Here is a 56,893-nt window from a genome sequence, read left to right on the forward strand (position 1 = left end):
ACGACCCGGCCGACGAGCGCGTGGTCTCGCACATCTCCTCCACCGCCATCGAAGGCGGCACCGCACACCCCGAACTGAAGCTCATCGCGACGAACTGACCCTGCCGTGCTGACGCTTCACACCGCCGAACTCCTCGTCGCCGGGCCGGGCGCCGTCCCGCTGCCCGGCGGTGCGGTGCTCGTCGAAGGAGACCGGATCGCCCGCGTGGGAACGTACGCGTCCCTCGGCGCGGCCTATCCGCACGCCCGCGCCCGCCGCTGGCCCGGAGTGCTCACCCCGGGCCTGTTCGTCCGCGGGGCGGACGCCCTGCTGGAGCGGACGTACTACCCGGACGACCCCTACGAGGTCACCGAGCTCGGCAGCGAGCCGATCCGCGGGGAAGCCGAGCTGGACGCGCTGAAGATGACCGAGGCGCGCTGGGGCAACAGCGCCCGCCGCGGCACGCAGAAGCTGCTGGCCCGCGGGGTGGTGGCGGTGACCGGCCGCCTCACGGTCCCGGCGGTGCGCACGGCGGTGGTCCGCTCGGGTCTGACGGCCCTGCCCCCGGCCCCGTACGAGGGGCAGCCCTCGCTGGACCCGTTCGCCGGACGGGACACGGCCGGACAGGCCTTCCACGGGGTCCTGGAGGAAGGCGTCCCGGCCCGCTTCGCGGTCTTCGCGGTCGCGGACGAGGCGGAGTTGCTGGTGCGGGGCGCGACCACCTGCGTGGCCACGGTCATCGGGGGCCGGCTGCTCCACCGCCGTCGCTGAGGCGCGGCGGGCCGCCCGCGGACTCCCGGGCCAGGGCCGCCAGCAGGCAGGCCTGGAGGCGGCTGATCCCGCCCAGCTTGGCCCGGATGTTGACCACGTGGAACTTGACCGTGCTGACGGACAGCTGGAGTTCCCCGGCGAGCTCCGCGTTGGAGGCTCCGGTCGCCAGGCACAGGAACACCGCCGACTCCTGTTCGGTGAGCTGGGCCGTGGACGGAGCTTCCCGCCGGGCCCCTTCCCCGTCCGGCGGGAACCAGGCCGGGACGCTGAAGCTGACGACGCGCACGGTTGACCACTCCTCGCCCCCGGCCGGGCCACGGTGCGGCCCGGCTCTCCCTGCCTAAGGGACGCGCGGGCCCGACAGATAGGTTCCGTCGCCGTCGAACGGCCAGGCGTTGGACTTGCAGCCGAGCAGTCCCTTGATCTGCTGCATCATCGCCGGTGCGGGCTTTCCGGGGCCCGGGCAGGTCTCGTGCTCGCGGCCCAGTTCGTGGCCGACCTCGTGGTTGACGATCAGCGCCCGGTACTCCTCCACGGTGCCGCTGAACTGGGGCGAGCCCTCCTGCCAGCGCTTGAGGTTCACCACGACCGTGTGCCCGGCCCGGCAGTTGGTCTCGCCGATCAGCTCGGGGGTGACCACCTCGCAGAGCCGGTCGGTGGTCGTGGGAGTGGCGATCTTGACGGTGAAGTCCACCGGCTGGCCCGCTCCGACGAGCTGGAAGCCGTACGCCGGGTCCCTGGTCCAGCCGCGCGGGTCGCCCAGGATCTTCTCCACGGCGCGGGCGGCGGTGTCCGGGTCGACCCCGCTGCCCTCCTCGGTCTCCAGCCGCCAGCGCAGCGCGGTCCCCTTGCCCTGGGGCTGCCCGGAGGCCGCGGACGCCGCGAAGGTGCCCGGCTTGGCGGGCGCCGGGGCGGAGGCGGAGGCCGCGGGCGTGGGCGAGGCCGGGGCGGGCGCGGCCGGGGACGACGGGGCGGCGGTGGAGGGGGCGGGGCCGGGGGAGCGCTGGCCGCCTTGCGGGGCCGCGTCCGCGCCGTCGCCGGGGGCGGTGGCGGCGTCCTGCGGCTCCGGCCGGGCCGCCGGGCGCCCGTCCGCGACGGCGGCGGTGTCCTGCGAAGGCACCAGGACGTAGACGGCCGCGGAGGCCGCGATCAGTGCCGCCGAGCCGAGGATCGTACGCCGCAGCCGCCTGCGCCGCTCCGCCCGGCGTCTGGCGCGCGGGCTGAGGCGGGAGCGACCGTCGGTATGGCCTGCCGGCATCGTGAAGCCCTCTGTTCGTGGCGGCCGAGGCCGGACCATGAGCCTGCGGGACCCGGCGGGTGACCCTCACCGGGCCGCATGCCCGCCAGTCAACGCGGATCCACCGGGCCCGCGTAACTGTCCTTCGGGCCAGTTGTGCTGCCCCGGCGCCCCGTGTCCGTGGCCGTACGGGCCCGGTGTCCGCAGCGGTGGAGCCCCCGGCGGGAGCGGGGCCCGGGCCCTGAGAGGATGGGGACGTACCCGACGATCCGCATCGCACCCCGAGGGGCCAACGCCAGTGACCCGCGCTTCCCTGGACAAGCAGCCGCACGAAGTCGCCTCCATGTTCGACGGTGTGGCGGCGAACTACGACCTCACCAACGACGTGATCTCCCTCGGCCAGGCCCGGCTCTGGCGCAAGGAGGTCGCCAAGGCGGTCGCCGCCCGCCCCGGCCAGCTGGTCCTGGACCTGGCCGCCGGGACGGCGACCTCCTCGCTGCCCTTCGCCGCGGCCGGCGCGTACGTCGTCCCCTGCGACTTCTCCCTCGGGATGCTCCGCGAGGGCAAGAAGCGCAACCCGTGGCTGCCGCTGACCGCCGGTGACGCGACGAAGCTCCCGTTCAAGGACGAGGTCTTCGACAGCGTGACGATCTCCTTCGGACTGCGCAACGTCCAGGACACCGACGCGGCCCTGCGCGAGTTGTACCGGGTGACCAAGCCCGGCGGCCAGGTCGTCATCTGTGAGTTCTCGCAGCCCACCTGGGCGCCGTTCCGCACCGTCTACATGGAGTACCTGATGCGGGCCCTGCCGCCCGTGGCCCGGGTGGTCTCCTCCAACCCCGACGCGTACGTCTACCTCGCCGAGTCCGTCCGCGAGTGGCCCGACCAGCCGGCGCTGGCCGCCCTCCTGCAGAAGGCCGGCTGGTCCAGGACCGCCTGGCGCAACCTCAGCGGCGGCATCGTCGCGCTGCACCGGGGCACCAAGGCCTGACCGCCGTGCCGGACACCGATCCCCTCGACTACGCGGCCCTGCTGGAGAGCATCGCGAACGACGTGGCGCCGCTGGTGGGCAGCGGCACCCCCGCCGAGTACATCCCGGCGCTGGCGTCTGTGGACCCGAAGCGGTTCGGCATGGCCGTCGCCGACCTCGAAGGCAACGTCTTCGGGGTGGGGGACTGGCAGGTGCCCTTCTCCACGCAGTCCGTCACCAAGGTGTTCGCGCTCGCCCTGGCCCTGGCCGAGGGCGGCGACAGCCTGTGGGAGCGGGTCGGCCGGGAGCCCTCCGGCAATCCCTTCAACTCGCTGGTGCAGCTGGAGTACGAGAACGGCATCCCGCGCAACCCGTTCATCAACGCGGGCGCGCTCGTGGTCACCGACCGGCTCCAGACGCTGACCGGCGACGCGAGCAGCGAACTGCTCGGCTTCCTGCGGGAGGAGAGCCAGAACCCGGAGCTGTCCTTCGACGCCGAGGTGGCGGCCTCCGAGCAGGAGCACGGCGACCGCAACGCGGCCGTGGCGCACTTCATGGCCTCGTACGGGAACATCGACAACCCGGTCCCGGCCCTGCTGGAGCACTACTTCTGGCAGTGCTCCATCGAGATGAGCTGCGCCGACCTGGCCCGCGCCGGACGCTTCCTGGCCCGGCACGGGCTGCGGGCCGACGGTTCGCGCCTGCTGACGCGCAGCGAGTCCAAGCAGATCAACGCGGTCATGCTGACCTGCGGGACGTACGACGCGGCGGGCGAGTTCGCCTACCGCGTCGGGCTGCCCGGCAAGAGCGGGGTGGGCGGCGGGATCGTCGCGGTCGTCCCGGGCCGGTGCACCGTGGCGGTGTGGAGCCCCGGGCTGGACGCCCGGGGCAACTCCGTCGCGGGTGTGGCGGCCCTCGACCGGTTCACGACCCTGACGGGGCTCTCGGTCTTCTGAGGCCCGGCCCGACCGGCGTCCTAGACCTCGGCTACGGCGTCCTGGACCCCGGTCCCCGCTCCGGCACCCGCTCCGGCCTTCTCCAGGTCCGCGGCGAGCTCCAGCCGGTAGCGGCGGCCCGGGTTTCCGCGCGGGCTGGTGAACTCCTCGGCCACGTCCATCCCGAGGCGTTCCGCGACCGCCACCGAACGGGTGTTGCGGGCGTCGATCATCGCGACGACGTGCGGTACGCCTGCCTCGCGCACCCGCTCGACGGTGGCGAGGGCGGCGGCGTACGCGTACCCGCGGCCCCAGTGCTCGCGGCCGAGCCGCCAGCCGATCTCGGTCTCGCCGACCGGACCCCAGTCCAGGGGCCAGGGCTGGGCCCCGGTGAAGCCGATCACCGTGCCTTCCGCGTCCAGCAGGGTCCACAGGCAGTAGCCGAGCTGGGCGTCGTGCATGCGCTGGCGCGCGGTGAACTCCTCGTACGCGGACAGTTCGGCGGGCCCGCCCAGGAATTCCATGACGTCGGAGTCGTCGAAGATGCGGTGCCAGGCGTGCGCGTCCTCGTCCGTCGGCACGCGCAGCCGTACGGGAGGGAGCGACCGGGCCGGGGCGCCCGACGCGGACGCGGGCGTGGGCAGGGCTGAGCTGGGCGAGCTGGTCAACGGGGAGACCCTTCTGATCGCTATCTCTCTCGCTGCATAGACTGCACATGTCCGGTGCCGCCTGGCACCCTATATCGAGCCTTCGGGAGACCCAGCCGTGACCGAGCCCCTCTCCGAACACTCCGCGGATGTGATCGTCGTCGGTGCCGGGCCCGCCGGCGCGACCACCGCGTACTACCTCGCCAAGGCCGGACTCGACGTACTGCTGTTGGAGAAGACGGCGTTCCCGCGCGAGAAGGTCTGCGGCGACGGACTGACCCCGCGCGCCACCAAGCAGTTGGTGTCGATGGGCATCGACATCTCGGAAGAGGCCGGCTGGCTGCGGAACAAGGGCCTGCGGATCATCGGCGGCGGCCAGCGGCTCCAGCTGGACTGGCCGGAACTCGCCTCCTTCCCGGACTACGGACTCGTGCGCAAGCGCGACGACTTCGACGAGACCCTGGCCCGGCAGGCGCAGAAGGCCGGCGCGCGGCTGTACGAGCGCTGCAACGTCGGCGAGCCCGTCCGTGACCCGCGCACCGGCCACATCACCGGTGTGCAGGCGAAGCTGGGTGAGGAGAAGGTCCCGGTCACCTTCAGCGCCCCGCTGGTCGTCGCGGCCGACGGCAACTCCTCCCGGCTGTCCCTGGCGATGGGTCTGCACCGGCGCGAGGACCGTCCGATGGGCGTCGCGGTCCGTACGTACTTCACCTCGCCCCGGCACGACGACGACTACCTGGAGTCGTGGCTGGAGCTGTGGGACCGGCGCGGCGCCGAGGACCGGCTGCTGCCCGGCTACGGCTGGGTCTTCGGCATGGGTGACGGCACGTCCAACGTGGGCCTCGGCATCCTCAACTCCTCGTCCGCCTTCAAGGAGCTGGACTGGCGCGAGGTCCTCAAGGCCTGGTGCGCGTCCATGCCGGAGGACTGGGGCTACACCCCGGAGAACATGACGCAGCCGATCCGCGGCGCGGCCCTGCCGATGGCCTTCAACCGGCAGCCGCACTACACCAAGGGCCTGCTGCTGGTCGGTGACGCGGGCGGCCTGGTCAACCCGTTCAACGGCGAGGGCATCGCCTACGCCATGGAGTCGGGGCAGATCGCGGCCGAGGTCATCGTGCAGGCGCACGCCCGGTCCACCCCGGCCCTGCGCGAACTGGCCCTGCACTCGTACCCGAAGGTGCTCAAGGAGACGTACGGCGGCTACTACACGCTGGGCCGCGCCTTCGTGAAGCTGATCGGCAACCCGAAGGTCATGAAGGTCGCCACGCAGCGCGGCCTGACCCACCCGCTGCTGATGAAGTTCACGCTGAAGATGCTGGCGAACCTGACCGACCCGACGGGCGGCGACGCGATGGACCGCATCATCAACGGCCTCTCGAAGGTGGCCCCGAAGGCCTAGGGCCGGGCCCAGGAGGAGTCCGGAGGGGGCGCGGGCCGGTTCTGCCGGTTCCGCGCCCCTTTCGTGTCAGTCCTGCGCCCCGGAGCCGTCCGGGGCGGTGTGCACGGCGCGTACGGAGCGGGCCACCAGCACCAGTCCGCACAGCAGGAGGGCCGCGGAGGCGCTCCAGCCGAGAGCCAGGGCCAGCGGGTGCCCCGGCTTGTCCCAGGGGCGGGCGGTGGTCAGCAGCCAGCCGCCCACGGCCAGCAGGCCCAGCCCGAGCGCCGCGGGCGCCGCGGTGGGGTCGGCGCTGCGGTCGTCGGTGCGCTCGCCGGTGCCGTGGTCCTCGTCCGGCAGTCCGCTCACGGACCACCACCTCCAGGTCTCGAACGTCAGGGCGCGCCCGGCCATCTTCTCAGGGGGCTCCGGGGCTGCGGCACCCCGGGCGCGGTGGTCCGGGCAGGCCGAAAGGCCGGTACTCCGCCCCCGAGCGGGGGAGTACCGGCCTTTCGTGGTGCCGTGGTCTTCCGAGCGGGGCTCAGAGGATGCGGACGGCGCCCGACGGCTTGTCGTAGTTCATGTTGGTCTCGACGATGCCCGTGCTGGGGTTCTGCGCGCCGATGAACTTGCCGCCGCCGGAGTAGATGGCGACGTGGTACGAGCCGCTGCGGCTGCCCCAGTAGAGGATGTCGCCCGGCTGGAGGTTGCTCAGCGAGACGGAGGTGCCCATGGAGGACTGGGCGCCGGAGACGCGCGGCAGGGTGATGCCGGCGGCGCGGTACGCGGCCTGCACGAGGCCGGAGCAGTCGTACGAGGAGGGGCCGGTGCCGCCTCGGACGTACGCCTTGCCGACCTGGGCGCGGGCGAAGTTCACGATGGCGGCGGCGGAGCCGGTGGCCGGCGCGGAGACGTAGTTGCCGCTCTCCTTGCTCGGGGTGGCGGCGGTGTTGCCGGAGCCCGTGGAGCCGTTGGAGGTGGCCTTGGTGCTCAGCGAGGCGCGGGCGGAGCTGCGGTTGGCGCGCTCGGCCTCGGCCTTGCGGGCCTCCTCCTCCTGAGCCTTCTTCTCCGAGTCGGCCTTCTGCTGGGCGTCTTCCTTCGCCTTCTTCGCCTCGGCGGCAGCGCCGGTGCGGGCGCTCTCCTCCTGGGCGGTCAGTTCGCCCTCGACGGCGGCCGAGCGGGTGTTCTCGGCGGCGGTGGTGACGGCGGAGGAGACCTCGGCGGCCAGGTCCACGTCGAGGACCGGCATTTCGAGCGTCGTCTCGGCCACGGGCTCGGCGGACGGGGTCGCACTCGCGGTGCCGGCCATCGCCAGGGTGCTGAGGACGCCACCGGCAACTCCGGCGCGGACCGCGAGCTTCGAGGCGCTGCGGCGGGGCTTCCGGTGGCTGGGTATGTGAGCGGTGTGGGACATGAGAACAACCGCTATCAGGGGGTCCGGGTTCCCTTCAAGAAACGTGGGTTGCGCCACAGTTGTGCGCGAAGGGTGCTAACCGGGCGCGTCGCGCAGCGTTTTGACGCCGTAACGGGCGAATCGGACACGCCTGCACAGGGCTGTGATCATGGGGTTTCCGCAATAAGTCCCAATTGATCCTCGGCCTAGCATCCCTACGGACAGTTGGCCAAGCCCTCTTTCGGTAGCACCGATTCCGAGTGACGCAGGTCACATCCGGGCAGCCCTGTGCGGACGCTGTGACCCGGCCGTGCCCTCGTTGTGAAGGGATCGCCGCACAACCGCTGCGGGAGGGGTGCGCGCGGGTTCGTGAACGGACGCACACGGGGGTGGCCGCCGCGCCCTGCGCGTGCCCCGCGTCCACCTCCGTATGCGCGGTTTCCCCCGACCGGGCGACGCGAAATCCTTTATCACGACCGCCAGCGGGATACCAATTTGCCTGCACGGGCCACCGTTTGATAGGGCGACGCGCTCCCTACCTGCGGTAACGAGCTTGGATGTCACCTTTGGTGATCATGTGGCTGCTTCGCGTACGAAGATCACCACTCATCGGACTTCATGATCGTTCGTCAGGTGGTGGAGATCACAAACTCGTTGTTGTTACCCGTGTCGCAGATCACAGACGAGCGGGCATAAGATGCGCAGCAGTCCGGCTTGTGAACTGCCTCACATGTACACGATCTTCGCGAGGCGGGGCACTTCCCTCAGCTCCCGCTGGGGGACACCCCAGCCGGTGCAGCGGTCCAACGGTCAAGGACGACTGGAAGGAGCGAGGAGCGTGAATGCGTACGCGCCCATCCTCGTGCTCGGCGCCCTCGGCGCAGGGTTTGCGATCTTCTCCGTGGTCATGGCCACGCTGATCGGTCCAAAACGGTACAACCGGGCAAAGCTTGAAGCGTATGAGTGCGGCATCGAGCCGACTCCGATGCCGGCCGGCGGCGGTCGCTTCCCCATCAAGTACTACCTGACGGCGATGCTCTTCATCATCTTCGATATCGAGGTCGTCTTCCTTTACCCCTGGGCCGTCACCTTCGACTCCCTGGGGATCTTCGGGCTCGTCGAGATGCTGCTCTTCGTGCTCACCGTCTTCGTCGCCTACGCCTACGTCTGGCGCCGCGGCGGCCTGGAATGGGACTGAGGGGCTGAATTTCCATGGGACTGGAAGAGAAGCTGCCGAGCGGCTTTCTGCTGACCACCGTCGAACAGGCCGCGGGCTGGGTGCGCAAGTCATCCGTCTTCCCCGCGACCTTCGGCCTCGCCTGCTGCGCCATCGAGATGATGACCACGGGCGCGGGCCGCTACGACCTGGCCCGCTTCGGCATGGAGGTCTTCCGCGGTTCGCCGCGCCAGGCCGACCTGATGATCGTGGCCGGCCGGGTCAGCCAGAAGATGGCGCCGGTGCTGCGGCAGGTGTACGACCAGATGCCCGCTCCCAAATGGGTCATTTCCATGGGGGTTTGTGCATCTTCAGGCGGAATGTTCAACAACTACGCCATCGTCCAGGGCGTCGACCACATCGTCCCGGTGGACATCTACCTGCCCGGCTGCCCGCCGCGCCCCGAGATGCTGATGGACGCGATCCTCAAGCTCCACCAGAAGATCCAGGGCGGCAAGCTCGGCGTGAACCGGGAAGAGGCGGCACGCGAGGCGGAGGAGGCGGCCCTCAAGGCCCTCCCCATCATCGAGATGAAGGGGCTGCTCCGGTGAGCGAGACCCAAGAGCCGGAGAACGGCACCGCCGGCGGCGACGAGGCCAACGGCAGCAACGTCCCTGCGCCGCGCGCCCAGGGCCCGGAGGTCATCGGCGTCCGCAAGGGCATGTTCGGGGCCGGGGGCGGCGGGGACACCAGCGGCTACGGCGGCCTCGTGCGCACCGTGGCCCTGCCCGGCGCGACGAGCCGCCCCTACGGCTCCTACTTCGACGAGGTCGCCGACGAACTCGAAGGCGCCCTGGAGGAGCAGGACCTGGTCCCGGAGAACGCCATCGAGAAGACGGTGGTCGACCGGGGCGAGCTCACCTTCCACATCGCCCGCGAGCACCTCGTACGGGTCGCCTCCACCCTGCGCGACGACCCGGCCCTGCGCTTCGAGCTCTGCACGGGCGTCTCCGGCGTGCACTTCCCCGGCGACAAGGGCCGCGAACTGCACGCGGTCTACCACCTGCGCTCGCTCACCCACGGCCGGATCGTGCGGCTGGAGGTGTCCGTGCCGGACGCCGACCCGCACCTGCCCTCGCTCGTCGCGGTCTACCCGACGAACGACTGGCACGAGCGCGAGGCCTACGACTTCTTCGGCCTCGTCTTCGACGGGCACCCGGCCCTCACCCGGATCATGATGCCGGACGACTGGCAGGGCTTCCCGCAGCGCAAGGACTACCCGCTCGGCGGCATCCCCGTCGAGTACAAGGGCGCCCAGATCCCGGCTCCCGACCAGCGGAGGTCGTACAGCTGATGTCCACGTCAAACCACGCCTCCGCGCGCGAGACCACCGAAGGCACCGTCTACACCGTCACCGGCGGCGACTGGGACGAGGTCGTCCAGTCGGCGGCCAAGGCCGACGACGAGCGGATCGTCGTCAACATGGGCCCGCAGCACCCGTCCACCCACGGCGTGCTCCGGCTGATCCTGGAGATCGACGGCGAGACGGTCACCGAAGCCCGCTGCGGCATCGGCTACCTGCACACCGGCATCGAGAAGAACCTCGAATTCCGGAACTGGACGCAGGGCACCACCTTCGTGACGCGCATGGACTACCTGACGCCCTTCTTCAACGAGACGGCGTACTGCCTCGGCGTCGAGAAGCTCCTCGGCATCACCGACCAGATCCCCGACCGCGCCACCGTCATCCGCGTCCTGCTGATGGAGCTCAACCGGCTCTCCTCGCACCTGGTGTGCATCGCCACCGGCGGCATGGAGCTCGGCGCGACCACGATCATGATCTACGGGTTCCGGGACCGCGAGCTGATCCTCGACGTCTTCGAGCTGATCACCGGCCTGCGCATGAACCACGCGTTCGTCCGCCCCGGCGGCCTCGCCCAGGACCTGCCCCCCGGCGCGGTCGACCAGCTGCGCGAGTTCGTCAAGACCATGAAGAAGAACCTGCCGGAGTACGACAAGCTCGCCACCGGCAACCCCATCTTCAAGGCCCGCATGCAGGACGTCGGCTACCTCGACCTCACCGGCTGCATGGCGCTCGGCGCCACCGGCCCGGTCCTGCGCTCCGCCGGCCTGCCGCACGACCTGCGCAAGTCGGACCCGTACTGCGGCTACGAGGACTACGAGTTCGACGTACCGACCACCGACACCTGCGACTCCTACGGGCGGTTCCTGATCCGCCTGGAGGAGATGCGCCAGTCCCTGCGGATCGTCGAGCAGTGCCTGGACCGGCTGGAGCCGGGCCCGGTCATGGTCGCCGACAAGAAGATCGCCTGGCCCGCGCAGCTCGCCATGGGCCCGGACGGGCTCGGCAACTCGCTCGACCACATCAGGAACATCATGGGCACCTCCATGGAGGCCCTCATCCACCACTTCAAGCTGGTGACCGAAGGCTTCCGGGTCCCCGCCGGGCAGGTCTACGCGGCCGTCGAGTCACCCAAGGGCGAACTCGGGGTCCACGTCGTCTCCGACGGCGGCACCCGCCCCTACCGGGTCCACTACCGCGACCCGTCCTTCACCAACCTGCAGGCCATGGCCGCGATGTGCGAAGGCGGCCAGGTCGCCGACGTCATCGTCGCCGTCGCCTCCATCGACCCCGTGATGGGAGGCGTCGACCGATGACGGACATTTCCCTGGGCATGCCCCAGCTGCCCGCCCCCGACTATCCGGCGGAGGTACGCGAGCGGCTCGCCGCGGACGCCGCCGAGGTCATCGCCCGCTACCCCGACAGCCGCAGCGCGCTCCTGCCGCTGCTGCACCTGTGCCAGTCGCAGGAGGGCCACGTCTCGCGCACCGGCATCCGCTTCTGCGCCGAGGTGCTGGGCCTGACCACCGCGGAGGTCACGGCCGTCGCCACCTTCTACACGATGTACCGGCGGGGGCCCTCCGGGGACTACCAGGTCGGCGTCTGCACGAACACCCTGTGCGCGGTGATGGGCGGGGACGCCATCTTCGAGGAGCTCAAGGAGCACCTCGGGGTCGGCAACAACGAGACCACCCCCGACGGCAAGGTCACCCTCGAACACATCGAGTGCAACGCGGCCTGCGACTACGCCCCCGTGGTGATGGTCAACTGGGAGTTCTTCGACAACCAGACCCCCGAGTCCGCCAAGGCCATGGTCGACGACCTGCTGGCCGGCCGCCCGGTCGAGCCGACCCGGGGCGCGCCGCTGTGCACGTACAAGGAGACGGCCAGGATCCTGGCCGGTTTCCCGGACGAGCGCGAGGGCGCGGTCGAGGCCACCGGCGGCGCCGGACACGCCTCCCTGATCGGCCTGCGCATCGCCCGCGGCGAATCCCACACCTCGATCGTGCACCCGCGGGGCGAGGCCACCACCGAGGGAGGGGAGTGATGACCGTGTCCACTGAACTCAGTAAGAACGGGACGAGTCCCGAGAAGCTCCTCGCCCCGGTCCTGTCCGCCTTCTGGGACGAGCCCCGGTCGTGGACGCTGGAGACCTACCGGCGCCACGAGGGCTACGAGGGCCTGCGCAAGGCCCTCGCGATGACCCCGGACGACCTCATCGCCTACGTGAAGGACTCGGGCCTGCGCGGACGCGGCGGCGCGGGCTTCCCCACCGGGATGAAGTGGCAGTTCATCCCGCAGGGCGACGGCAAGCCGCACTACCTCGTCGTCAACGCGGACGAGTCGGAGCCGGGAACCTGCAAGGACATCCCGCTGCTCTTCGCCAACCCGCACTCCCTCATCGAGGGAATGATCATCGCGTGCTACGCCATCCGCTCGGCGCACGCCTTCATCTACCTGCGCGGCGAGACGGTACCGGTCCTGCGGCGCCTGCACGAGGCGGTGCGCGAGGCGTACGCGGCCGGATACCTCGGCAAGGACATCCTCGGCAGCGGCCTCGACCTCGACATCACGGTGCACGCGGGCGCGGGCGCGTACATCTGCGGCGAGGAGACGGCACTGCTCGACTCCCTCGAAGGCCGGCGCGGCCAGCCCCGGCTGCGGCCCCCCTTCCCGGCCGTCGAGGGCCTCTACGCCTGCCCCACTGTCGTCAACAACGTCGAGTCCATCGCCTCGGTTCCCGCGATCCTGAACAAGGGCAAGGACTGGTTCAAGGCGATGGGGACCGAGAAGTCCCCCGGCTTCACCCTGTACTCGCTCTCCGGGCACGTCGCCGGACCCGGCCAGTACGAGGCCCCGCTCGGCATCACCCTGCGCCAGCTGCTCGACATGAGCGGCGGGATGCGGCCCGGGCACCGGCTGAAGTTCTGGACCCCGGGCGGCTCCTCCACCCCCATGTTCACGGACGAGCACCTCGACGTCCCGCTGGACTACGAGGGCGTGGCCGCGGCCGGCTCGATGCTCGGCACCAAGGCGCTCCAGTGCTTCGACGAGACGACCTGCGTCGTGCGGGCCGTCACCCGGTGGACCGAGTTCTACGCCCACGAGTCCTGCGGCAAGTGCACCCCGTGCCGCGAAGGCACCTACTGGCTCGTCCAGTTGCTCCGCGACATCGAGGCGGGCCAGGGCGTCATGTCCGACCTCGACAAGCTGAACGACATCGCCGACAACATCAACGGCAAGTCGTTCTGCGCGCTCGGAGACGGCGCCGCCAGCCCGATCTTCTCCTCGCTCAAGTACTTCCGCGCGGAGTACGAGCAGCACATCACGGGCAAGGGCTGCCCCTTCGACCCCAAGAAGTCGACCCTCTGGGCTGACACGGAGGTGAACGCATGACCGTCACCACTAACGCTCCCGCCGGTGGCGGCGAGGCAGCCGTTCCGGAGAACACGGTCTCCCTGACCATCGACGGCATCGAACTGTCGGTACCCAAGGGCACCCTCGTCATCCGGGCCGCCGAACAGCTCGGCATCGAGATCCCCCGGTTCTGCGACCACCCCCTCCTCTCCCCGGCCGGCGCCTGCCGCCAGTGCATCGTCGAGGTCGAGGGCCAGCGCAAGCCGATGGCCTCCTGCACCATCACCTGCACCGACGGCATGGTCGTCAAGACCCAGCTGACCTCCGAGGTCGCCGACAAGTCCCAGCGCGGGGTGATGGAGCTGCTGCTCATCAACCACCCGCTGGACTGCCCCGTCTGCGACAAGGGCGGCGAGTGCCCGCTGCAGAACCAGGCGATGTCCCACGGCAACGCCGAGTCCCGCTTCGAAGGCAGGAAGCGCACCTACGAGAAGCCGGTCCCGATCTCCACCCAGGTGCTGCTGGACCGCGAGCGGTGCGTGCTGTGCGCGCGCTGCACCCGCTTCTCCAACGAGATCGCCGGCGACCCGATGATCGAGCTGCTCGAACGCGGTGCGCTCCAGCAGGTCGGCATCGGCGAGGGCGACCCCTTCGAGTCCTACTTCTCCGGCAACACCATCCAGATCTGCCCGGTCGGCGCCCTCACCTCGGCCGCGTACCGGTTCCGCTCCCGCCCCTTCGACCTCGTCTCCTCCCCGAGCGTGTGCGAGCACTGTGCGGGCGGCTGCGCGACCCGGACCGACCACCGCCGCGGCAAGGTGCTGCGCCGGATGGCCGCCGAGGACCCCGAGGTCAACGAGGAATGGGTCTGCGACAAGGGCCGCTTCGGGTTCCGCTACGCACAGCAGCGGGACCGGCTGACCACCCCGCTCGTGCGCAGCGCGGCCGGCGTCCTGGAGCCCGCGAGCTGGCCGGAGGCCCTTGAGGCCGCGGCCGCCGGACTCGCCGCGGCCCGCGGCCGCGCCGGGGTGCTGACCGGCGGCCGGCTCACCGTCGAGGACGCGTACGCGTACGCCAAGTTCGCCCGGGTGGTGCTCGACACCAACGACATCGACTTCCGGGCCCGCGTGCACAGCGCGGAGGAGGCCGAGTTCCTGGCCGCCACCGTGGCCGGCACCGGCAAGGACCTCGACGGCGAGGGAGTCACGTACACCTCGCTGGAGGCGGCGCCCGCCGTGCTGCTCGTCGGCATCGAGGCCGAGGAGGAGGCCCCCGGCGTCTTCCTGCGGCTGCGCAAGGCCCACCGCAAGCACAAGCAGCGGACCTTCGCCCTCGCCCCCTTCGCCACCCGCGGCCTGGACAAGGCGGGCGGCACCCTGCTGGCCGCCGCCCCCGGGACCGAGCCCGAGTGGCTGGACGCCCTCGCCTCGCGCACCGGCCTGGAGGAGGGCGGCGCTGCCGCCGCCGAGGCGCTGCGCCTGTCCGGCGCCGTCATCGTCGTCGGGGAGCGCCTCGCCGGGGTGCCCGGCGCGCTGACCGCGGCCGTACGCGCCGCAGCGGCGACCGGGGCCGAGCTGGTGTGGATCCCGCGCCGGGCCGGTGAGCGGGCCGCCGTCGAGGCGGGTGCGCTGCCGTCCCTGCTCCCCGGCGGACGCCCGGCCACCGACCCGCGGGCCCGCGACGAGGTCGCCACCGCCTGGGGCGTGGACGAGCTCCCGCACCGCTACGGCCGCGACACCGGCCAGATCGTCGAGGCAGCGGCCTCGGGCGAACTGGCGGCGCTGCTGGTCGCGGGCGTCGAGGTGACCGACCTGCCGGACCCCGCCCGTGCGCGGCTCGCCCTCCAGGAGGCCTTCGTGGTCTCCCTGGAACTGCGGCCCGGTGAGGTCACCGACCACGCGGACGTGGTGTTCCCGGTGGCAGCGGTCGTCGAGAAGGCCGGCGCGTTCATCAACTGGGAGGGCAGGGTCCGGCCGTTCGAGGCCGCGCTCAAGCCCGACCAGATGACCCGCCGCCTGGCCCCCGCCGACTCCCGCGTGCTGCACATGCTGGCCGACGCGGCCGACCGGCCGATCGCGCTGCCCGACGTGCACGCCGTACGCCGGGAGCTGGAGCGGCTCGGGCCGTGGGAGGGCGGGCTCCCCGGCGAGCAGTCCACCGACCCGGCGCCGCTGCCCCGGCCCGGAGCGGGCGAGGCGGTCCTCGCGGGCCACCGGCTCCTGCTCGACCTGGGTCGTCTCCAGGAGGGCGACGAGGCCCTGGCGGGCACCCGGCACGAGGCCGCCGCCCGGCTGTCGGCCGCCACGGCCGCGGAGACGGGCGTCAAGGACGGCGACGTCCTCGCGGTGACCGGCCCGGCCGGCTCCGTGGAACTCCCGCTGCGGGTCACCGTGATGCCCGACCGGGTGGTCTGGCTCCCGCTGAACTCCACGGGCTCGGGCGTCCTCGCCGACACCGGAGCCCGCCCCGGCACCCTCGTCCGGATCGGCCCGGCGACCCCCGCCGACGCCCGCGACACCACTGCGGAGGTGGGAGCGTGAACGCGGTACCCGGTGACCTCGTACAGCTGGCCGCGGAGGACCTGTCCCTCTTCGGACGGGACGTCTGGTGGCTGGTCGTCCTCAAGGCGGTGTTCTGCTTCGCCTTCCTGATGGTGATGGTGCTCTTCTCCATCGTGTGGGAGCGCAAGGTCGTCGCCTGGATGCAGCTGCGCATCGGCCCCAACCGGCACGGCCCCTGGGGCATGCTCCAGTCGCTCGCCGACGGCGTGAAGCTCATGCTGAAGGAAGACCTGATCGTCAAGCGGGCCGACAAGGTCGTCTACGTCCTCGCCCCGATCATCGCGACGATCCCGGCCTTCATGGCCATCGCGGTGATCCCCTTCGGCCCGGCGGGCAACGAGGTCTCGATCTTCGGCCAGCGCACCACGATGCAGCTGACCGACCTGCCGATCGCGATGCTGTACATCCTCGCGGTGGCCTCGGTCGGGATCTACGGAATCGTCCTGGCGGGCTGGTCCTCCGGCTCGACCTACCCGCTCCTCGGCGGCCTGCGCTCCTGCGCCCAGATGATCTCCTACGAGATCGCGATGGGCGCCGCCTTCGCCTCGGTCTTCCTCTACTCCGGGTCCATGTCGACCTCGGCGATCGTGGAGGCCCAGGAGGGCCGCTGGTTCATCGTGCTGCTGCCGGTGTCCTTCATCATCTACGTCATCACGATGGTCGGCGAGACGAACCGCGCCCCCTTCGACATGCCGGAGTCCGAGGGCGACCTGGTCGGCGGCTTCAACACCGAGTACTCGTCCATCAAGTTCGCGCTGTTCATGCTCGCCGAGTACATCAACATGGTCACCGTCTCGGCCGTCTCGGTCACGCTGTTCCTCGGCGGCTGGCGGGCCCCGTACCCCATCAGCTCCTTCTGGGAGGGTGCGAACCACGGCTGGTGGCCGATGCTCTGGTTCGTCCTGAAGGTGCAGCTGCTGCTGTTCTTCTTCATCTGGCTGCGCGGAACGCTGCCACGCGTGCGCTACGACCAGCTGATGAAGCTCGGCTGGAAGGTCCTGATCCCGGTCTCGGTGGTCTGGCTGATGCTGGTCGCGACGGTCCGTGCGATGCGCAACGAGAACTACGACATGAGCGAGATCGTCCTGTACGTCGGCGGCGGGGTCGTGGCGATCCTGCTGCTCTCCTTCGTCGCGGACATCTTCCGCGACAAGCGGGAGAAGGTGCAGGCGGCACAGGCCGGGGCGGCCGCGGCCGAGCCCTTCGACCCGCTGGCGGGCGGGTTCCCCGTACCGCCCAAGCCCGGCCAGCACCTGGCACCCGTACCGCGCAGGCGGCCCCGCACCGAGCGGGAGCTGATCGTCAGCGGCGGGGCGACCACCGACAACGACCGAGAGGAGGGTTGAGACATGTCCGACGACAAGTGGCAGAACCCGGTGGCCGGCTTCGGCGTGACCTTCAAGGCCATGTTCAAGAAGCGCCTCACCGAGCAGTACCCGGAGCAGCACAAGACCACTGCCCCGCGCTTCCACGGACGGCACCAGCTCAACCGGCACCCGGACGGTCTGGAGAAGTGCATCGGGTGCGAGCTGTGCGCCTGGGCCTGCCCCGCCGACGCCATCTACGTGGAGGGCGCGGACAACACCGAGGAGGAGCGCTACTCCCCGGGTGAGCGGTACGGCGCCGTCTACCAGATCAACTACGCCCGCTGCATCCTGTGCGGGCTGTGCGTCGAGGCGTGCCCGACGCGGGCGCTGACCATGACGAACGAGTTCGAACTGGCCGATGCCAGCCGTGAGTCGCTGATCTACACCAAGGAGCAGCTGCTCTCCGGTCTCACCGAGGGGATGGTCGAGGCGCCGCACTCGATGTTTCCGGGCACCGAGGACACGGACTACTACCGCGGACTGGTGACGGGGGCCGCCCCCGGCACGGTCCGGCAGACGGCCGTCTCCAAGGGCGAGGTGCCCGCGGACCAGGCCGTGGACGAGGCCGCGGAAGACGCCGAGGAGGTACAGGCATGAGCGCCATCGCCGCCGCCTCCTTGACCTCGACGGGCGAGGCGGTCCAGTTCTGGATCCTCGGCACGGTCGCCGTCATCGGTGCGCTGGCCACGATCTTGATGAAGAAGGCCGTGCACAGCGCGCTGAGCCTGGCCGGGACGATGATCATCCTGGCCGTCTTCTACCTCGCCAACGGGGCGTACTTCCTGGGCGTCGTCCAGGTCGTCGTCTACACCGGCGCGATCATGATGCTCTTCCTCTTCGTGGTCATGCTCGTCGGCGTCACCGCCGCCGACTCCCTGAAGGAGACCATCAAGGGCCAGCGCTGGCTCGCCGTCCTGTGCGGGCTCGGCTTCGGCACCCTGCTGATCGCCGGCATCGGGCAGGCCGGGATCACCCACTTCAACGGGCTCGGCCGGATCAACTCCGCCGGACACGTCGAGGGCCTGGCCCAGCTGATCTTCACGAAGTACGTCTTCGCCTTCGAGATCACCGGCGCGCTGCTGATCACCGCGGCCGTCGGCGCGATGGTCCTCACCCACCGCGAGCGCACCGAGCGGGCCGCCACCCAGCGCGAACTCGCCGAGAAGCGCGTCCGCGAGGGCGTCCAGCTCCCGCCGCTGCCCGCCCCCGGCGTCTACGCCCGGCACAACGCGGTGGACGTCGCCGGTCTGCTCCCGGACGGCACCCCGTCCGAGCTGACCGTCAACCAGACCCTGCGGGCCCGCGGCCAGATCCGGGACGTCTCCTCCGAGGCCCTGGACGACCTCAAGGCGCTGGAGCAGGCCTCTTCGGAGCGCCTCGGCCGAGAGGAGGCCTCGAAGTGAATCCGGTCAACTACCTCTACCTGGCGGCCCTGCTGTTCACCATCGGCGCGGCCGGTGTGCTGATCCGCAAGAACGCGATCGTGCTGTTCATGTGCGTGGAGCTGATGCTCAACGCCTGCAACCTCGCCTTCGTCGCCTTCTCCCGCATGCACGGCAACCTCGACGGCCAGATCATCGCGTTCTTCACGATGGTCGTCGCCGCCGCGGAGGTCGTGGTGGGCCTGGCGATCATCGTGTCGCTCTTCCGTACCCGCCACTCGGCCTCGGTCGACGACGCCAGCCTGATGAAGCTGTAAGGGGCGTTCACAGTGGAGAATCTGATTGCGCTGCTGGTGGCGGCGCCCCTGCTCGGAGCGGCGGTGCTGCTCTGCGGCGGCCGGCGCCTCGACCGGGTCGGCCACTGGATCGGCACCCTGCTCGCGGCCGTCTCCTTCGGCATCGGCGTCGCGCTCTTCGCCGACATGCTGGGGCGCGGCGCCGATGACCGCACCCTGCACCAGCGGCTGTTCACCTGGATCCCCGTCGAGGGCTTCCAGGCCGAGATGGCCTTCCAGCTGGACCAGCTGTCGATGACCTTCGTCCTGCTGATCTCCGGGGTGGGCACGCTCATCCACGTGTACTCGATCGGGTACATGGAGCACGACGAGCGCCGCCGCCGCTTCTTCGGCTACCTGAACCTGTTCGTCGCGGCGATGCTGCTGCTCGTCATCGCCGACAACTACCTGCTGCTGTACTTCGGCTGGGAGGGCGTGGGCCTCGCCTCCTACCTCCTGATCGGCTTCTGGCAGCACAAGCCCAGCGCGGCCACCGCCGCGAAGAAGGCCTTCCTGGTCAACCGCGTCGGCGACATCGGCCTGTCGATCGCGATCATGCTGATGTTCACCACGTTCGGCACCTTCGCCTTCGGGCCGGTGCTCGGCGCGGCCGGCGAGGCCTCGGAAGGCACCCTGACGGCCATCGGCCTGATGCTGCTGCTGGCCGCCTGCGGCAAGTCGGCGCAGGTGCCGCTGCAGTCCTGGCTCGGCGACGCGATGGAGGGCCCGACCCCGGTCTCGGCCCTGATCCACGCGGCGACGATGGTCACCGCGGGCGTGTACCTGATCGTCCGCTCGGGCGCCATCTTCAACGGGGCGCCCGACGCCCAGCTGGTCGTCACCGTCGTGGGCGCGGTCACGCTGCTCTTCGGTGCGATCGTCGGTTGCGCGAAGGACGACATCAAGAAGGCCCTTGCCGGGTCGACGATGTCGCAGATCGGCTACATGATCCTCGCCGCGGGCCTCGGCCCGATCGGCTACGTGTTCGCGATCATGCACCTGGTCACGCACGGCTTCTTCAAGGCGGGTCTCTTCCTCGGCGCCGGTTCCGTGATGCACGGGATGAACGACGAGGTCGACATGCGCAAGTACGGGGCCTTGAGGAAGTACATGCCGGTCACCTTCGTCACCTTCGGCCTCGGCTACCTGGCGATCATCGGCTTCCCGGGCCTGTCCGGGTTCTTCTCCAAGGACATGATCATCGAGGCGGCCTTCGCGAAGGGCGGCACCGAGGGCTGGATCCTCGGCGGAGTGACCCTGCTCGGCGCGGGCATCACCGCCTTCTACATGACCCGCGTCATGCTCCTCACCTTCTTCGGCGAGAAGCGCTGGCAGCCGACAGCCTCCGGCGCGGTGCAGCAGGACGGGACGGTGGCACGTGCCGTGTCCGGCGATGAGCCCGCGGCTTCGCCGCACGGCTCCGGGGAGATGCCCCACCCTCACGAGTCCCCGAAGTCGATGACCATCCCCATGGTCGTGCTCGCCTTCGGATCCGTCTTCGCGGGAGGGTTCTTCAGCATCGGCGACCGTTTCGTGAACTGGCTCGAGCCCGTCACGGGCTACGCGCACGGCCACCCGCCGGTCAGCGCCATGACGGTCACCCTGGCCACCATGGCGGTCCTGGTCATCGGTGTCGCGATCGCCTGGTCGATGTACGGACGCAGGCCCGTCCCGGTCGTCGCCCCGCGCGGCTCGCTCCTCACCCGGGCGGCCCGCCGGGACCTGTACCAGGACGACTTCAACCACGTCGTGCTCGTACGCGGCGGGGAGCACCTGACCCGCTCGCTCGTGTACGTCGACCACAGCCTCGTCGACGGGGTGGTCAACGGGACGGCCGCCTCGGTGGGCGGGCTCTCCGGCCGGCTGCGCAAGCTCCAGAACGGCTACGCCCGCAGCTACGCGGTCTCGATGTTCGGGGGCACGGCGATCCTCATCGCCGCGACCCTGCTGATGAGGGCGGTGTGAGATGGAATTCCCGCTTCTGACGGTGACGGCGGCCGTGCCCGCGGTCGGCGCGATCCTCACGGCGGCCGTCCCGGCCGCCCGCAGGACCGCCGCCAAGTGGCTCGCGCTGCTGTTCTCGCTGGCGACCCTGGCCCTGGCCGTGCTCGTCGCGATCCGCTTCGAACCGGGCGGTGACCGCTACCAGCTCACCGAGTCCCGCCCCTGGATCGCCGACTTCGGCGTCCGCTACGAACTGGGCGTGGACGGGATCGGGGTGGTCCTCATCGGGCTCACCGCGCTCCTGATCCCCTTCGTGATCGCGGCCGGCTGGAACGACGCCGACCCCCTGGAGACCAGCTCCACCCGCTGGCGGCCCACCCAGGGCTTCTTCGCCCTGATCCTGCTGGTCGAGGCGATGGTGATCATCTCCTTCGAGGCCACCGACGTCTTCCTCTTCTACATCTTCTTCGAAGCCATGCTCATCCCGATGTACTTCCTCATCGGCGGCTTCGGGGACCGGGCCCATTCCGGGTCCGACGAGAACGCGGCCGCGCAGCGCTCGTACGCGGCGGTCAAGTTCCTCCTCTACAACCTGGTCGGCGGCCTGATCATGCTGGCGGCCGTCATCGGCCTCTACGTGGTCGCCGGGAACTTCTCGCTCCAGGAGATCGCCGCCGCCCGCGCCGCGGGCACGCTCGACATGGCGACCAACACCGAACGCTGGCTGTTCCTCGGCTTCTTCTTCGCCTTCGCGGTGAAGGCCCCGCTGTGGCCGCTGCACACCTGGCTGCCGAACGCGATGGGCGAGGCCACCGCCCCGGTCGCCGTACTGATCACCGCGGTCGTCGACAAGGTCGGCACCTTCGCGATGCTCCGCTTCTGCCTCGGGCTCTTCCCGGAGGCCAGCAAGTGGGCCACGCCGGTGATCCTCGTGCTCGCCCTGATCAGCATCATCTACGGTGCGCTGGTCGCGGTCGGGCAGCGGGACATCAAGCGCCTGGTCGCCTACGCCTCGATCTCGCACTTCGGCTTCATCATCCTGGGCATCTTCGCGATGACCTCCCAGGGCCAGTCCGGCGCCACCCTCTACATGGTCAACCACGGCCTGTCGACGGCGGCACTGATGCTCGTCGCCGGATTCCTGATCTCGCGGCGCGGCTCCCGGCTCATCGCCGACTACGGCGGCGTGCAGAAGGTGGCCCCGGTCCTCGCCGGCACCTTCCTCATCGGCGGCCTCGCCACCCTCTCACTGCCGGGCCTCGCGCCCTTCGTCAGTGAATTCCTGGTCCTGGTCGGCACCTTCGCCCGGTACCCGGTCGTCGGCATCATCGCCACCGTCGGCATCGTGCTGGCCGCGCTGTACACCCTGGTGCTCTACCAGCGCACGATGACCGGCCCCCTGAAGGAGGAGGTCCGCACCATGCCGGACCTGCACCTGCGGGAGGTGCTGGTGGTCGCCCCGCTGATCGCGCTGCTGATCGGCCTGGGCGTCTACCCGAAGGTGCTCACCGACATCGTCAACCCGGCGGTGGAACACACCATGTCGGACGTGCAGCAGACGGACCCGAAGCCGGACGTGCCTGTGGAGAACGTGGAGGCGGCGAAGTGAGCACAGTGACTGCTGCCCAGAACCTGTGGACGCTGGCGGCCGAGGGACCGGTCGACCGGATCCCGGCGCCCGTCATCGAGTACGCACAGCTCGCGCCGACCCTGATCGTGGTGGGCGCGGCCGTCCTCGGAGTCCTCGTCGAGGCCTTCGTCCCGCGCAAGTCCCGTTACTACGTGCAGTTGTTCCTCACCGTCGCCGCGCTGGCCTCGGCCTTCGCGGCGGTCGTCGGCCTCGCGGCCGGCGGGTACGGGAGCACCAAGGCGCACATCGCCGCGATGGGCGCCATCGCCGTGGACGGCCCGGCCCTGTTCCTCCAGGGCACCATCCTGCTGTCCTCGGTCGTCGCGGTCTTCACCTTCGCGGAACGGCGCCTGGACCCGGCCGTGCACGGCAACCGGGTGGACTCCTTCGCCGCGCAGGCGGCGTCCGTCCCGGGCAGCGAGAGCGAGAAGGCGGCCGTCAAGGCCGGTTTCACCACCACCGAGGTCTTCCCGCTGGCCCTGTTCGCGATCGCCGGAATGCTCGTCTTCCCGGCGGCCAACGACCTGCTGACGCTGTTCATCGCACTGGAGGTCTTCTCCCTCCCGCTGTACCTGCTCTGCGCCGTCGCCCGCCGCCAGCGGCTGATGTCGCAGGAGGCCGCCGTCAAGTACTTCCTGCTCGGCGCGTTCTCCTCCGCGTTCCTCCTCTTCGGCATCGCACTGCTCTACGGGTACGCGGGCTCGGTCTCGTACGCGGTGATCGCCGACGTGGTGGACGGCACGGTCACGCAGACCGACCCGGCGCTGGCCGCCACCATGGGCAACGACGCACTGCTGCTCATCGGCGGCGCGCTGATCCTGACGGGCCTGCTCTTCAAGGTCGGCGCGGTCCCCTTCCACATGTGGACCCCGGACGTCTACCAGGGCGCCCCGACCCCGGTCACCGGTTTCATGGCGGCGGCCACGAAGGTCGCGGCCTTCGGCGCGCTGCTGCGGCTGCTGTACGTGGTCCTGCCGGGCCTGCGGTGGGACTGGCGGCCGGTGATGTGGGGCGTCGCGATCGTCACCATGCTGGCGGGTGCGGTGATCGCCGTGACCCAGACCGACGTGAAGCGGCTGCTGGCGTACTCCTCGATCGCGCACGCGGGCTTCATCCTGGCCGGTGTGATCGCCACCTCGGCGGAGGGCATCCAGTCGGTCCTCTTCTACCTGGCCGCGTACTCCTTCGTGACGATCGGCGCCTTCGCGGTGGTCACGCTGGTGCGCGACGCGGGCGGTGAGGCGACGCACCTGTCGAAGTGGGCGGGTCTCGGACGCCGTTCGCCGCTCACGGCGGCGGTGTTCGCGGTGTTCCTGCTGGCCTTCGCCGGCATCCCGCTGACCTCCGGGTTCGCGGGCAAGTTCGCCGTGTTCAAGGCGGCGGCGGAGGGCGGCGCCGGGGCGCTGGTCGTGGTCGGTGTCATCTCGTCCGCGATCGCCGCGTTCTTCTACATCCGGGTGATCGTCCTGATGTTCTTCAGCGAGCCGAAGGCCGACGGCCCGACCGTGGCCGTGCCCTCGCCGCTGACGATGACCACGATCGCGGTCGGCGTCGCCGTCACCCTGGTCCTGGGCCTGGCCCCGCAGTACTTCCTGGACCTGGCCGGACAGGCGAGCACCTTCGTCCGCTGACCGGTCCACCGCATGGCACAGGGCCCGGCCCCCTTCGGGGAGCCGGGCCCTTTCGCGTCCGGGAAACTAGCCGGTGCTGCGGCGTGCGGGCATGATCTGGGTGAGGTCCAGGTCGATGGGGAAGGGCACGGAGACCTTCAGCCTGTCGTGGAAGATGCCGGTGGCGACGTACACCTTGGTCGCGGGTTCCAGTTCGTAGACGTAGACCACGGCCCGGCCCTCCTTGTTCTCGACCCGCCAGAAATGCGGAATCATGGCGCGGGCGTACTTGACCGGCTTCGCCTCACGGTCGCGGGCCACCGATTCCGGGGACACCACTTCGATCGCGAGCCGGACGGAACCGGCGGGAAGCCGGGTCTGATCCGGATCCTCCTCGGTGTCCTTCGGGACGACGATCACATCCGGCTCCGGGCGGTTGTGACGATCGATGTCGATGGTGAACTCCCTCAGCACCTCCAGTCCGTCCGGCACGACGGACTCCAGTTGCCGTTCGAAGAAGCTCACAGCGCGCAGGTGGAAACGGGTCTGCGGACTCACGAAAACGAGGCTCCCGTCGATCAGCTCCGTGTGCGGAGGCAGATTCGGAAGCGTGTCCAGGTCGTCGGCAGTCCAGCCGCCCGGGGGCGGGATCGGCCAGCGGTGTTCCGGGTTCATCAGTGCTCCCATGAGCCGCAGTCTCGCGAGTGCGACCAGCGTATCGCCGGGGATCCGGGGAGCTCCGTCCTTTCGGGTGAGTCATATGCGCGAGGCACTTGACGGCCCTGCGGTCGCGGAACTAATGGCTGTGCGTGTGCGCCGGGGTCTTCTTCGGGCAGGTCAGGGCGGTGTTCCAGTTGTGGAAGGGGCCCGCCGGGTTCTTCTTGTACGCCCACATGTGGAGGTCGTAGTGCTTGGGCATGCCCGTCCAGTGGCCGGGCATGGGGCCGTCGAAGGGCAGGCCGAACATGCTCGGCCGGTCGTCGGTGGTCTTCAGGTCCTGGTCGCGGTCGGTGGCCATCCACTCCACCGTCTGGAGCGTGCGGCGGCCGTGGCGGTCCTTCTCCGTGCTGTAGAGGAGCGCGGTCGGCCTGGCGGGGTCCTTCGAACCCCAGTTGGCGGCCTTCACGTAGTGGTAGCCCATCGCGCCCGCCCCGAACGGGTTCGTCATGCACTCCTGGCCGTGCGGGACGTAGCCGTCCTTGATGGCCTGCCGCTCGTCCACGTACTTGGCCGTCGCCCGGATCGCCGTCGCCATGTCCCTCATGGCCCTGTGGTCGCGCGGGTCCGGCGCCGGGCCCTCGACCCCGTGGGCCGGGGCCGCCGCGGTCAGGCCGAGCGACACGGCGGCCGCGCAGGCGAGAACGGTCTTCAGGCTGCGTACGGGCATGGCGGCGGCTCCTCGTGGTGGGGGTACGGGGTAGGGGTTCCCCGGTGCCGTTCGTCCGTCCACCATCGCGGCCCGCCCCGCCCCGCGCACGCGGCGCGCCTCCGAACGGGGGGGGCGGGGGCCCGGCCGGCGGGCCGCAGCCGTGTCCCGGTGGGCCGGCAGCGCGGAGGCCGCACCGGCCCTGCCGGGGGCCGGGGCCGGGCCCCCGGCCCCGGGCCCCCGGCGGAGAGGCTAGCGGGAGCCCACGATGCGGCCGGTGACCTCACCGAGGCCCACGCGGGTGCCGTCGGCGCCGGGGGCCCACGCGGTGAGGGTGACGGTGTCGCCGTCCTCCAGGAAGGTGCGCTTGCCGTCGGCGAGCTCGATGGCGTCGCGGCCGTTCCAGGTCAGCTCCAGCAGGGAACCGCGCTGGCCGACCTCGGGTCCGCTGACCGTGCCGGAGCCGTAGACGTCGCCGGTGCGCAGGGAGGCGCCGTTGACGGTCATGTGGGCCAGCTGCTGGGCGGCGGTCCAGTACATGGAGGCGAACGGGGGCTGCGCCACCTCCTGGCCGTTGATGGAGACCGTGATGCGCAGGTCGAAGCCGCCGGGGCGGTCGCCGGACGCGTCGTCGAGGTAGGGCAGGAGCGGGAAGTCCCGGGCGGGCGGCGTGACGCGGGCCGCGTCCAGGGCCTCCAGCGGGGTGACCCACGCCGACACCGAGGTGGCGAAGGACTTGCCGAGGAAGGGGCCCAGCGGCACGTACTCCCAGGCCTGGATGTCGCGCGCCGACCAGTCGTTGAGGAGGAAGAGGCCGAAGACGTGGTCCTCGAACTCGCCGAGCGCCACCGGACGGCCCAGCTCGGACGGGGTGCCGACGACGAAGCCGACCTCGGCCTCGATGTCGAGCTTGACGGAGGGGCCGAAGACGGGCGCCGGGTCGGTGGGGGCCTTGCGCTGCCCGGAGGGCCGCACGACGTCCGTGCCGGACACCACGATGGTCCCGGAGCGGCCGTGGTAACCGATCGGCAGGTGCTTCCAGTTGGGCGTCAGGGCGTCCCCGTCGGGCCGGAACATCTGGCCCACGTTGGTGGCGTGGTGCTCGCTCGCGTAGAAGTCGACGTAGTCGGCGACCTCGTACGGCAGGTGCAGCACGACCGCGTCCAGCGGGAGCAGGTGCGGCTCCACGGTCGGGCGGTGGCCGGGGTCGGTGACCCAGGCGGTCAGCGCGCGCCGTACGTCGCGCCAGGCGGTGCGCCCGGCGGCCAGCAGCGGGTTCAGGGAGGGCTGCCCGAGCAGTCCGGCGTACGGGGAGCCGAGCGCGGCCGCGGCCGCTCCCGCGTCGAGCACGTGGCCGCCGATCCGCACGCCGATCCGGCGCCGCGCCGGGTCCTCGGGGGTGGAGAACACCCCGTACGGGAGGTTGTGCGGCCCGAACGGGTCGCCCTCGGGGACATCGAGGGGGCTCTGCTGGGGCATGGGGTGCTGCCTCGCTTTCGACGCGGTCCGGGGGTGTCCCGGGGGCTGGCTGACACGTTACGTGCCCGGTGGGGCCCGCGGGAGGCGGGATTCGAGCAGTATTTGTAGGACTTGTCCAAGGGGGTCCGTATCCTTGGCGCCGTGACTTCCGCCCTTCCCTATGCCTTGATCGCCACTGACCTGGACGGGACTCTGCTGCGCGCCGGAGACACCGTTTCCGCCCGCTCCTACCAGGCGCTCGCGACGGCCCGCACCGCCGGCGCCCAGCACATCGTCGTCACCGGACGCCCGGTGCCCCAGGTCCGACACGTCCTGGACGGCCTCGGTTACGCAGGGCTCGCGGTGTGCGGGCAGGGCGCGCAGGTGTACGACGCGGCGCGCGGCGTGCTGCTGCACTCCGTCTCCATGGACCGCGGGCTGGCCGAGGTGGCCCTCGGCAAGATCGAGGCCGAGATCGGCGAGGTGTACGCGGCCGTCAACCAGGAGGGGCTGGACGCGGAGATGCTGATAGGGCCCGGCTACCGGATGTGGCATCCGCACCTGCCGACGGTGCGCGTGCCCCGGCGCGCAGACCTGTGGTCGGCCCCCATCAACAAGGTGCTGCTCCAGCACCCGGAGCTCGACGACGACGAACTGACGCGCGTGGCCCGCTCGGTGGTCGGCGACCTGGTGAACGTCACCATGGCGGGCGAGCACACCGTGGAGCTCCAGCCCCCGGGCATCGACAAGGCCGGCGGACTCGCGCGGGCGGCGGAGGTCCTCGGCCTGCCCGCCTCGTCGACGATCGCCTTCGGGGACATGCCGAACGACGTCCCGATGTTCGCCTGGTCGGCGCACGGGGTGGCCATGGCCAACGCCCACCGCGAACTGTTCGACGTCGCCGACGAGGTCACGCTCTCGAACGAGGCGGACGGCGTCGCGGTGGTCCTGGAGCGGCTGTACGCGTAGCGTCCCGGGCCGGGACGGGCCCGGGCCCGTCAGGGCAGCTCGGGGTCGGTGACCTCCCACGTGTGCCCGCCGGAATGGGACAGGTACTGGCCGCACCCCGCGCCGCAGCCGTCGGTGGCCGGGCAGTCCGGGAGCACCAGGAGCGCGTCGGGCCCGCCCGACTCGGACCACCGGGCCCACAGGGCGGCCCTGGCCCCGCCGTCGTGGACGAGGTCCATGTGGTCCCCGGCGTGCCGTTCCAGCGAGCACCGCAGGACCGGACCGCCCCGGAGCACCTCCATGAGGGCGCGCCCGTCCGCGGACAGGAGCTGTGTCAGTGCGGTCAGGTGCGTCGCGGACAGGGCGCCGTGTGCGCCGCAGGCGAGGCGTACGGGACTGCCGGTGCCGCTCACGCGATCCACTCCCGGGCGGCGACGGCTGCCACGCAGCAGGTCCAGGCGGCCGCCCCGAGGGTCACGGTCACGGCCCCCCGCCGCGCGTCGTCGCTCGCCGGGCGGGAGCCGAGCAGCGCCCGGAGCCGGTCGGCCGCCGCCGCCACGGCCACCGCGAACGCGTCCCGCTCCGCCGCCCGCCCGGCGATCGCCGTGTCCAGCCGGGCCAGGAACAGGGCCCGGTAGGCGGGGTCCGACTCGATGCGGCGCAGCTCGGCGAGCGGCCGGTCCTCCTCGGACGGCTCCGGGTGCCCGTCCGCCGTCACAGCAGCCCCTCCGCGCTGCGGGCGTTGCACCGGGCGATCTCGGCCCGCAGCCGCTCCATGGGCTCGGCGGGACGCACGTCCCGAGGCTCCGCCTCCCACTCCGGCCCGCCATGCAGGGGCCGCAGGGCCCAGTAGGGGCCGGCGGTTCCCCGGAACTCCCCGACCAGGTCGTCCCGTCCCGTGTCCACCACGACGGTGCCGGGGGGCGGGGGTTGGGGGTGGTTCGTTGCAGACACGACCGTTCCTCTCCGTAGCCGAGTCGCTACCGATCGGGTTCAGAGTGGCCCTGGGCGGGGGAGGCTTCAACCTGTCGGATCGGAACGGAAGATTGGTCGACAGCCCTTGAACCGCAAGGAGTTGAACCCGGAGCGCGGTCCCCAGGCGGCCTTCGGTGCGCGTCTGCGCAGCTTGAGGGAGGAGCAGAGCTGGACGCAGGAAACCCTGGGCGGGCGGCTCGGGTACTCCAGTACGCACGTCTCGGCGGTCGAAACCGGACGGAAAGTGCCGACTCTGCGTTTTTCGCGCAGTGCCGACGAGGTCTTCGGCACCGGCCAGGGCGAGCGTTCGTTCGAGCGCGAGTGGCGCGAGATCCGGCACGGCGTACTGCTGGAGGGCTTCCCGGAGTTCCTCGCCTACGAGAGCCGTGCGGTGGAGATCCGCCTGTACGAGGTGGGCGTCATACCGTGGCTGCTCCAGACGCCTGAGTACGCGACGACGGTCACCGAGAGCACCGTCAAGAGGGGGGCCATCACTGCGGATCAGGCGAGCGAGCGCATCGCTGTCATTGCGGCGCGACAGGCCGCTCTGCTCCGTACGCCGCCGCCCATCGTCTTCGCGGTGCTTGACGAGAGCTGCCTCCGCCGACCGATCGGCGGACCCGCCCTCATGGCGGGCCAATTCGAGCGGCTACTCGAATTCGCCGAACTGCCGAACACCGTGCTTCAGATCGCCCCGTTCGACATGGGAGAGCGTCGTCCGCTCAGCCTGCCGGTCACCGTACTGACACTGCCCGACCGCTCGATCATGTCCTACGCCGAATCCGCCCAACGGGGCCATCTGGAACGGGACAACAACTCCGTGGTGCCCATGCTGACGGCCTACCATCAGCTCCAGGCCGAAGCGCACACACAGGCGGCATCCGTGGCCATGATCAATCAACTACGAAAGGGCACGTCGTGACGACTGAATCCCCCCGCTGGTTCAAGTCCTCCTACAGCGAGAACGGCGGCCAGTGCGTCGAGGTCGCCACCAACCTCGTCGCCTCGCCCGGTGTCGTCCCCGTCCGGGACTCCAAGCGTGACGACAGCCCGGTGCTCGGCTTCACCGCTGCCGCGTTCGCCGCCTTCGTGGACGGCGTCAAGGCCGTCTGAGGCGCGGCCCGCCGGGCCCCGGCAGGATGCCCGGGGCCCGGTCGGTCAGCCCGCCGCGCGCGGCAGCCGGCGTTCCCACGTGCGGTGGAAGACGACCTCCTCGCCCTCCCGGCACAGGACCTCGTTCGACGTCAGGAAGCCGCCCTCGTCGCAGGTGATCTCCGACCGGGTCTCCACCCGCGCGTCCCAGCCCAGTTCGGGCCGGTGGAGCCGGATCTGCCACTCCGAGAGGGTCCGGGCCGACAGGGGGTCGGACTCCTGGATCTCGTACACCTCCCGCGCGTCCTCGCTGAACTCCAGGCCGTCCGGGTACACCCGGGTGCCCCCGTAGCGGGGGTCGACCTCCAGCCGCCAGGTCCCGCGCGCCACGTCCCGTACGACGAGCCGTTCCGGGCGCGGCTCGTCGAGGGTGGCCGGGAAGACCACCCCCAGCGGCTCCGACTGCTCCGGCGGCTCGAAGCGGACCGACTCGTCCCGGGCCGTGGCGGCGGGGGACCCGGCCCGGACCGGGAGGGTCAGGGTGCTGCCCGCCGGGTCCAGGGTCCAGCCGGCCTCGGAGCCGGCCCGGGGCCAGATCCAGGGCCAGTACGCCGAGGACACCGCCAGCCGGATGCGGTGCCCGGGCGGGAAGGCGTGGCCGATGCCGTTCAGCTCGAAGGTGACCTCCTCGTAGGCGCCCACGGGCCACGGCACCGCCTGCTCCCGGCCCCGGCGCGCGGACAGGTTCAGCACGCCCCGCGTGACGAGCGTCGAGGAGCCGTCCGGGGCCACGTCGCACAGCCGGGCCACGGCCTGGCCGTACGGCACGTCCATGCGCAGCCGCAGGGTGACCGACGGGCGGCCGAGGATCTCCACCGGCTCGCCCCCGCCCACCGGGAACTCGAAGCAGGCCGACTTCGCGTCCTCCTCGCGCTGGTCCGGCGGCAGGTCGGCCTCGTTGCCGAAGGGGAAGAAGCGGCCCGCGTCGAGCCCGGTGTGCTGCGGGGAGGCGACGCGCACCGGGGCGCCCTGGAGCCCGTACGGGACGGGGACGACGGAGGCGGACGGCCAGGTCCGCTCCTCGGTCCAGCGGCCCGGGAGCTCCTCGTACACGGTGGCGGGCGGATGGGAGTCGCTGATCCAGGCGCGGAGCAGCGGTTCGTCCATCACGCCGTTGTCCTCGCCCTTGAGCCAGTGGTCCCACCAGCGCAGGGTTTCCTGGAGGAAGCCGATGGCCGGGCCCGGCGGCAGCCCGCGGTCCGGGTACTGGTGCGACCAGGGGCCGATCAGGCCGCGGACGCGGCCGGACGGCAGGTGCTCGACCAGCCGCAGCACGGTGTCCCGGTACGGGTCGTGCCAGCCGCCCACGGCCAGCACCGCCGCGCCGATCTCCGGGTAGCCCTCGCAGACGCTGCCGTGGCGCCAGTAGGCGTCGCGCGTCTGGTGGGAGAGCCAGGTGTGGATCAGCGGCTCCACGGCCTCCAGCCGCGTCAGCCACTGCTCGCGCCAGCCGTCCCCGGCGTACAGCGGGTCCGGCGGGCGGGAGGCGAAGGCCAGCATGGTCGCCGCCCAGGCGTGCATGTCCACGGCCAGCACGGAGCCGCCCATGTAGTGGACGTCGTTGTCGTACCGGTCGTCCGTGGAGCAGACGGTGACGACCGCCTTCAGCGGTGCGGGGGCGAGGGCGGCGATCTGGAGGGAGTTGAAGCCGCCCCAGGAGATCCCGAACATGCCCACCGCGCCCGTGCACCAGGGCCGGGCCGCCAGCCATTCGACGACCGCGACCCCGTCGGCCAGCTCCTGGGCGTCGTACTCGTCCCCGGGCAGGCCGCCGCTGCACCCGTGGCCGCGCACGTCCACCCGTACCGAGGCGTAGCCGTGTCCCGCGTACCAGGGGTGGCGCTGCCAGTCGCGCGGCGCGGTCCAGTCGGTGAGGCGGTACGGCAGGTACTCCAGCAGGGCCGGGACCGGCTCGTCCGTGACCGGCCGCCAGATCCGGGCGTAGAGCTCCACGCCGTCGGACAGGGGGATCCGGACGTCCTCGCGTGTGGTCGCGTACGGGAAATCGGTACGGATGATCATCCGGTTCAGCCGCCAATCGCCTCGGTCTCGGCCCGGTGGAGCCTCAGTGGACGGGGTGCATGGTGCGCCGCAGCCAGGGCGCCATCGCGATGACGGCCAGGCCCACCGCCACCGCGACGGCGCCGTTGACGCCGAAGTACACGGGGTGGGAGACCGTGCCGTAGAGCTTGACCACCTGCGCCTGGATGCCGTTGGCCAGGGCGAGGGAGAGGAACCACAGGGCCATGGTCTGGCTGCTGAAGGCCTTCGGGGCGAGCTTGGTGGTGGCCGACATGCCGGAGGTCTCCAGCAGGACGTCGCCGAGGCCGAGCAGCAGGTAGGAGCCGACGATCCACCAGGCGGCCATCTGGTAGGTGTCCCCGCTGTGCCCCGAGGTGGGGATGACCATCAGCAGGAAGGACAGGCCGCCGAGGATCACCCCGATGGCGATCTTGTTGGAGGCGTGCGGCTGGCGGTGGCCCATCCGGACCCACAGCGCGGCGACGACCGGGGCCAGTGCCACCTCGAAGGCGCCGAGTGCGGAGGCGTACCAGCCGGCCGGGAAGTGGAAGCCGAGGATCTCGGTCCGGGCGTTGGTGGAGGCCAGCAGCATCATCGTGGAGTAGGCCTGGAAGAGGATGAAGTTGAAGGCGACCGAGGCAAGGAAGAGCACCACGTACGGACGCAGCCGCGTGCGCTCGGCGGGGGTCACCCGGGAGCTGCGGAACATGACGGTGAAGTAGACGACGGGGGCGATCACCGAGACGAGGGTGAGCAGGTCGACGAAGCGGTCCATCGTCAGCCAGCCCAGGAGCGCCAGGAGGGTGGCGAGGGCGGCGAACAGGACACAGCCCGTGATGATCTTCGTCACGGTGGCGCGCATGGCGTCGGGTGCGAGGGCGTACTCGGCGGAATGCTTGCGTCCGGCCAGATGGCGGCGGCCCATCACGTACTGCACCAGGCCGGCGGTCATGCCGATCGCGGCGGCGGAGAAGCCCCAGTGCCAGCCCTGGTGCTCGCCGAGCCAGCTGGTGATCAGGGGTCCGGCGAAGGCGCCGATGTTGATGGCCATGTAGTAGAGGGCGAAGCCCGCGTCGCGCCGGTCGTCGGCGGTCCGGTACAGCTTGCCGACCATGGTGGCCACGTTCGGCTTGAGCAGGCCGGTGCCCGCGCTGATCAGGCCGAGGCCCACCCAGGTCATGGCGGCGGTCGGCACCGCCATGGCGTAGTGGCCGCAGGCGATCAGGATGCCGCCCCACAGAACCGCTCGATAGGAACCGAGGATCCGGTCGGCGAGCCATCCACCGGCGACGGAGACGAGGTAGACCATGGTCCCGTAGGCCGCCGAGACGGAGGCCGCGGTGCCGGGGTCCATGCCCAGGCCGCCGTCGGCCACCGAATCCGCGAAGTAGAGGACGAGGATGGCCTGCATGCCCAGGAACGAGAAGCGTTCCCAGACCTCTAGTCCGGAGAGGGTGGCGAGACCCCGGGGATGACCGAGGAAGGCGTGGTCGTCACCCGGAGGCGGCTGGTCCGCTTCCGGGTCCGAGGGTTCGTCTTGATCGGTATCAGTTCTGGACAAAACGCATTCTCCGGTTGTTTCGGCTCCTCCAGAACATACCGGTGCGCTTCGGGCGATGCTCGGGTGACCGCCGGACAGGCGCTCTCCGTGATCGAAAACAGACCCGATACGCTGGCTTGAGTGATGGCAGCGACACATCGACAATCCATGTGATCGTCAGCGTGATCGTCAGCAGACAGGAGTACCCCTCGTGACCGTCGTCGGGCCGTTCGGACTGAGCGTGCGGGACCAGGCTCTTGAGACCGATGTCCAGGCCGGACTGGCCGCCGTCGAGGCGGGTCTGCTGGAGGCCACCAAGAGCGAAGTCCCCTTCATCACCGAGGCCGCACAGCACCTCGTGCGGGCCGGAGGCAAGCGCTTCCGTCCGCTGCTGGTGATGCTCGCTTCCCGGTTCGGCGATCCGTACGCCCCCGGCGTCGTGCCCTCCGCCGTGGTCGTGGAGCTCACCCACCTGGCGACGCTCTACCACGACGACGTCATGGACGAGGCGGACGTGCGCCGCGGGGTGGCCAGCGCCAACACCCGCTGGGGCAACTCGGTGGCCGTCCTGACGGGTGACTTCCTGTTCGCCCGCGCCTCGCACATCCTGGCCGACCTCGGCCCCGAGGCCGTACGCATCCAGGCCGAGGCCTTCGAGCGGCTGGTGACGGGCCAGATCCTGGAGACCGCCGGCCCGCGCGACGGCCGCGACCCCGTCGCCCACTACCTCGACGTCATCGCGGGCAAGACCGGTTCGCTGATCGCCGTGTCCGGCCGCTTCGGCGCCCTGATGTCCGGCGCCGACGAGTCGGTCGTCGACATCCTCACCCAGTACGGCGAGCGCCTCGGCACCGCCTTCCAGCTCGCCGACGACGTCCTCGACATCGCCTCCGACACGCACGAGTCCGGCAAGACCCCGGGCACCGACCTGCGCGAGGGCATCCCGACCCTGCCCGTGCTGCGGCTGCGCGAGAGCGCCGCCCGCGACGGGCGCGCCGAGGACCTGGAGCTCGTACGGCTCCTGGACGGCGACCTGACGGACGACGCCCGGCACGCCGAGGTGCTGACCCGGCTCCGGGTGCACCCCGCCCTGGAGCAGGCCCGCCGCGACACCGTCCGCTACGCCGAGGACGCGCGGGCCACGCTCGCCCCGCTGCCGGAGTGCTTCGCGAAGTCGGCGCTGGTCGAGCTCTGCGACGCCGTGGTGCACCGCGCGGGCTGACACCGCCCCCAGCAGTGGAACGGGCCCCTCCGCCCCGTCGACCCCTACGGGTCGGGGGAGAGGGGCCCCTCTTGTGTCATCCCACGGTCGTACGCACAGTTGCTTCCGGGGACTGACGCCCCCGGCGCCCCGATTTGGTCAGATGGAGTCATCAAACCCCACCAGATCGGGTGAGCGCGGCGACACGGGGGTCGCCGCCGACGACACAGAGGGCAGGGCACTGACATGGCAGCGAACACGAAGACTTCTCGCAAGGTCGCCCGGTACGCCGTACCGGTCGCGGTGGCAGGTGTGGCCGCGGCGACCGTCGCGATGGTCCCGGCCTTCGCCAATGCCGGCGGACCCGACCTGCCGAAGGTGACGGCGCAGCAGCTCATCGAGAAGGTGGCGGCCTCGGACGTGCAGGAGCTGTCCGGCACGGCCAAGCTCAGCACCGACCTGGGCCTGCCGACCCTCGCGACCGGACTGCTCGGGGGCGGCGGCGTCGCGGGCGGCTCGGCCAATCCCGAGGACAAGGTCGCCCAGCTGGCGAGCGGTACGCACACCTTCCGCGTCGCCGCCGACGGCCCGGACCGCCAGAAGCTCACCTTCCTGGACGGCAAGGACGAGTACAGCCTCATCCACAACGGCGACGACGTGTGGGGATACGACTCCAAGTCGAACGAGGTCTTCCACGAGAAGGCCCCCCAGCCGGGCCAGGACGGCGGCAAGGACAAGGGCAAGGAGCACAAGACGGCCGACCGGCTGGGCGCCTCGCCCCAGCAGCTCGCCGAGGAGCTCCTGAAGGCGGCCGGCCCGACCACCGACGTGAGCGTCGGCGACACGGCCCAGGTGGCCGGCCGCGACGCCTACCAGCTGGTGCTCAAGCCCAAGCAGAGCGGCTCCACCATCGCCTCCGTGAAGATCGCCGTGGACGCCAAGAACGGCGTGCCGCTGCGCGTGCAGGTGCTGTCCACCCAGGGCGGCAAGCCCATCGTGGACGCGGGCTTCACCAAGGTGGAGTTCGCCAAGCCGGCCGCCGACACCTTCGCCTTCACCGTCCCCAAGGGCGCCAAGGTGACCGAGGGCGGGGCCGAGTCCGGCCACGGCGACAAGGACTTCAAGGCCCTTGAGTCCTTCCCGGGCCTGGACGGCCTGGTCGGCGGGGCGAACGGCAAGGGTGAGGTGAAGGTCCTCGGTGAGGGCTGGGCCGCCATCGCCCGGATCGACTCGGGCACCGGCAAGGGGCTGAAGGACCTGGAGAACGACAAGGACGCCCCCAAGCAGGCCAAGCAGTTCCTCGACTCCCTCGGGGACAAGGTCTCCGGGAAGTTCGGCGAGGGCCGCGTCCTGTCCACCCGCGTCGTCAACGCCCTGATCACCGACGACGGCAAGGTCTACGTCGGCGCCGTCACCAAGGACGCGCTGGTGAAGGCGGCCGACGCCAACAAGTAGTCACCCCTGGGAAGACTGTGCGAAGGGTGGGCCGGGACTGTGTCCCGGCCCACCCTTGCGTCGTTCCCCTCCTGCGTACAGCGCGACCGCTGTACGGTGGAAGGCATGTCGAGACACGTCACCATCCGCCTGGACGAAGAGTTCCACGAGCGCCTCAAGGCGCGCGCGGCGGCACTGGGGACGACGGTCACCGCGCTGATCACCGAGGTCACGGAGCGCGAACTCGACGAGGACCGGAAGAACTTCCTCTCCGGCATAGAGGAGTTCGCCGACCACTGGAGCTACTTCCAGGAGCGGTTCGGCAATTGAAGATCACCATGGAGTGGGCCTGGACCGCTCTGGCCCACCATCTCCCGTCCGATCCCGCCGTGTGGGACCCCTCGGGGGTGGCCGCCGCCGTCGCCCGCCACCAGAACGACCTCGTCCTGGTACCCGAACAGCCCGCCCCGGACACCGCGTGGCGGGCCGCTGCGTTCCTGCACACCCTCGCGGTGTGCCCGGCGCTGGAATCCCCGATGAACGAGTTCTACGCGGCCGCGGCCACCCGCTCGTACCTGCGGGTGGCCGGGGCCAGACAACTGCCTTCGCCGGAGGTGCTCGGCGACCTGGTCGAGGCGGCGAAGCTGGGCCGCGCCGACGTCGCGGCGGTGGCCGAGGAACTGCGGGCCCGGATACAGGACCCGCAGACCGCCTCGCCTAGAAGGTGATCTTCCAGCTGTTGATGTAGCCGACGTCCTGCGCGGCTCCGTCCTTGGCCCGCAGCTGCCAGACCCCGTTCGCGACCTCGCTGGAGGCGTTGACGGTGTACGACTGCACGAGGTTGTCGGCGCTGCCGCCGCTGCGGTTGTGCAGGTTGTAGACCGTGCCGTCCGGGGCCACCAGGTCGACCACCAGGTCACCGCGGTAGGTGTGGACGATGTTCACGTCGACCTTGGTGGTCGCCGGGGCGTTGCCCGCGACACCGGAGACGGTGATCGGGGAGTTCACCGCGGCGGCGGGGGAGTCGGGGATGTTCACGTCCGCGGTGTTCTCGAAGGACGGGCCCGGCGGGACCGGCGTGGCCGCACCGAGGGTCCAGATCGCGTAGGCGACGGCGTCCGAGTTGCGGTCCAGCGCGGTGTCGTTGATGTTCGTCAGCGAGTCGCACGAGGAGTGGTAGCAGCGGTCGAAGGCCTGGCCGGCGGTGCCGCCCCACTTCTGCGCCTGCGCCGAGGACTTGCTGTTGCTGGCGCCGGTGAACAGGCCGCCGACCGGGATGCCCACGTTCTTGAACGAGGCGTGGTCGGAGCGGCCGTCGCCCTCGGTCTCGATCTCCGTGGGCACGCCGAGGCCCGCGTAGTAGTTCTTGAAGGTCTGCTCGATGGTCGGGTCGTCGTCGTAGACGAAGTAGCCCGGGTTCGGCGAGCCGATCATGTCGAAGTTCAGGTAGCCGGAGAACTTCGAGCGCTCGGCGGCCGGCAGGTTGTTGACGTAGTACTTCGAGCCGACCAGGCCCAGCTCCTCCGCGCCCCACCAGCCGAACCGCAGGTGCTTGGTGGGCTGGAGTCCGGCCCTGGAGACCGCGAGGGCCGTCTCCAGTACGGCCGCGCTGCCCGAGCCGTTGTCGTTGATGCCCGCGCCCGAGGTCACCGAGTCGAGGTGCGCGCCCGCCATCAGGACCGAGTTGGGGTCACCGCCCGGCCAGTCGGCTATCAGGTTGTAGCCGGTGGCGCCGCTGGAGGTGAAGGTCTGCAGCGTGGTGGTGAAGCCCGCCGCGTCCAGCTTGGCCTTCACGTAGTCGATCGAGGCCTTGTAACCGGCCCGGCCGTGGGCGCGGTTGCCGCCGTTGTTGGCGGCGATGGTGGAGAGCTGGGACAGGTGGGCCTTGACGTTGGCCAGCGGAATGTCGGGCGGCGTCGGCGCCGCGGCGACCGCCGTGGGGGCGGCCAGTGCGGCGGGAGAGGTGGCGGCGAACAGGCCGGCGACCGCGAACGCGGTCACGGCGGCAAGACGCCGGGAGACGGACAGGCTCATGGGGGGCTCCGGGATTCCGCGGGGATATGACGGAACGTGCGGTGGTGGCGCGGGTGAGCGTTAGTGCGTCAGTGCGAGCCTGATGGTCGGCGAGGGCATGACAATTCGTCAAGACCAGAATCCGGTCAGGGTGGTTCGGAAAACGGACGATCCCCGGCACTGGTGGTCAGTGCCGGGGATCGTGGGAGTGGAGAGGGTGCTGTTACGCCGGCTCGCGCGTCGGCGGGACGACCGCCGCAGGCGTCGGCGCGGGCGCTTCCGGAACCGCTGCGGAGGGTGCCTGAGGTGCCTGAGGTGCCTGCGGTGCGGCGGCGAGCTGGGCCCGCGCCCTGCGCGACGTACGGAGCGCGTCCCAGGTCAGCACCGTGAGCGCGGCCCAGACCAGGGAGAAGCCGGCCCAGCGCTCGGGGGGCATGGCCTCGTGGAAGTACAGGACGCCGAGCCCGAACTGGAACACCGGGGCCATGTACTGGAGCAGCCCGAGGGTGGACAGCGGGACGCGGATCGCGGCGGCCCCGAAGAGCACCAGCGGGACCGCGGTCACCAGACCGGTCGCGGAGAGCAGGACGGAGTGCCCGAGCCCCTCGGTGGCGAAGGTCGAGCGGCCCTGCGTGCCCAGCCACAGCAGGTAGCCGAGGGCGGGCAGGAACAGCACGGCGGTCTCGGCGGCCAGCGATTCCAGGCCGCCCATGCCGAGCTTCTTCTTGATCAGCCCGTAGGTGGCGAAGGAGAAGGCCAGGACCAGCGAGATCCACGGCGGGCGCCCGTAGCCCACGGCGAGCACCAGCACGGCGAGGCAGCTGATGCCGACGGCCGCCCACTGGGCGCGGCGCAGCCGTTCGCCGAGCGCGAGCACGCCGATCGCGATGCTGACCAGCGGATTGATGAAGTAGCCGAGGCTGGCCTCGACGACGTGGCCGTTGTTGACGGCCCAGATGTACAGGCCCCAGTTCACGGTGATCACGGAGGCGGCCAGCGTGGTGAGGGCCAGTTTGCGGGGCTGGCGCAGCAGCTCCCGTATCCAGCCCCAGCGGCGCAGCGCGAGCAGGGCCAGACCGACCGCGGCCAGTGACCACACCATGCGGTGGGCGACGATCTCGACGGCTTCCGAGGGCTTCAGCAGGGGCCAGAAGAGGGGGACGAGCCCCCACACCGCGTAGGCGCCGAATCCGCTGAGCAGACCCGCGCGATGATCTTTTTCCGCCTTCACGGGGCCTCCTGTACGCATTCCAGCCAACTTGACGACGGTAGCGCCGTACAGGTCGGATGTCATGCCCGTCACGAGGAGATACTCATGACACGAAGCCCGGCCCCCGTGAGGGGCCGGGCTTCGTGGTGGTCCAGGCGGTCGTGCCCCGTCCGTCAGCCGACGACGGTCCAGGTGTCGTTGCCGTGGAGGAGGCCGGTGAGGTCGCCCTTGCCGCTCCGGTCCACGGCCGTGTCGAGCTGGTCGGCCATGAGCGTGTCGTAGACCGGCCGCCCGATGCTGCGGAAGACACCGATCGGGGTGTGGTGCAGGGTGTCGGGGTCCGCGAGGCGGGAGAGGGCGAAGGCGTTGGTGGGGCTGGTCACGCCCGTGTCGTGGACCAGGATCCGGCCCTCGTTCTCGGGGGTGACCGTGACGACCTCCAGGTCGCCGGTGGCGGGGTTGCGCACGACGCCCTTGCTGTCGTCGGCGCCGAAGCGGATCGGCCGGCCGTGTTCGAGCCGGATCACCGCTTCGAGGGCCCGCTCCTTGTCCTTGAGGGCCTCGAAGGCGCCGTCGTTGAAGATGTTGCAGTTCTGGTAGATCTCCACGAGCGCGGTGCCCTGGTGGTCGGCGGCCTGGCGCAGCACCTCGGTGAGGTGCTTGCGGTCGGAGTCGACGGTCCGGGCGACGAAGGAGGCCTCGGCGCCCAGGGCCAGCGACACCGGGTTGAAGGGCGCGTCGAGGGAGCCCATCGGCGTGGACTTGGTGATCTTGCCGACCTCGGAGGTGGGCGAGTACTGGCCCTTGGTCAGACCGTAGATCCGGTTGTTGAAGAGGAGGATCTTCAGGTTGACGTTGCGGCGCAGCGCGTGGATCAGGTGGTTGCCGCCGATCGAGAGCGCGTCGCCGTCGCCGGTGACGACCCATACGGACAGGTCGCGGCGGGAGCTCGCCAGACCCGTGGCGATGGCGGGTGCACGGCCGTGGATGGAGTGCATCCCGTAGGTGTTCATGTAGTACGGGAAGCGGGAGGAGCAGCCGATCCCGGAGACGAAGACGATGTTCTCCTTCGCCAGGCCCAGCTCGGGCATGAAGCCCTGCACGGCGGCGAGGACGGCATAGTCGCCGCAGCCCGGGCACCAGCGCACTTCCTGGTCGGACTTGAAGTCCTTCATCGACTGCTTGGCCTCGGCCTTGGGCACCAGCGACAGCAGGTCGCGGTGGCCGGCGGGGGCGTCCGTCACCTCAGTCATTGATGGCCTCCTCGAGAACCTTGGCGAGCTGCTCGGCCTTGAACGGCATTCCGTTGACCTGGTTGTACGACTGGGCGTCGACCAGGTATTTCGCGCGGATCAGGGTGGCGAGCTGCCCGAGGTTCATCTCCGGCACCACTACCTTGTCGTAACGTCCGAGGACCTCTCCCAGATTCCGCGGGAAGGGGTTCAGGTGCCGCAGATGGGTCTGGGCGATGGGCTGCCCGGCCTGGCGCAGGCGGCGGACGGCCGCGGTGATCGGGCCGTAGGTGGAGCCCCAGCCGATGACCAGGGTCCGGGCGCCGTCGGGGTCGTCCACGGTCAGGTCCGGGACGTCGATGTTGTCGATCTTGGCCTGGCGGGTGCGGACCATGAAGTCGTGGTTGGCCGGGTCGTAGGAGATGTTGCCCGTGCCGTCCTGCTTCTCGATGCCGCCGATCCGGTGCTCCAGCCCCGGGGTGCCCGGCACGGCCCAGGGCCGTGCCAGCGTCTGCGGGTCGCGCTTGTAGGGCCAGAAGACCTCGGTGCCGTCGGCCAGCGTGTGGTTGGGGCCGGTGGCGAACTTGACCTTGAGGTCGGGCAGGTCGGTGACCTCGGGGATCCGCCACGGCTCGGAGCCGTTGGCAAGGTAGCCGTCGGAGAGCAGGAACACCGGCGTCCGGTAGGCCAGCGCGATCCGGGCCGCCTCCAGCGCCGCGTCGAAGCAGTCCGCCGGGGTGCAGGGGGCCACGATCGGGACCGGGGCCTCGCCGTTGCGCCCGTACATCGCCTGGAGGAGGTCGGCCTGCTCCGTCTTGGTCGGCAGGCCCGTGGAGGGGCCGCCGCGCTGGATGTCCACGATCAGCAGCGGCAGCTCCAGCGACACCGCCAGCCCGATCGTCTCCGACTTCAGGGCCACACCGGGCCCCGAGGTGGTCGTCACGGCCAGCGCCCCGCCGAAGGCGGCGCCCAGCGCCGCGCCGATCCCGGCGATCTCGTCCTCGGCCTGGAAGGTCCGCACGCCGAAGTTCTTGTGCCGCGACAGCTCGTGCAGGATGTCCGAGGCCGGGGTGATCGGGTACGAGCCCAGGTACAGCGGCAGGTCGGCCTGCTGCCCCGCCGCGATCAGGCCGTAGGACAGGGCCAGGTTCCCCGAGATGTTGCGGTACGTGCCGGTGGGGAAGGCCTTGCTGGCCGGTGCGACCTCGTAGGAGACCGCGAAGTCCTCGGTCGTCTCGCCGAAGTTCCAGCCCGCCCGGAAGGCGGCCACGTTCGCCTCGGCGATCTGCGGCTTCTTCGCGAACTTCTGCCGCAGGAAGGTCTCCGTACCCTCCGTGGGCCGGTGGTACATCCACGACAGCAGGCCCAGCGCGAACATGTTCTTGCTGCGCTCGGCCTCCTTGCGGGGCAGGCCGAAGTCCTTCAGGGCCTCCAGCGTCAGCGTGGTCAGCGGCACCGGGTGCAGGTTGTAGGCGTTGAGGGAGCCGTCTTCCAGCGGTGAGGTCTCGTAGCCGACCTTGGCCATCGGGCGCTTGGTGAACTCATCGGTGTTGATGATGATCTCCGCGCCGCGCGGCACGTCCCCGATGTTCGCCTTCAGCGCCGCGGGGTTCATCGCCACCAGCACGTTCGGGGCGTCGCCCGGGGTGAGGATGTCGTGATCGGCGAAGTGCAGCTGGAACGAGGAGACGCCCGGCAGGGTGCCGGCGGGCGCCCGGATCTCGGCGGGGAAGTTGGGCAGCGTCGACAGGTCGTTCCCGAAGGACGCCGTCTCCGACGTGAAGCGGTCACCGGTGAGCTGCATTCCGTCACCCGAGTCACCCGCGAAGCGGATGATCACACGGTCGAGACGGCGGACTTCCTTGCCGTTGGGGCCCTCCGGGATGCGCTGTCCACCGACAACCGCTCCTCCGGACCCGTCGGCCTGCTCGGCTGGGCTACTGACCTGGCTGGTCACTGAACTGGACCTCCTTCGAGGCGTGGTTCCCCAGGACCCACCCTACGTCCGTAGCGATCAGGTCCAAGGGGTCGACCACATTCTGGACCGTCGGACCGCCCATTGAGACGATCCGACCGGTATGCCGTGTGCCATATCTGACAGAGTGTCAGTCGATCAAGATTTCAGATAGGTGAGAACGGCCAGAACCCGCCGGTGATCCCCGTCACTGGGAGAAAGGCCGAGCTTCATGAAGATGTTGCTGACGTGCTTCTCCACCGCTCCGTCGCTCACCACGAGCTGCTTCGCCACGGCGGAATTCGTACGGCCCTCGGCCATCAGCCCGAGCACCTCGCGCTCGCGCGGGGTCAGCCCCGCCAGCACGTCCTGCTTGCGGCTGCGGCCGAGCAGCTGAGCGACGACCTCGGGGTCCAGGGCGGTACCGCCCCGGGCCACACGGACCACGGCGTCCAGGAATTCCCGTACGTCGGCCACCCGGTCCTTGAGCAGGTACCCCACCCCGGTACTGGATCCGGCCAGCAGCTCGGTGGCGTACTGCTCCTCCACGTACTGGGACAGGACCAGCACCCCGACTCCGGGGTGTTCGCGCCGCAGACGTACGGCGGCCCGCACCCCCTCGTCGGTGTGGGTCGGCGGCATCCGCACGTCGGCCACCACCACATCCGGCAGGGCGTCCTCCGCGGCCAGTTCCGCCACCGTCTTGATCAGGGCTTCCGCGTCCCCGACGCCCGCCACGACGTCATGCCCCCGGTCGGTCAGCAACCGGGTCAGGCCCTCACGCAGCAGCACCGAATCCTCGGCGATGACCACCCGCACCCTGTCTTCCACGTCTCAGCAGCTCCCGCACCCACTCGTTCCCGCACGCCCTTACCCGGCCAAGCATCCCAGCCTCAAGGCCGGATCAAGGCAGAGCCCCGGCAACGAAGGGGCGTGCGCCGGAGGTTTTCGGCCGAGCCCGGATCCCTTGCCGCACCTGGGCAGGAGCCGTACGGCGGCGGACCGGAACGATCCGGTTGGCGGCCACGCGGTCGGGCCTGCGGGCGGACGGGTACGGACCGGAACGATCCGGCCGACCGCCCGCGACCGGGCGCGCGAGGGCGGCCGGGCGCCGACCGAAACGATCCGGCCGTCTGCCCGGTCCGGTGGCCGGGTCGGCGCGGCGGCCCCGGCTACGGGTGCCGGGGCGGCTCGGCGGTGACCGTGGTGCCGGCCCCGGCTACGGGTGCCGGGGCGGCTCGGTGGTGACCGTGGTGCCGGCCCCGGCTACGGGCGCCAGGGCAGCTCCGCCGTGACCGTCGTGCCACCCCCGGCCGGGGAATCCACGACCAGCACCCCGTCCACGGCGTCCAGCCGCCCGGCCAGCCCCGCCAGCCCCGACCCGGCCCCCGCGACCGCCCCGCCCCGGCCGTCGTCGGCCACCTGGAGCAGCAGCCGCTCCCCGGACTTCCACACGTCCACCGAGGCCGACCGGGCCCGCGCATGCTTGCTGACGTTCTGCAGCAGCTCCGACACGGTGAAGTACGCGATCCCCTCCACCGAGGCCGCGGGCCGGGCCGGCAGGTCCACCGCCACCCGCACCGGCACGGCGCACCGCGAGGCCACCGAGGACAGCGCCGCGTCCAGACCGCGGTCGGTCAGCACGGCCGGGTGGATCCCGCGGGCCAGGTCGCGCAGCTCCTGCAGGGCGACCTTCACCTCCCCGTGGGCCTCGTCCACCATCCGGGCCGCGGCCCGGGGATCCCCGGCGAGCGTCTCCTTGGCCAGCCCCAGGTCCATCGCCAGGGCCGCCAGGCGGGCCTGCGCCCCGTCGTGCAGGTCCCGCTCGATGCGCCGCAGGTCGGCGGCGGCCGTGTCCACGACCACCCCGCGGTCCGACTCCAGCTCGCTGACCCGGCTGTCCAGGCGGGACGGGCCGAGCAGCCCGCCGATCAGGGTCCGGTCGACGGTGGTCATGGCCCGCAGCATCCACGGGGTCGCGAGGGTCAGGACCAGCCCCGCCAGGCAGGTCGTGGCGATCGCCAGGGGCGAATCGAGGTAGAAGGACCGGTCGCCGTCCTGGAAGAGCTGGAGACCGGGCTGGTCGGTGTAGGCGGGGAAGACCCAGAACCAGGCCGGGTACAGCAGGAGCGCCCACCCGGTCGCCCAGAACGTCAGCGCCGTGCAGAAGCAGAACACCGCCCACGGGAAGTGGATCACGCAGTACAGGACGTGCCGCCAGGCGCTCCCGCTCTTGAGCAGCGCCCCCATGGCGGCCAGCGCCCCGCTCTTGGCCGCCCGGACCGGCGCGGGATCGGCGACCGCCGCCCCGAGCAGGCCGCGCACCCGCGCCCGCTCCAGCTGCCCGAAGCCGCGGCACATGGCCAGCAGACCGGCCAGGACGGGGATGCCGAGGAAGGTGACGAGCAGCCCCGCGCCGAGGCTCACCCCGGCGATCGCGAGGGAGAAGTACAGGGTGCTCAGCGGCAGCCCGAGCAGCAGGAACCCGAGCTCCCGCCACGTCCGTCCGGCGACGGGCGCCCGCAGCACCGCGCCGAGCCCCCCGCCCGTGCCTTTGCCGTCGTCCATGGCGCCGACCCGCCCTTCCCCGCTCGTCCGTCCGTACCCCTCCACCCTGTCGCCCGGCCCCGCCCCGGACCATCCAGCGTGTCGGCCTCTCCCCCGGGGGGTTATCCCCACCCCGATCCCGCCCCGGGGTCCTGCGCGTACGCCGCCCCGGGGTCCCGTGCGTACGCCGCCCCCGGGGTCCTGCGCGTACGCCGCCCCCGGGGTCCCGTGCGCACGGCGCCGCCAAGAATCAGGTGCGTACGCCGGTCCCGGGTCCCGTGCGTACGGGGGTCCGCCCCCGCACATGGGACGGGACCCCCGTCCGGTCCGGACGGGGGTCCCGCTCAAGCGTCGACGGGCCCCGAGGGCCGGGCCCTGCCGGGGGCGGTGCTCAGCCGCGGGCCGGGCCCGCGGCCGTGCGCTCGCGCCACGGCAGCTCCGCCGTGACCACGGTCCCCTCGCCCTCGGGCGAGTCCAGGACGAACACCCCGTCCACCGCCCCCAGCCGCTCCGCGAGCCCGGACATCCCCGTCCCGCCCGACAGCTGCGCACCACCGCGCCCGTCGTCCGACACCCGGATCAGCAGCCGCGCCCCGGACCGCCACACCTCCACGCTCGCCATCCGCGCCTGCGCGTGCTTGCTCACGTTCTGCAGCAGCTCCGACACCACGAAGTACGCGATCCCCTCGATCGCCTCCGCCGGCCGCGCCGGGAGGTCCACCGACACCTTCACCGGCACCACGCACCGCGAAGCCACCGACGACAGCGCCGCGTCCAGCCCCCGGTCCGTCAGCACCGCCGGGTGGATGCCCCGCGCGAGGTCCCGCAGCTCCTGGAGGGCCAGCTTCACTTCCCCGTGCGCCTCGTCGACCATCGCCGCCGCGCCCTCCGGGTCCTCCAGCAGCTTCTCCTTCGCCAGACCCAGCCCCATCGCCAGGGCGACCAGGCGGGCCTGCGCCCCGTCGTGCAGGTCCCGTTCGATGCGCCGCAGGTCGGCCGCCGCGGTGTCGACCACCACGCCCCGGTCCGACTCCAGCTCGGCGATCCGCCGCTCCAGCTCGTCCGAGGGCGACAGCAGTCCCCGCACCATCGCCCGGTCCACGTTCGCCAGTCCCCGCACCACGTACGGCAGAACCGGCCACAGCACGAACAGCCCCACCAGCGACACGGTGAAGGTCAGCACGCCCCACGGCAGCCGGATCAGGTCGTACAGCACGTTCCGCCAGCCGACCGGGTCCTTGATGCTCGTCCACAGCCAGGGGAAGAACCCGCCGGCCCGCCCCGGACCGGGAAGCGGGCTCGGCTCGTCCACCCGTACGCCGAGCAGCGCGCGCGCCCGCGCCCGGTCCAGCCGTCCCAACTGGCGGGACAGGAAAAGACCGCCCGCGAGCAACGGAAGACCGATCGCGGTCACCGAGAGACCGCCCGCGGTGGCAACCATGGCCACGGTGTACGTGAACCCGACGACCGCCATCGGCAGGTTGCTCACCAGATGGGCGATCTCCTTCCACGTCACGGCACTGAAGACGGCGCGTACGGGGGGCGGCTGGTCCGCATCGGGGACGTCATGGCTCGTGGTCATGCGTCACAGCCTGTCAAGTGCGCCGCACGGATGCCATGGGGTGTCCGGGGTGCTGTGAACGGGGGATAACCCCACCCCGTGTGAGGCAGGCCCTAGACTCCCGTGCGTAACAGATCGTCGACAGTGGCCAAGGAGCGAGGAACGGACGTGTCCGACCCAACGGTATCGACCGTAACCGTGCTCGCAGCCGACTATTTCCGGAGCTATTCGGTCGTCGGCCTGCTGGCCGTCCTCGGTGTGCTGTTCGTGGCCGTGGCCTTCGGCGCCGGCCGCCTGCTGCGCCCCGTCGTACCGACCCCCGAGAAGCTGCTGACGTACGAATGCGGCGTCGACCCGGTGGGCGAGGGCTGGGCGCACACCCAGGTCCGCTACTACGTCTACGCCTTCCTCTACGTCATCTTCGCCGTCGACTCGATCTTCCTGTTCCCGTGGGCGACGGTCTTCGCCGCCGCCGGTTACGGCGCCACGACCCTGGTGGAGATGTTCATCTTCCTGGGCTTCCTGGCCGTCGGCCTGCTCTATGCGTACAAGAAGGGCGTCCTCGAATGGACGTGACACCGGCTGTGACACCGACCGAGAGCGTGATGCTCCCGGAGCCCAAGCGGCTGGGAGTCCTCTCCCGCCTCGCCCCGGAACCCATGAAGGTGGTCCTGAACTGGGGCCGCCGGTACAGCCTGTGGGTCTTCAACTTCGGACTCGCCTGCTGCGCGATCGAGTTCATCGCCGCGTCGATGGCCCGCCACGACTTCATCCGCCTCGGTGTCATCCCCTTCGCGCCGGGGCCGCGCCAGGCCGACCTCATGATCGTCTCGGGCACGGTCACGGACAAGATGGCCCCCGCCGTCAAGCGGCTCTACGAGCAGATGCCCGAGCCCAAGTACGTCATCTCCTTCGGCGCCTGCTCCAACTGCGGCGGCCCCTACTGGGACTCGTACTCGGTGACGAAGGGCGTCGACCAGATCATCCCCGTCGACGTCTACGTCCCCGGCTGCCCGCCGCGGCCCGAGGCGCTGCTCCAGGGCATCCTCAAGCTCCAGGAGAAGATCGCCCGGGAGTCGCTCGCCGAGCGCTACGCGAGCGGCCCCTCCGTTTCCCAGCTCACCAGCGGCCTGGTCACGCCTCCGCCGGCCCCCGGGAGCAGTGCGTGAACCTCTACGACTCGCTGCCCGACGCGGCGCCGACGGTCTTCGGCGAGGAGGCCGTGGGCTCGTTCGCGTACGACGTCCTGACGGTCGACGTCCCCGTCGGCTCCTGGATCTCCTCCCTGGAGATCGCCCGGGACAAGCTCGGCTGCACGTACTTCGACTGGCTGAGCGCGGTGGACGAGCCGGGCACCGGCTTCCGGATCTGCGCGCACGTGGTCTCGCTGGAGAACCACCGGGTGCGCAGGCTGCTGCTCCGCACGACCGTCCCGCACGCGGCGCCGTCCCTGCCGTCCGCGGTCGCGGTCTACGCGGGTGCGGAATGGCACGAGCGCGAGACCTTCGAGATGTTCGGGGTGACCTTCACCGACCACCCGAACCTCGTGCCCCTGCTCCTCCCCGAGAACTTCGAGGGGTACCCGCTGCGCAAGGACTTCGTCCTGGCCGCGCGCGTCGCCAAGGCCTGGCCCGGCGCCAAGGAGCCGGGCGAGGCCCACGACCCGGACGCGCCCAAGCGCCGCCAGATGCTTCCGCCGGGCGTCCCGGACCCCAACGACTGGGGCCCGATGAAGGGCCAGCTCCCGCCGGCCCCCGCCCGCCCGGCCCGTACTCCCCGCGCCGCCGGTGCCGCCGGCGCCGCGCGCGAGGGCGCCCCGGCCCGCCGGCCCCGCGCCGCTGCGGCGGAGGGCCCGGCGACCCCGGACACCGAGGCCCCGCCGCGCCCGCCGCGCCGGACCCGCTCGGTGACGGAGGGCTCGGCCGGCCAGAACGCCCCGGCGACCGGGGCCGCGGAGGCTGCCGCCACCCCGGACACCGAGGCCCCGGTGCGCCCGCCGCGCCGGACCCGCTCGGTGACGGAAGGCTCGGCCAGCCAGGCCGCCGCGGCGGCGGACACCGAGGCGACCCCGACCCCGGAGGGCGAAGCCCCGGCCCGGCCGGCGCGCCGTGCGCGGACCGCGGGCGAAGGCTCCGCCAGCCAGACCCCGGCAGCTGAGCCACAGGCCCCCGCCCGCCCGGCCCGTCGCAGCTCCGACGCCCCTTGGCACGACCCGAAGCCCGCCTTCGACGAGCCGCAGGCGAAGCCGGAGCCGGAGACAAAGTCCGTGCCGGAGGCGAAGCCCGAGGCCGGGCCCGAGCTGGAGGCGAAGCCTGGGGCTGCGCCCACGCCCGCCGCCGAGGCTGCACCGGAGGCGAAGCCCGAGGCTGCGGCTGAGCCCGCACCCGCGGCCAAGCCCGAGGCCGAGCCCGCGGCCAAGCCCGCGCCCGAGGCGGAGCCCGCGGCCGAGAACGACCGCGACAACGGAGGCGACGCGTGAACGAGGTCCTCGACGTCGCCCTGCGGCTGATCATCGTCTTCGCCGTCTTCCTCGTGCTCCCGCTCGTCGTCGGGCAGACCGAGCACAAGGTGATGGCCCACATGCAGGGCCGCCTCGGCCCCATGTACGCGGGTGGCTTCCACGGCTGGGCCCAGCTCGTCGCCGACGGCGTGAAGTTCGCGCAGAAGGAAGACATCGTCCCGGCCAACGCCGACCGGCGGATCTTCCAGCTCGCCCCCGCCGTAGCCCTGCTCCCGTACCTCCTCGTCCTCGTCGCCGTCCCCATCGGCCCCGGCGAGGGCGCGGTCGGGCAGGTCATCGACGCCGGACTGTTCTTCGTACTCGCCGTCATGGGCGTCGGAGTCCTCGGCTCCCTGATGGCCGGCTGGGCCTCCGCCAACAAGTTCTCGCTGCTCGGCGGCCTGCGCACCGCCGCCCAGCTGCTCGCCTACGAGCTCCCCATGCTGCTCGCCGCGGCCTCCGTGGCCATGGCCGCCGGGACCGTCTCCCTCCCCGGGATCGTCGAGTCCTTCCAGTGGTGGTGGCTGCCCTGGCAGATCGTCGGCGCGCTCGTCTTCTTCACCGCCGGCCTCGCCGAACTCCAGCGGCCGCCCTTCGACATGCCCGTCGCCGACTCCGAGATCATCTTCGGCGCGTACACCGAGTACACGGGCCTGCGCTTCGCGCTGTTCCTGCTCGCCGAGTACGCCGGCATCGTCGTCCTCTGCGCCCTGACCACCGTCCTGTTCCTCGGCGGCTGGCACGGCCCCATGGGGGCCGACGGCCTCGGCTGGGTCTGGACCCTGCTCAAGACCGCCGTCCTCGCCTTCGTGGTGATCTGGCTCCGCGTGAGCTACCCCCGCCTGCGCGAGGACCAGCTCCAGAAGCTCGCCTGGACCGTACTCATCCCGCTCGCGCTCGCCCAGATCGCGCTCACCGGCATCGTGAAGGTGGCGATCAACTGATGCCCATCCCCGGATCCGGCCTCGCCAAGGGGCTGGCGGTCACCCTGCGCACGATGACGAAGCGCTCGCACACCGCCCAGTACCCCGAGGTCCAGCCGCAGCTCCCGCCCCGCTCCCGCGGGGTCATCGGCCTGTTCGAGGAGAACTGCACGGTCTGCATGCTGTGCGCCCGTGAATGCCCCGACTGGTGCATCTACATCGACTCCCACAAGGAGACGGTCCCGGCCTCCACGCCCGGCGGCCGCGAGCGCAGCCGCAACGTCCTCGACCGCTTCGCCATCGACTTCTCCCTCTGCATGTACTGCGGCATCTGCATCGAGGTGTGCCCCTTCGACGCCCTCTTCTGGTCGCCGGAGTTCGAGTACGCGGAGACCGACATCCACGAGCTGACGCACGAGCGCGACAAGCTGCGCGAGTGGATGTGGACCGTCCCGGCGCCGCCCGCGCTGGACCCGGCCGCCGAGGAGCCCAAGGAAGTCGCCGCCGCCCGCAAGGCGGTGGAGAAGGCCGAAGCCGCCGCAGCAGCAGCAGCCGCCGCAGCCGCTGCCGAGGCAGAGACCCCCGCGACCCCGGAGGCAGACGCGTGATCCCCGCCGCCGCCCTGGCCGCAGCCGCCACCACCGGGCCCGGCTTCCTCTCCCCGACCGGCGTCGAGATCGCCTTCGTCCTCGTCGGCCTCGCCACCCTCGGCGCAGCCGTCGTCACGGTCACCACCAAGCAGCTGGTGCACGCCGCCCTGTGGCTGGTCGTCGCCCTCGGCGGCATCGCCGTCGAGTACCTCCTGCTGACCGCGGAGTTCATCGCCTGGGTCCAGGTCCTGATCTACCTCGGCTCCGTCGTCGTCCTCCTGCTCTTCGGACTGATGCTCACCAAGGCGCCCATCGGCCGCTCCCCGGACGCCGACTCCGGCAACCGCTGGGTCGCCCTCGGCGTCGCCGTGACCGCCGCCGCCGCGCTCGTCTGGGTCGTCGTCGACGCCTTCCGCACCACCTGGATCGACCTCGACGGCCCCGTCCAGGGCTCGACGAAGGTCTCCGGCGAGATCCTCTTCCAGCACTGGGTGCTGCCCTTCGAGGCGCTCTCCGTCCTGCTCCTCGCCGCCCTGATCGGTGCCATCGTGCTGTCCCGCAAGACCGGTCCGGCCGATCCCGCAGACCCTGCCGGGCCCGCCGATCCCGCCGAGCCCGCCGAAGCCCGTGACAAGGGGCAGCGCTGATGCACCTCGCCTACCCCGCCGTGCTCGCGGCGCTCCTCTTCTGCACGGGCCTGTACGGAGTGCTCGCCCGCCGCAACGCCATCCTGGTCCTGATGTCCGTCGAGCTGATGCTCAACGCCGTCAACCTCAACCTGGTGGCCTTCGACGTCTGGCTGCGCGACACCCTGCACGCGGGCCAGGCCCTCACCCTCTTCACCATCGCCATCGCCGCCGCCGAGATCGGCATCGGCCTCGCCATCGTGCTGATGGTGTACCGCAACCGCGGCACCTCGGACGTCGACCGGCTCCGCGACACCGCCGAGGGCCACGAACCCGCGTCCACCACGCCGAACACGCAGAGCGAGGCCGCCGCGTGAGCACCCCGACCCTCGCCGTCCTCGTCCCCCTCCTGCCCTTCCTGGGCGCGGTGGCCGGACTGTTCCTCGGCCGCACCGCCCCCGGCTTCGTCCGGCCGCTCGCCGTACTGCCGACGCTGGCCGCCGCCGTACTGGCCGTGCTCGTCGCCGTCCGCCAGGGCGGCGGCGAAGCGATCAGCACCGCGACCGAGCTGACTCCGACCGGCTCGGTGCCGATCGAGCTCTCGCTCTACCTGGACGGATTCGCCGTACTGGTCGCCGTACTGGTCGGGCTCGTCGCCACCTGCGTCCAGCTCTACTCGACGGCGTACCTCCGCGAGGACCCGCGCTACCCCTCGTACGCAGCCCTGGTCTCCCTGTTCACCTCGGCCATGCTGCTCGTCGTCTACTCCGGCGACCTGATGGTGCTGCTGGTCGGCTGGGAGATCATGGGCATCTGCTCGTACTTCCTCGTCGGCCACTACTGGGAGACCGAAGCGGCCCGCTCCGCCTCCCTCAAGGCCTTCCTCGTCACCAAGCTCGGCGACGTACCCTTCCTGATCGGCCTGTTCGCCCTCGCCACCGACGCCGGCTCCTTCCAGATCACGAAGGTCCTGGACACCGTCGCCGACGGCGGCCTCGACCACCCCACGCTGATCGCGCTCCTCCTGCTCGCCGGAGTCGCTGGCAAGTCCGCGCAGTTCCCGCTGCACACCTGGCTCCCCGACGCCATGGCGGGCCCCACCCCGGTCTCCGCGCTGATCCACGCCGCGACGATGGTCGCCGCCGGCATCTACTTCATCGCCCGCCTGCTGCCCGTCTTCGCGGCCTCGCAGGCCGCACTGGTGGTCATGGCCGTCATGGCGGCCGTCACGATGATCGGCTCCGGCCTCAGCGCCCTGGCACAGGACGACATCAAGCGCGTCCTCGCCTACTCCACGATCGGCCAGCTCGGCTACATGACCGGCGCCCTGGCCGTCGGAGACCGCGGCGCGGCCGTCTTCCACCTCCTGTCCCACGGCGCCTTCAAGGCGCTCCTCTTCCTCGGCGCGGGCGTGATCATCCACGCCGCCGGCACGAACTCCCTGGCCGCCATGTCCCGCATGGACGGCCTGGCCAAGCGCATCCCCGACGCCTTCTGGACGATGACGATCGCGCTCCTCGCGCTCGCCGCGATCCCGCCTTTCGCCGGCTTCTTCTCCAAGGAAGCCGTCCTCGTCGCCGCCGAACTCGCCGCCCAGGGACACTCCGACGCGGCCCCCGCCGCGGCCGGCTGGCTGGTGCTCCTTTCCGGCCTGCTGACCGCCCTGCTCACCGCCGCCTACGCCGCCCGCCTGTGGCTGATGGCCTTCCGCGGCCGGGGCGCGCCCGCCCCCGACCACGGCAAGGAGCCCGTCGCCATGACCGGCGTGCTGTGGCTGCTGGCCGTCCCCTCGGTCGCCTTCGGCCTCGCCGCCGTCCCCCTCGCCGACTGGTTCGACGGCGGACAGCTCACCCCCACCCCGGCCACCTCGGCCCTCAGCATCGGCGCCGCCCTCATCGGCGCCCTGCTGACCTACGGCCTCTGGCAGCGCGCCACGGCCAGGGCCACCGCCGCGGCCCGCACCCCGGTCCCGGCAGCGTCCGGGCCCACCGCCTCCGCCTCCGCCGAGGCCGCACGGTCGGCCGCCGAGACCCCCGAGGTCGCCGAGGTCACCCACGACCACCCGGCCGTCCCCTCCGGCCCCGCCGCCGACCCCGGCCCCGCACTCCTCGGCCCGCTGCACCGCCACGCGGCCGACGGCTTCCACCTCGACGCCCTCTACGACCGGCTCTTCGTCCGCCCCGTACGCGGCGCCGCGAGCCTCGTCCGCTTCCTCGACCGCGAGGTCGTGGACGCGTACGTCCGCGGCGCGGGCACCGGCCCCAAGCTGCTCGGCAGCCTCGTCCGGCGCGCCCAGACCGGCAACGTGCAGAGCTACCTGAGCGCCCTGCTCGCCGGCGCCGTGGTCCTGGCGATCGCCACCGCCGTCCTCGCCAACGTCAACGCCGGATCGTGAGCCGTGAGTCAGCCGTGATTGATATCAGCCCGTCCGTGATGCAGTTCCTCCTGGCGTTCGTCGTGGCCGCACCGCTCCTCGGCGCCGTGGCGGCCCTCCTGCCGGCCCCGCCCGGCCTCAAGGGCAAGAACCCCGAACAGGCCGTCCTGCGCCACGGCGTGACCGTGACCGGCGTGATCCTCGCCGGGGCGATCGCCCTCACCCTGGGCTTCGACCACGACGCCCCGTCCCGCTTCCAGGCGACGACGGACATCAGCTGGATCCCGGCCCTGGACGTCCGGATCCACCTCGGCATCGACGGCATCTCGCTCCCCCTCCTCCTGATGACCGCGCTGCTGTTCTTCCTCTGTGCGCTCTACAGCTACTTCAAGCTCCCCGAAGGCCCCTCCCCGAAGGCCTTCGTGGCACTGCTGCTCGTCCTGGAGTCCGGCACCCTCGCCACCTTCGCCGTCCTCGACCTGCTGCTCTTCTTCCTCGCCTTCGAGATGGTCCTCATCCCGATGTACTTCCTCATCGCCCGCTGGGGCGGTGCCCAGCGGCAGGCCGCCGCCTGGAAGTTCATCCTCTACACCCTGCTCGGCTCCGTCGTCATGCTGCTCGGCTTCCTGCTGATCGGACTGAACGCCGGCACCTTCGACATGGTGGCACTCGCCTCCGACAACGGCCGCGGACTCACGCACACCACCCAGGTCCTGGCCGTCCTCGCCATCGGCATCGGCCTCGCCGTGAAGACCCCGATGTGGCCGCTGCACAGCTGGCTGCCCGACGCCCACACCGCCGCGCCCACCGTCGGATCCGTCCTGCTGGCCGGCGTCCTGCTCAAGATGGGCACGTACGGGTTCGTCCGCATCCTGCTCCCCGTCACCCCCGACGGCATGCACACCTTCGCCCCGTACCTCGGCGCCTTCGCGGCCGTCGGCATCGTCTACGGATCGCTCGCCTGCCTCGCCCTGGCCCGCAAGGGCAGCAAGGGCGACCTCAAGCGCCTCATCGCGTACTCCTCCGTCGGCCACATGGGCTTCGTGCTCCTCGGCATCGCCTCCATGACCCCCACCGGAGTCAACGGCGCACTGTTCGCGAACATCGCCCACGGCCTGATCACCGGCCTCCTCTTCTTCCTCGTCGGCGCCCTCAAGGACCGCTACGGCACCGCCGACCTCGACACCCTCGCCGGGGCCACCGGCGGCGCCCTGTACGGCCGCGCCCCCCGCCTCGGCGCCCTCCTCGCCTTCGCCGCCGTCGCCTCGCTCGGCCTGCCCGGCCTCGCCGGGTTCTGGGGCGAGATGCTGGCCCTGTTCGGCGCCTTCGACCCGGCGGAGGGCCTGTCCCGCCCCGCGTTCCTCACCTTCATGGCCATCGGCGCGTTCGGCACCCTCCTCACCGCCGCCTACCTGCTGATCGTCGTGCGCCGCGTCTGCATGGGCGACCCGAAGGCCGGCCCCGAGCTCACCGTCGCGGACGTCCAGCGCTACGAGTTCGCCGCCTGGACCCCGCTCGCCGCCCTCACCGTCCTCGCCGGCCTGTGGCCCGCGGTCCTCCTCGGCCTCACCGACCCGGCCGTCCAGAAGCTCCTCGCAGGAGGCAACTCATGACGGCCCTCGCGGTCCTCGCCGCCGAGACCCCCAGCCTCGTCCAGTCCGTCGACTGGCTCGCCATCGCGCCCGTCGTCATCACCGCCGCCGTCGGCCTGGCCGTACTCGTCGCCGACCTGTTCCTGCCGGAGCGCCGCAAGCCGGTGCTCGGCTGGATCTCCGTGGCCGGGCTGGCCGCCGCCACCGCCACCCTGCTGCCGCTGCGGGCCGGCGACCGCAGCACCTTCTGCCTCACCGGCGACCCGGCCGCCTGCAGCTACACCGCCGACCACTTCGCGCTCGTCGTCCAGTTCCTGGTCCTCGCCGGCGCCCTGGTCACCGCCCTGCTCTCGGTCACCGCCGTCCGCGACGCGCGGATGCCGGCCGGTGAGTACTGGTTCCTGCTGCTGTCCTCCGCCGCGGGCGCCGCCCTGCTGCCCGCCTCCCGCGACCTCGCCACCCTGATCGTCGCCCTGGAGGTGGCCTCGCTGCCCGCCTTCGCCCTCGTCGGCATGCGCCGCGGCGACCGGCTCTCCTCCGAGGCCGCACTCAAGTTCTTCCTGTCCTCCGTCACCGCCACCGCCGTGTCGCTGCTGGGCGTCAGCTTCGTCTACGCGGCCACCGGCTCCCTGCACCTCACCCAGGTCGCCGACCGCCTCGAAACCGTCCCCGGACAGCTCGACACCCTCGCCATGGCCGGGGTCGCGCTCACCCTCGTCGGCTTCGCCTTCAAGACCGCGGCCGTCCCCTTCCACTTCTGGGTCCCCGACACCTACGTCGGCGCGCCCCTGCCCGTCGCCGGATACCTCTCGGTGATCGGCAAGGCCGTCGGTTTCACCGGCCTGATCCTCGTCACGGTGATCGCCTTCCCGGCGTACTCCGGCATCTGGGGCCCGGCCCTGGCCGTCCTCGCGGCCCTCACCATGACCCTGGGCAACGCCGCCGCCCTGCGCCAGTCCGCCGACCGCCCGAACAGCGCCGTACGGCTGCTCGCCTGGTCCTCGGTCGGTCAGGCCGGATACCTGCTGGTCCCGATCGCCGCGGCCGCCTACGCCGACCGGGACCAGATCGGCGCCACCGTCGCCTACGCCCTGATGTACGCCGTCGTGAACCTCGGCGCCTTCGCCGTGGCCGCGCTGGTCTCCCGTACCAAGCCGCTCCAGCGGATCAGCGACTACCGCGGCCTGTACGCCGAGCGCCCCCTCGCCGCGCTCTCGCTGGCCTTCTTCCTGCTCTGCCTGGCCGGCCTGCCCCCGGGCATCATCGGCCTCTTCGCCAAGGTCACCGTCTTCCGCTCCGCGGTCGACGCGGGCCTGGGCTGGCTCGCCGTGGTCATGGCCGTCAACGTGGCCATGGGCCTGTACTACTACCTGCGCTGGACCGCGCTGCTCTTCCGGACCCCGGAGACCGCCGACGCCCCGGCCGCGGCCCCCGCGAAGGCCCCCTGGCCGGTCACCGCCGCCATCGCGCTCACCGCGGCCCTCGCCCTGCTCCTCTCGGGCGCCCCGCAGCTCGTCCTGCGCTTCGCCACGGGCTCCCTCTTCCCGCTGTAGCCGGCCCGCCGTAACCCGTACGGAGTAACGCCCGCCGCCGCCCCCCGGCCCCGGCCGCCGGGGCGGCGGCCCCGTGCGCCCTGGGAACCAGACGCCCTCACCTCGCG

Annotated in this window: 55 protein-coding genes; 35 read left to right on the plus strand and 20 right to left on the minus strand. The window is 71.3% G+C overall.

Annotated features, from left to right (window positions below; translation table 11 throughout):
• Positions 1-105: 105 nt before the first annotated feature.
• Positions 106-750, plus strand: coding sequence for an imidazolonepropionase-like domain-containing protein (locus IO30_RS0123660; protein WP_031145903.1), 645 nt, complete (start codon positions 106-108; stop codon positions 748-750).
• Here the strand turns inward: IO30_RS0123660 and IO30_RS42125 are convergent.
• Both IO30_RS42125 and IO30_RS0123670 read right to left on the minus strand, forming a co-directional pair.
• Positions 716-1,036, minus strand: coding sequence for a response regulator transcription factor (locus IO30_RS42125; protein ID WP_031145904.1), 321 nt, complete (start codon positions 1,034-1,036; stop codon positions 716-718). The two genes, IO30_RS0123660 and IO30_RS42125, sit on opposite strands and share 35 nt — an antisense overlap.
• Positions 1,037-1,090: 54 nt before the next feature.
• A complete protein-coding gene (locus IO30_RS0123670; protein WP_031145906.1) occupies positions 1,091-2,008 on the minus strand; it encodes a DUF3152 domain-containing protein in 918 nt (305 codons plus the stop codon).
• Positions 2,009-2,285: 277 nt separating this feature from the next.
• Here IO30_RS0123670 and IO30_RS0123675 point away from each other — a divergent pair, with 277 nt between their 5' ends.
• Both IO30_RS0123675 and IO30_RS0123680 read left to right on the plus strand, forming a co-directional pair.
• Entirely contained in the window at positions 2,286-2,978 is a 693-nt protein-coding gene (locus tag IO30_RS0123675; protein ID WP_031145908.1) for a demethylmenaquinone methyltransferase, read from the plus strand.
• A gap of 38 nt (positions 2,979-3,016) precedes the next feature.
• Positions 3,017-3,913: a glutaminase gene (locus tag IO30_RS0123680; RefSeq protein ID WP_373316543.1), complete on the plus strand. Its 897-nt coding sequence runs from the start codon at positions 3,017-3,019 to the stop codon at positions 3,911-3,913.
• A 20-nt stretch (positions 3,914-3,933) separates the two neighbouring features.
• On the opposite strand, the gene IO30_RS0123685 is transcribed toward IO30_RS0123680, so the two are convergent.
• Positions 3,934-4,560: a GNAT family N-acetyltransferase gene (locus tag IO30_RS0123685; RefSeq protein WP_237403429.1), complete on the minus strand. Its 627-nt coding sequence runs from the start codon at positions 4,558-4,560 to the stop codon at positions 3,934-3,936.
• Positions 4,561-4,657: 97 nt separating this feature from the next.
• Between IO30_RS0123685 and IO30_RS0123695 the strand changes: the two genes are divergently transcribed.
• The gene (locus tag IO30_RS0123695; protein ID WP_031145914.1) at positions 4,658-5,941 is read left to right on the plus strand and encodes a geranylgeranyl reductase family protein; all 1,284 of its coding nucleotides are present in this window, start codon (positions 4,658-4,660) and stop codon (positions 5,939-5,941) included.
• 66 nt (positions 5,942-6,007) lie between these two features.
• On the opposite strand, the gene IO30_RS0123700 is transcribed toward IO30_RS0123695, so the two are convergent.
• Positions 6,008-6,286, minus strand: coding sequence for a hypothetical protein (locus IO30_RS0123700; protein ID WP_157853366.1), 279 nt, complete (start codon positions 6,284-6,286; stop codon positions 6,008-6,010).
• Positions 6,287-6,458: 172 nt separating this feature from the next.
• Positions 6,459-7,331: a C40 family peptidase gene (locus IO30_RS0123705; RefSeq protein ID WP_031145918.1), complete on the minus strand. Its 873-nt coding sequence runs from the start codon at positions 7,329-7,331 to the stop codon at positions 6,459-6,461.
• 817 nt (positions 7,332-8,148) lie between these two features.
• Here IO30_RS0123705 and IO30_RS0123710 point away from each other — a divergent pair.
• Genes IO30_RS0123710 through nuoN form a run of 14 tightly spaced genes read left to right on the plus strand, consistent with a single transcriptional unit; the run spans position 8,149 to position 24,036 of the window.
• Positions 8,149-8,508, plus strand: a complete 360-nt coding sequence (locus tag IO30_RS0123710; RefSeq protein ID WP_031145920.1) for an NADH-quinone oxidoreductase subunit A — start codon at positions 8,149-8,151, stop codon at positions 8,506-8,508.
• Positions 8,509-8,522: 14 nt separating this feature from the next.
• Positions 8,523-9,077, plus strand: a complete 555-nt coding sequence (locus tag IO30_RS0123715; protein ID WP_031145921.1) for a NuoB/complex I 20 kDa subunit family protein — start codon at positions 8,523-8,525, stop codon at positions 9,075-9,077.
• Positions 9,074-9,820, plus strand: a complete 747-nt coding sequence (locus IO30_RS0123720) for an NADH-quinone oxidoreductase subunit C (protein ID WP_031145923.1) — start codon at positions 9,074-9,076, stop codon at positions 9,818-9,820. The genes IO30_RS0123715 and IO30_RS0123720 overlap by 4 nt, the downstream gene beginning before the upstream one ends.
• On the plus strand, positions 9,820-11,145 hold the full coding sequence (locus tag IO30_RS0123725; RefSeq protein WP_031145925.1) for an NADH-quinone oxidoreductase subunit D: 1,326 nt from the start codon (positions 9,820-9,822) through the stop codon (positions 11,143-11,145). The genes IO30_RS0123720 and IO30_RS0123725 overlap by 1 nt, the downstream gene beginning before the upstream one ends.
• Positions 11,142-11,876: an NADH-quinone oxidoreductase subunit NuoE gene (nuoE, locus tag IO30_RS0123730; RefSeq protein WP_031145926.1), complete on the plus strand. Its 735-nt coding sequence runs from the start codon at positions 11,142-11,144 to the stop codon at positions 11,874-11,876. The genes IO30_RS0123725 and nuoE overlap by 4 nt, the downstream gene beginning before the upstream one ends.
• Complete coding sequence (gene nuoF / locus IO30_RS0123735; RefSeq protein ID WP_031145928.1) at positions 11,876-13,225, plus strand: NADH-quinone oxidoreductase subunit NuoF; 1,350 nt, start codon at positions 11,876-11,878, stop codon at positions 13,223-13,225. The genes nuoE and nuoF overlap by 1 nt, the downstream gene beginning before the upstream one ends.
• Entirely contained in the window at positions 13,222-15,726 is a 2,505-nt protein-coding gene (locus tag IO30_RS0123740; RefSeq protein WP_031145931.1) for an NADH-quinone oxidoreductase subunit G, read from the plus strand. The genes nuoF and IO30_RS0123740 overlap by 4 nt, the downstream gene beginning before the upstream one ends.
• Positions 15,723-17,093, plus strand: a complete 1,371-nt coding sequence (gene nuoH / locus IO30_RS0123745) for an NADH-quinone oxidoreductase subunit NuoH (RefSeq protein ID WP_031145933.1) — start codon at positions 15,723-15,725, stop codon at positions 17,091-17,093. The genes IO30_RS0123740 and nuoH overlap by 4 nt, the downstream gene beginning before the upstream one ends.
• Before the next feature lie 3 nt (positions 17,094-17,096).
• Complete coding sequence (gene nuoI / locus IO30_RS0123750) at positions 17,097-17,711, plus strand: NADH-quinone oxidoreductase subunit NuoI (protein ID WP_031145935.1); 615 nt, start codon at positions 17,097-17,099, stop codon at positions 17,709-17,711.
• Entirely contained in the window at positions 17,708-18,517 is an 810-nt protein-coding gene (locus IO30_RS0123755) for an NADH-quinone oxidoreductase subunit J (RefSeq protein ID WP_031145937.1), read from the plus strand. Before nuoI ends, IO30_RS0123755 begins: the two co-directional genes overlap by 4 nt.
• Positions 18,514-18,813 (plus strand): NADH-quinone oxidoreductase subunit NuoK, encoded by a 300-nt coding sequence (gene nuoK / locus IO30_RS0123760; protein ID WP_030864698.1) that lies wholly within the window; start codon positions 18,514-18,516, stop codon positions 18,811-18,813. The genes IO30_RS0123755 and nuoK (IO30_RS0123760) overlap by 4 nt, the downstream gene beginning before the upstream one ends.
• Positions 18,814-18,825: 12 nt before the next feature.
• Positions 18,826-20,796, plus strand: a complete 1,971-nt coding sequence (gene nuoL, locus IO30_RS0123765; protein ID WP_031145940.1) for an NADH-quinone oxidoreductase subunit L — start codon at positions 18,826-18,828, stop codon at positions 20,794-20,796.
• Between the two features lies 1 nt (position 20,797).
• A complete protein-coding gene (locus tag IO30_RS0123770) occupies positions 20,798-22,384 on the plus strand; it encodes an NADH-quinone oxidoreductase subunit M (protein WP_031145943.1) in 1,587 nt (528 codons plus the stop codon).
• Between the two features lie 5 nt (positions 22,385-22,389).
• Entirely contained in the window at positions 22,390-24,036 is a 1,647-nt protein-coding gene (gene nuoN / locus IO30_RS0123775; protein ID WP_373316542.1) for an NADH-quinone oxidoreductase subunit NuoN, read from the plus strand.
• Positions 24,037-24,102: 66 nt separating this feature from the next.
• On the opposite strand, the gene IO30_RS0123780 is transcribed toward nuoN, so the two are convergent.
• The 3 genes from IO30_RS0123780 to fahA form a co-directional block, all read right to left on the minus strand.
• Positions 24,103-24,702 carry a Uma2 family endonuclease gene (locus IO30_RS0123780; RefSeq protein ID WP_031145947.1) on the minus strand — a complete coding sequence of 200 codons (600 nt, stop codon included), beginning with the start codon at positions 24,700-24,702 and terminating at the stop codon, positions 24,103-24,105.
• Positions 24,703-24,811: 109 nt separating this feature from the next.
• Complete coding sequence (locus IO30_RS0123785) at positions 24,812-25,402, minus strand: hypothetical protein (RefSeq protein ID WP_031145949.1); 591 nt, start codon at positions 25,400-25,402, stop codon at positions 24,812-24,814.
• Positions 25,403-25,633: 231 nt separating this feature from the next.
• Complete coding sequence (gene fahA / locus IO30_RS0123790) at positions 25,634-26,860, minus strand: fumarylacetoacetase (RefSeq protein WP_031145950.1); 1,227 nt, start codon at positions 26,858-26,860, stop codon at positions 25,634-25,636.
• Positions 26,861-27,001: 141 nt separating this feature from the next.
• On the opposite strand from fahA, the gene IO30_RS0123795 reads away from it, so the two are divergent.
• Positions 27,002-27,808, plus strand: a complete 807-nt coding sequence (locus IO30_RS0123795) for an HAD family hydrolase (RefSeq protein WP_031145952.1) — start codon at positions 27,002-27,004, stop codon at positions 27,806-27,808.
• 29 nt (positions 27,809-27,837) lie between these two features.
• On the opposite strand, the gene IO30_RS42130 is transcribed toward IO30_RS0123795, so the two are convergent.
• The 3 genes from IO30_RS42130 to IO30_RS0123810 are packed head-to-tail and all read right to left on the minus strand — an operon-like array spanning position 27,838 to position 28,741.
• Complete coding sequence (locus tag IO30_RS42130) at positions 27,838-28,200, minus strand: hypothetical protein (RefSeq protein WP_051902538.1); 363 nt, start codon at positions 28,198-28,200, stop codon at positions 27,838-27,840.
• The gene (locus IO30_RS46445; RefSeq protein ID WP_063768225.1) at positions 28,197-28,505 is read right to left on the minus strand and encodes a hypothetical protein; all 309 of its coding nucleotides are present in this window, start codon (positions 28,503-28,505) and stop codon (positions 28,197-28,199) included. The genes IO30_RS42130 and IO30_RS46445 overlap by 4 nt, the downstream gene beginning before the upstream one ends.
• On the minus strand, positions 28,502-28,741 hold the full coding sequence (locus IO30_RS0123810; protein WP_031145958.1) for a hypothetical protein: 240 nt from the start codon (positions 28,739-28,741) through the stop codon (positions 28,502-28,504). The genes IO30_RS46445 and IO30_RS0123810 overlap by 4 nt, the downstream gene beginning before the upstream one ends.
• 106 nt (positions 28,742-28,847) lie before the next feature.
• Here IO30_RS0123810 and IO30_RS0123815 point away from each other — a divergent pair, with 106 nt between their 5' ends.
• Together IO30_RS0123815 and IO30_RS0123820 are read left to right on the plus strand one after the other, a co-directional pair.
• Positions 28,848-29,684: a helix-turn-helix domain-containing protein gene (locus IO30_RS0123815; protein WP_031145960.1), complete on the plus strand. Its 837-nt coding sequence runs from the start codon at positions 28,848-28,850 to the stop codon at positions 29,682-29,684.
• Entirely contained in the window at positions 29,681-29,875 is a 195-nt protein-coding gene (locus tag IO30_RS0123820) for a DUF397 domain-containing protein (protein ID WP_031145962.1), read from the plus strand. The genes IO30_RS0123815 and IO30_RS0123820 overlap by 4 nt, the downstream gene beginning before the upstream one ends.
• Before the next feature lie 45 nt (positions 29,876-29,920).
• On the opposite strand, the gene IO30_RS0123825 is transcribed toward IO30_RS0123820, so the two are convergent.
• Positions 29,921-31,936 (minus strand): CocE/NonD family hydrolase, encoded by a 2,016-nt coding sequence (locus IO30_RS0123825; RefSeq protein WP_031145964.1) that lies wholly within the window; start codon positions 31,934-31,936, stop codon positions 29,921-29,923.
• 43 nt (positions 31,937-31,979) lie between these two features.
• Positions 31,980-33,497, minus strand: coding sequence for a peptide MFS transporter (locus tag IO30_RS0123830; protein WP_031145966.1), 1,518 nt, complete (start codon positions 33,495-33,497; stop codon positions 31,980-31,982).
• 190 nt (positions 33,498-33,687) lie between these two features.
• On the opposite strand from IO30_RS0123830, the gene IO30_RS0123835 reads away from it, so the two are divergent.
• From IO30_RS0123835 to IO30_RS0123850, 4 genes are all read left to right on the plus strand, one after another.
• Complete coding sequence (locus tag IO30_RS0123835; RefSeq protein ID WP_031145968.1) at positions 33,688-34,698, plus strand: polyprenyl synthetase family protein; 1,011 nt, start codon at positions 33,688-33,690, stop codon at positions 34,696-34,698.
• 225 nt (positions 34,699-34,923) lie between these two features.
• Entirely contained in the window at positions 34,924-36,132 is a 1,209-nt protein-coding gene (locus IO30_RS0123840) for a LolA family protein (protein ID WP_031145970.1), read from the plus strand.
• 105 nt (positions 36,133-36,237) lie between these two features.
• Positions 36,238-36,441, plus strand: a complete 204-nt coding sequence (locus tag IO30_RS0123845) for a ribbon-helix-helix domain-containing protein (protein ID WP_229337077.1) — start codon at positions 36,238-36,240, stop codon at positions 36,439-36,441.
• Positions 36,438-36,839, plus strand: coding sequence for a hypothetical protein (locus IO30_RS0123850; RefSeq protein WP_031145973.1), 402 nt, complete (start codon positions 36,438-36,440; stop codon positions 36,837-36,839). The genes IO30_RS0123845 and IO30_RS0123850 overlap by 4 nt, the downstream gene beginning before the upstream one ends.
• Here the strand turns inward: IO30_RS0123850 and IO30_RS0123855 are convergent.
• The 7 genes from IO30_RS0123855 to IO30_RS0123885 form a co-directional block, all read right to left on the minus strand.
• Positions 36,829-38,145: a M28 family metallopeptidase gene (locus tag IO30_RS0123855; RefSeq protein ID WP_031145975.1), complete on the minus strand. Its 1,317-nt coding sequence runs from the start codon at positions 38,143-38,145 to the stop codon at positions 36,829-36,831. The two genes, IO30_RS0123850 and IO30_RS0123855, sit on opposite strands and share 11 nt — an antisense overlap.
• Positions 38,146-38,347: 202 nt before the next feature.
• Positions 38,348-39,373 (minus strand): EamA family transporter RarD, encoded by a 1,026-nt coding sequence (gene rarD / locus IO30_RS0123860; protein ID WP_373316472.1) that lies wholly within the window; start codon positions 39,371-39,373, stop codon positions 38,348-38,350.
• A gap of 134 nt (positions 39,374-39,507) precedes the next feature.
• Positions 39,508-40,587 (minus strand): 2-oxoacid:ferredoxin oxidoreductase subunit beta, encoded by a 1,080-nt coding sequence (locus IO30_RS0123865; RefSeq protein ID WP_051902540.1) that lies wholly within the window; start codon positions 40,585-40,587, stop codon positions 39,508-39,510.
• Positions 40,580-42,523, minus strand: coding sequence for a 2-oxoacid:acceptor oxidoreductase subunit alpha (locus tag IO30_RS0123870; RefSeq protein WP_031145981.1), 1,944 nt, complete (start codon positions 42,521-42,523; stop codon positions 40,580-40,582). Before IO30_RS0123870 ends, IO30_RS0123865 begins: the two co-directional genes overlap by 8 nt.
• Before the next feature lie 156 nt (positions 42,524-42,679).
• On the minus strand, positions 42,680-43,339 hold the full coding sequence (locus IO30_RS0123875) for a response regulator transcription factor (protein ID WP_031145983.1): 660 nt from the start codon (positions 43,337-43,339) through the stop codon (positions 42,680-42,682).
• A 447-nt stretch (positions 43,340-43,786) separates the two neighbouring features.
• Complete coding sequence (locus tag IO30_RS0123880) at positions 43,787-45,088, minus strand: sensor histidine kinase (protein ID WP_031145985.1); 1,302 nt, start codon at positions 45,086-45,088, stop codon at positions 43,787-43,789.
• Positions 45,089-45,458: 370 nt separating this feature from the next.
• Positions 45,459-46,649, minus strand: coding sequence for a sensor histidine kinase (locus IO30_RS0123885; RefSeq protein WP_031145987.1), 1,191 nt, complete (start codon positions 46,647-46,649; stop codon positions 45,459-45,461).
• 147 nt (positions 46,650-46,796) lie between these two features.
• Here IO30_RS0123885 and IO30_RS0123890 point away from each other — a divergent pair, with 147 nt between their 5' ends.
• The 10 genes from IO30_RS0123890 to IO30_RS0123935 are packed head-to-tail and all read left to right on the plus strand — an operon-like array spanning position 46,797 to position 56,786.
• On the plus strand, positions 46,797-47,204 hold the full coding sequence (locus IO30_RS0123890) for an NADH-quinone oxidoreductase subunit A (protein WP_031145989.1): 408 nt from the start codon (positions 46,797-46,799) through the stop codon (positions 47,202-47,204).
• Positions 47,195-47,797 (plus strand): NADH-quinone oxidoreductase subunit B, encoded by a 603-nt coding sequence (locus tag IO30_RS0123895; RefSeq protein ID WP_031145991.1) that lies wholly within the window; start codon positions 47,195-47,197, stop codon positions 47,795-47,797. The genes IO30_RS0123890 and IO30_RS0123895 overlap by 10 nt, the downstream gene beginning before the upstream one ends.
• Complete coding sequence (locus IO30_RS0123900; protein ID WP_051902541.1) at positions 47,794-49,107, plus strand: NADH-quinone oxidoreductase subunit C; 1,314 nt, start codon at positions 47,794-47,796, stop codon at positions 49,105-49,107. The genes IO30_RS0123895 and IO30_RS0123900 overlap by 4 nt, the downstream gene beginning before the upstream one ends.
• The gene (locus tag IO30_RS0123905) at positions 49,104-50,072 is read left to right on the plus strand and encodes a complex I subunit 1/NuoH family protein (RefSeq protein ID WP_031146000.1); all 969 of its coding nucleotides are present in this window, start codon (positions 49,104-49,106) and stop codon (positions 50,070-50,072) included. Before IO30_RS0123900 ends, IO30_RS0123905 begins: the two co-directional genes overlap by 4 nt.
• Complete coding sequence (locus IO30_RS0123910) at positions 50,069-50,659, plus strand: NuoI/complex I 23 kDa subunit family protein (RefSeq protein ID WP_037894985.1); 591 nt, start codon at positions 50,069-50,071, stop codon at positions 50,657-50,659. The genes IO30_RS0123905 and IO30_RS0123910 overlap by 4 nt, the downstream gene beginning before the upstream one ends.
• Positions 50,656-51,288 carry an NADH-quinone oxidoreductase subunit J family protein gene (locus tag IO30_RS0123915; protein WP_107066924.1) on the plus strand — a complete coding sequence of 211 codons (633 nt, stop codon included), beginning with the start codon at positions 50,656-50,658 and terminating at the stop codon, positions 51,286-51,288. The genes IO30_RS0123910 and IO30_RS0123915 overlap by 4 nt, the downstream gene beginning before the upstream one ends.
• Positions 51,288-51,644, plus strand: coding sequence for an NADH-quinone oxidoreductase subunit NuoK (gene nuoK, locus IO30_RS0123920; RefSeq protein WP_031146003.1), 357 nt, complete (start codon positions 51,288-51,290; stop codon positions 51,642-51,644). Before IO30_RS0123915 ends, nuoK (IO30_RS0123920) begins: the two co-directional genes overlap by 1 nt.
• Positions 51,641-53,662, plus strand: a complete 2,022-nt coding sequence (locus IO30_RS0123925) for an NADH-quinone oxidoreductase subunit 5 family protein (RefSeq protein WP_031146005.1) — start codon at positions 51,641-51,643, stop codon at positions 53,660-53,662. The genes nuoK (IO30_RS0123920) and IO30_RS0123925 overlap by 4 nt, the downstream gene beginning before the upstream one ends.
• Before the next feature lie 38 nt (positions 53,663-53,700).
• Positions 53,701-55,254, plus strand: a complete 1,554-nt coding sequence (locus tag IO30_RS0123930; protein ID WP_031146008.1) for a complex I subunit 4 family protein — start codon at positions 53,701-53,703, stop codon at positions 55,252-55,254.
• The gene (locus tag IO30_RS0123935) at positions 55,251-56,786 is read left to right on the plus strand and encodes an NADH-quinone oxidoreductase subunit N (RefSeq protein ID WP_031146010.1); all 1,536 of its coding nucleotides are present in this window, start codon (positions 55,251-55,253) and stop codon (positions 56,784-56,786) included. The genes IO30_RS0123930 and IO30_RS0123935 overlap by 4 nt, the downstream gene beginning before the upstream one ends.
• The last annotated feature ends 107 nt before the right edge of the window (positions 56,787-56,893 follow it).

Source organism: Streptomyces xanthophaeus, assembly GCF_000725805.1.
In the GTDB taxonomy this organism is placed as follows: domain Bacteria; phylum Actinomycetota; class Actinomycetes; order Streptomycetales; family Streptomycetaceae; genus Streptomyces; species Streptomyces xanthophaeus.

Coding starts and splice junctions, on each gene's coding strand:
- IO30_RS0123670 (WP_031145906.1), bottom strand. CDS start 2,008: ATGCCGGCAGGCCATACCGACGGTCGCTCCCGCCTCAGCCCGCGCGCC.
- IO30_RS0123705 (WP_031145918.1), bottom strand. CDS start 7,331: ATGTCCCACACCGCTCACATACCCAGCCACCGGAAGCCCCGCCGCAGC.
- IO30_RS0123715 (WP_031145921.1), top strand. CDS start 8,523: ATGGGACTGGAAGAGAAGCTGCCGAGCGGCTTTCTGCTGACCACCGTC.
- IO30_RS0123725 (WP_031145925.1), top strand. CDS start 9,820: ATGTCCACGTCAAACCACGCCTCCGCGCGCGAGACCACCGAAGGCACC.
- nuoE (WP_031145926.1), top strand. CDS start 11,142: ATGACGGACATTTCCCTGGGCATGCCCCAGCTGCCCGCCCCCGACTAT.
- nuoF (WP_031145928.1), top strand. CDS start 11,876: ATGACCGTGTCCACTGAACTCAGTAAGAACGGGACGAGTCCCGAGAAG.
- IO30_RS0123740 (WP_031145931.1), top strand. CDS start 13,222: ATGACCGTCACCACTAACGCTCCCGCCGGTGGCGGCGAGGCAGCCGTT.
- nuoI (WP_031145935.1), top strand. CDS start 17,097: ATGTCCGACGACAAGTGGCAGAACCCGGTGGCCGGCTTCGGCGTGACC.
- IO30_RS0123755 (WP_031145937.1), top strand. CDS start 17,708: ATGAGCGCCATCGCCGCCGCCTCCTTGACCTCGACGGGCGAGGCGGTC.
- IO30_RS0123770 (WP_031145943.1), top strand. CDS start 20,798: ATGGAATTCCCGCTTCTGACGGTGACGGCGGCCGTGCCCGCGGTCGGC.
- IO30_RS0123780 (WP_031145947.1), bottom strand. CDS start 24,702: ATGGGAGCACTGATGAACCCGGAACACCGCTGGCCGATCCCGCCCCCG.
- IO30_RS0123785 (WP_031145949.1), bottom strand. CDS start 25,402: ATGCCCGTACGCAGCCTGAAGACCGTTCTCGCCTGCGCGGCCGCCGTG.
- fahA (WP_031145950.1), bottom strand. CDS start 26,860: ATGCCCCAGCAGAGCCCCCTCGATGTCCCCGAGGGCGACCCGTTCGGG.
- IO30_RS0123825 (WP_031145964.1), bottom strand. CDS start 31,936: ATGATCATCCGTACCGATTTCCCGTACGCGACCACACGCGAGGACGTC.
- IO30_RS0123840 (WP_031145970.1), top strand. CDS start 34,924: ATGGCAGCGAACACGAAGACTTCTCGCAAGGTCGCCCGGTACGCCGTA.
- IO30_RS0123845 (WP_229337077.1), top strand. CDS start 36,238: ATGTCGAGACACGTCACCATCCGCCTGGACGAAGAGTTCCACGAGCGC.
- IO30_RS0123855 (WP_031145975.1), bottom strand. CDS start 38,145: ATGAGCCTGTCCGTCTCCCGGCGTCTTGCCGCCGTGACCGCGTTCGCG.
- rarD (WP_373316472.1), bottom strand. CDS start 39,373: ATGCGTACAGGAGGCCCCGTGAAGGCGGAAAAAGATCATCGCGCGGGT.
- IO30_RS0123865 (WP_051902540.1), bottom strand. CDS start 40,587: ATGACTGAGGTGACGGACGCCCCCGCCGGCCACCGCGACCTGCTGTCG.
- IO30_RS0123880 (WP_031145985.1), bottom strand. CDS start 45,088: ATGGACGACGGCAAAGGCACGGGCGGGGGGCTCGGCGCGGTGCTGCGG.
- IO30_RS0123885 (WP_031145987.1), bottom strand. CDS start 46,649: ATGACCACGAGCCATGACGTCCCCGATGCGGACCAGCCGCCCCCCGTA.
- IO30_RS0123895 (WP_031145991.1), top strand. CDS start 47,195: ATGGACGTGACACCGGCTGTGACACCGACCGAGAGCGTGATGCTCCCG.
- nuoK (WP_031146003.1), top strand. CDS start 51,288: ATGCACCTCGCCTACCCCGCCGTGCTCGCGGCGCTCCTCTTCTGCACG.
- IO30_RS0123930 (WP_031146008.1), top strand. CDS start 53,701: ATGCAGTTCCTCCTGGCGTTCGTCGTGGCCGCACCGCTCCTCGGCGCC.
- IO30_RS0123935 (WP_031146010.1), top strand. CDS start 55,251: ATGACGGCCCTCGCGGTCCTCGCCGCCGAGACCCCCAGCCTCGTCCAG.